Genomic DNA, 56,391 nt, shown 5'->3' on the forward strand with positions numbered 1-56,391 from the left:
CTCGTGGTTGTGCTCGGCCTCGTTCGCGGCACGCAGCGCGTCGAGGGTGACCTCGTTGCCCGCCGCGTCCTTGATCTTGAGCGCGCCCACGACGCGCGCTCTACCTGGTGGGGGCCGGCAGGCCGGCGGGACCGTCAGCCCTCCGGGCGGTTCAGCAGGGCGACGGCGATGCCGTGCACCGCGTCCAGCCCGGCCGCGTCGGCCAGCGCGACACTGCCGCCGGTGACCGCGTACCACTCGTCGGCGTCCTTGTACTGCACCGTCAGCGTCACCCGGCCGTCGGCGTACCCGGTGCGCAGGGTCAGCTCCCCGGTGACCACCCCGACCTCGTCGGTCATCACCCCGCCCGGGCCGGGAACGATGTCGGCCGTCCGTTCCTGCGCGGCGGTCGACGAGCCGGTAGAGTCGGCGGCCATGCCGGCACCCGGCACCCCGGCCGCCGCACCGGGCGCGCCGTCCGCCGTCATGCCGGCCGTGGTCGGACCGGCCGGGGCGCTGCCGGTGGCCGCCGCCGCGTCCTCCCCGGTGGCGTCCGGCGTCTGCTCCGGGGCGGGGGTCGCGCCGCCCCCGGTCACGGCTTGCTCGCCCATGTGCAGCCCTCCATCATGTCGGTCAGGGCGGCCTTCTCGGCCTTGGTGACCGTGAGCCGCCAGTGGTGCTTGACCGTCACCCAATTCTCGGCGTACTGGCACCAGAACGACCGGTTCGCCGGTTTCCACTGGGACGGATCCTGGTCACCCTTTGCCCGGTTGGACGACGCGGAAACCGCGATGAGCTGCGGCCGGTCGAGATCGTTGGCGAACTCGCCGCGCTTCTTGTCGTCCCACTCGTCGGCACCCGAACGCCACGCGTTCGCCAGCGGCACCATGTGGTCGATGTCCACGTCGGACGGGTCGGTGAGGGCGCGACCGTCGTACACGCTCTCCCACCGGCCGTCGACCACGTTGCAGCCGGAGAGCTTGATGTCCTCCCCGTCGCGCTTCAGCACGCTGTCGCGTACGTCGCAGTTCTTGCCGGTGTCCCGCCAGTGCGGGAAGTGATCCCGGCTGTAGCCCTTCATCGATCCCGCGTCGGCCACGGTGAGTTGGGCCAGTTTCTGCCCCACGTTGCCGCCGCCCCCGCTGGTCGGCGGGGTGTCCGGCTCGTCGACGGCGACACAACCGGTCGCGCCGAGCGCCAGCGCCGCGGTCAGCGCGGCCGCCACCGCGGCGCGCGGTCCTGATCTGGTACGCACAGTCGACACCTCTCCAGCTTGCGGGCTCCCGGCGATCCCGCACAGTACCCGGGCACGCTTTCGGCGTTTCGTGGCGTCTCTCATACCCAGCGCGGCAGATTGGACGCCATGACCGAAACCGCGCCCGCACTCCGGCTGGGCACCGCCGACGGCCGGGGCACCCTGCTCGCTGCCGTCCTCGCCTCCGGGATGGTCTTCCTGGACAGCACCGTGGTCAACGTGGCGTTGCCCCGGCTCGGCGCCGACCTCGACGCCACCGTCGCCGGTCTCCAGTGGACGGTCAACGGCTACCTGCTGATGCTCGCCGCCTTCGTGCTGCTCGGCGGCGCGCTCGGCGACCGCTTCGGGCGGCGGCGGGTCTTCCTGCTCGGGGTGGTCTGGTTCACCGTCGCGTCGTTGCTCTGCGGCCTGGCCCAGGGCACCGAGTGGCTGATCGTGGCCCGGTTCCTCCAGGGCGCCGGGGGCGCGCTGCTCACCCCGGGCTCGCTGTCGGTGCTCCAGTCCAGCTTCCACCCGGACGACCGGGGCCGCGCCATCGGCGCGTGGTCGGGGCTGTCCGGCGTCTCCACCGCGCTCGGCCCGTTCATCGGCGGCTGGCTGATCGACGCGCTCTCCTGGCGGTGGATCTTCTTCCTGAACCTGCCGCTGGCCGTGCTGGTGGTGCTGGCGGCGCTGCGCTGGGTGCCGGAGAGCCGGGACGTGGCCGCCTCCCGCACCGGAGGGCCGGGACGCCGCCGGCGGTTCGACGTGGCCGGCGCGCTGCTCGGCGCGCTCGCCCTGGCCGGCGTCACGTACGCCCTGATCGACGCCCCGGTCCGGGGCTTCGACTCGGCGTCGGTGCTGGCGGCGGCGCTGGCCGGCCTGGCCGGCACGGTGGCCTTCGTGCTGGTCGAGCGGCGCCGAGGGGACACCGCGATGCTGCCCACCGGGCTGTTCGGCAGCCGGCTCTTCTCCGTGCTGAACGTCTTCACCGTGCTCGTCTACGCGGCGCTGGGCGGCTTCACGTTCTTCCTCGCCGTCTACCTGCAGAACGTGGTCGGCTGGTCGGCGCTGCTCACCGGGGTGGCGCTGCTGCCGATGACCGTGCTGCTGCTGGTGGGCTCGGCCCGGGCCGGTGCGCTGTCGGCGCGGATCGGGCCGCGGCTGCCGCTGACCGTCGGGCCGGCCGTCGCCGCCGTCGGGCTGGTGCTGCTGCGCGGGGTCGGCCCCGACGCGTCGTACTGGCGTGACGTGCTGCCGGGGGTGACGCTCTTCGGGATCGGGCTGACGCTGGTGGTGGCCCCGTTGACGGCCTCCGTGCTGGCCGCTGTCGACGACCGGTTCGCGGGCGTGGCGAGCGGCTTCAACAACGCCGCCTCCCGGGCCGGTGGCCTGCTGGCCGTGGCGGCGCTCCCGCTGCTCGTCGGGCTCTCCGGCACGGGCTACGCCCAACGGGCCGCGCTCACCGGCGCGTACCGGGCCGCGATGCTCTGGTGCGCCGGGCTGCTGCTGGCCGGCGCCGTCATGGCCGCCCTCCTCATCCACCGCCCGGCCGGTAAGGAAGGGCGGGCGCGCGACGAGCGCTGAGGAAGGTGTCAGGAAGGGCCCCCTGCTATGCACTTTGCGATAACAGGGGGCCCTTCCTAACACGAACGTCAGGCGCGGGCGCGGTTCACGGCGCTCGTCACGGCCTTCACGGAGGCGGTGACGATGTTGGCGTCGGTGCCAACGCCCCAGACCGTACGACCGTCGACCTCACACTCCACGTATGCGGCGGCCTGCGCGTCCCCACCGGAGGAGAGCGCGTGCTCGTGGTAGTCGAGCACCCGTACCGCCACGCCCACCGACTGGAGCGCGTTGACGTACGCGTCGATCGGGCCGTTGCCGACCGCGGTGAGGGAGCGCTGCTCCCCGCCCAGGCCGACCTGGGCCTCGATCTCGACCTTGCCGTCGGTGGTGCCGATGGCGTAGCCGGCCAGGCTGAGCGCCGGGTCGACCTGGTGGTCGAGCAGGTAGTGCCCGGCGAAGATCTCCCACATCGTGCCCGGGTCGACCTCGCCGCCGTCGTGGTCGGTCACCTGCTGGACCACGCCCGAGAACTCGATCTGGAGCCGGCGCGGCAGGTCGAGCTGGTGCTCGCTCTTCATGATGTACGCGACGCCACCCTTGCCGGACTGCGAGTTGACCCGGATGACCGCCTCGTAGGTGCGGCCCAGGTCCTTCGGGTCGATCGGCAGGTAGGGCACCGCCCAGGTGTGCTGGTCGATCGGCACCCCGGCCGCCGCCGCGTCCTTGGCGAGCGCGTCGAACCCCTTCTTGATCGCGTCCTGGTGGGAGCCGGAGAAGGCGGTGTAGACCAGGTCGCCCGCGTACGGGTGGCGCTCGTGCACCGGCAGCTGGTTGCAGTACTCGACGGCCCGCTTGACCTCGTCGATGTTCGAGAAATCGATCATCGGGTCGACGCCCTGGGAGAACAGGTTGAGCCCCAGCGTCACCAGGTCGACGTTGCCGGTGCGCTCGCCGTTGCCGAACAGGCAGCCCTCGACCCGGTCCGCGCCCGCCAGCAGGCCCAGCTCGGCGGCGGCGACGCCGGTGCCCCGGTCGTTGTGCGGGTGCAGGCTCAGCACCAGGCTGTCCCGCCGGGGCAGGTGCCGGTGCATCCACTCGATCGAGTCGGCGTAGACGTTCGGCATGGCCATCTCGACGGTGGCCGGCAGGTTGATGATCAGCTTCCGGTCCGGAGTCGGGTCGATCACCTCGATGACCTTGGCGCAGACCTCCAGCGCGTACTCCAGCTCGGTGCCGGTGTAGGACTCGGGGGAGTACTCGTAGTAAATGTCCGTGTCCGGGGTGTGGATCTCGGCGTACTTCTGGCACAGCCGCGCGCCCTGCGTGGCGATGTCGGCGATGCCGTCCCGGTCCAGCCCGAAGACCACCCGACGCTGGAGCGTGGAGGTCGAGTTGTAGAAGTGCACGATGGCCCGGCGGGCGCCGCGCAGCGACTCGAAGGTGCGGTCGATCAGGTGCTCCCGGCACTGGGTGAGCACCTGGATCGTGACGTCCTCCGGGATCAGGTCCTGCTCGATGAGCTGGCGGACGAAGTCGTAGTCCGTCTGGCTGGCCGAGGGGAAACCGACCTCGATCTCCTTGTAGCCCATCTGCACGAGCAGCTGGAACATCCGGCGCTTGCGCTCCGGCGACATCGGGTCGATCAACGCCTGGTTGCCGTCGCGCAGGTCCACGGCGCACCAGCGCGGCGCGACGTCGACGTGCCGGGTCGGCCAGGTGCGGTCGGGCAGATCGATCCGGAACTGCTGCTGGTACGGCTGGTAACGGTGGTACGGCATCCGGCTGGGGCGCTGCCGGGCGATCTGATCGGTCTCAGCGTCGGTGACGGGTTGAGCCATGACGGAGTGCTCCCTGGAACATGTGGCGTCAGCAATCGGAAGGTGTCGGCCAGGTGCCGGGCGACGATGCCCGGGCGGTGCCGATGGGAAGCTCGGATGTGCTGGACGGCGCGGTTCGACTCCGCGACGAGGTGCCGGCCTTCAGGCCTCGTCGCGGCGACCAAGGAGGAGGTACGCCCGCCACATGACCACGTAACCCTACGTGGCGTGACGGGGAGTGGGAAGGCGGGTCCGGACTATGGGACCTGGTTCACGGTCTCCGGGGCGGGTCGCCGCCGTGCGGTCAGCTCAACAGCAGGTCGGCCAGGGGCAGGCGGTGGCGCAGGTCGGTCTCCGAGCGCAGCAGGTCGGCGGGGAGGCTGAGCGGGTCACCGAGCTGCCCGACGGCCACCACCGCGTGCGGCCGTAGGCCCGCCGGCAGGTCGAGGTCGGCGGCCAGGCCGGCGTGGTCGAGGTCGTGTAGCTGGCGTACGTGCAGGCCGAGCGCCATGGCCTGCACCGTGAGGTGGGCGACCGCCTGGCCCAGGTCGTACGCGTGTCCCGCGTGCCCCGCGCGGTAGGCGCACAGCAGCAGCGCGGAGGCGCGCTGCGCCCACCGCTGGTCCGGTTCCGGCAGGTTGACCAGGATCCGTTTGAAGATCTCGTCGTCCCGGTGCCCGAGCGCGAACCGCCACGGCTGCCTGTTGCCGGCCGAGGGCGCCCAGCGGGCCGCTTCCAGAAGTGCGCGGGCGTCCTCCCGGGGCAGTTCCGCCGTCGGGTCGAAGGCCCGGGGGCTCCAGCGGAACGCGAGCAGCGGGGTGAGGTCGGCCATGGGGCAATTGTCCCCTAGGGGGCTATCGAGCACTAATCGCGGTATGTCCGAATGTGGCGAAGAGCACCCGTAACGCCGCCCCGGGTCAGGAAGTTCCCGCGCCCGGGCTCTCGGTCGGCTCAGGAGTCGCCGTCCCGAGCGGCTCGCCGTCGACCACCGGCCCGGCGAGCTGCACCGTCGACGGGGCCGGCGCGGGCGGGCCGGCCAGGACCAGCGTGCCGAACGCCGCGCGTACGGCCGTGGGTGTGCCGTCCGGGCCGAAGCAGTAGATCCCCACGTCGAGCGGGGCGTTGATCGACGCCGACGTGGTCTCGACCGAGTAGCAGGCGCCGGAGGCGCCGGGCAGCGGCTGGGCCGGCGACACGGCGAGCGGGGCCCGCCGGTCGGTCAGCACGTCCAGCCAGTCGGTGAAGGCGTGCTGCACCCGGGGATCGAGCCGGCGGGGAACCGCGTCGTCGGGATCGCCGAGGCGTACGCAGCTCGCCGGCTCGGGGCGCGCGGCGGACGGCATGGCGCACTGGAACAACCCGTCGGCGGTCGCGGCGAACGACACGTCGGCGGTGCCGCCGAGCGCGCCGCCCGGGACGTCGACCCGCCAGGTGCCGTCGTTCGCGCTGGTCACCAGGATCGTCCGGTCCGGGGTCTCCGGGACGCGCAGCGTGTAGCTGGCGACCAGGTGCCGGTCCTGCGCGGCGGCTGCCAGCGCCGCCAGCTCGTCCCGTGCCGCGTCCGCCCCCGCCGGCGCCGGCACCGACGTGGGTGGTGGCGGGGGAGCCGGCTGGTCGGCGGTGCAGCCGACGAGAAGCGCAGGCAGGGCGAGCGCGAGCGGGCCGGCGAGGCGTCGGGCTGGACGAACCGGCGTGCGCGGGGCCTCCCCGGAGGGGCCGGCCGGGCGGAGATGGGCGTGCACGGGGCCATTCTGCGGCCCGGGAGCGGCGTCTGGGGGGCCGCGCCCCGTCGCCGCCCCGGCGTGTCGCGCGCCACTGCGCCCAAGGCGGCCGGGCCGGATCGTGGGATCACCCGACTCGGCCGAGTTGGCCGACCGATACCCTGGGGTGCGTCTGACACGCGCCGCCGGCCCCGAGCCGGCGGCGTCGGCATCAGAATCGTCGCTGGGAGGGAGTGCACCGTCGTGGCACTCGTGGTGCAGAAGTACGGCGGATCCTCCGTCGCCAACGCCGAGCGGATCAAGCGGGTGGCCGAGCGCATCGTGGCCGCGCGCAAGGCCGGCGACGACGTCGTCGTGGTGGTCTCCGCCATGGGGGACACGACCGACGAGCTGCTCGACCTGGCCAACCAGGTCAGCCCGCTGCCGCCGGGCCGCGAGCTGGACATGCTGCTCACGGCCGGGGAGCGGATCTCCATGGCGCTGCTCGCCATGGCCATCCACAACCTGGGGTACGAGGCCCGCTCGTTCACCGGCTCCCAGGCCGGCGTGATCACCACGTCGGTGCACGGCCGCGCGCGGATCATCGACGTGACGCCGGGCCGGCTCAAGGGCGCGCTCGACGAGGGCGCCGTGGTCATCGTCGCCGGCTTCCAGGGCGTCTCGCAGGACACCAAGGACGTCACCACGCTGGGCCGGGGCGGGTCCGACACCACCGCCGTGGCGCTCGCCGCCGCGCTGCACGCGGACGTCTGCGAGATCTACACCGACGTCGACGGCGTCTTCACCGCCGACCCGCGGATCGTGCCGAACGCGCGGCACATCACCCAGATCACCTACGAGGAGATGCTGGAGCTGGCCGCCTGCGGCGCCAAGATCCTGCACCTGCGCAGCGTGGAGTACGCCCGCCGGGCGGGCTTGCCGATCCACGTCCGTTCGTCATACTCGACCAACACCGGCACGATGGTCACCGGATCGATGGAGGACCTTCCCGTGGAGCAGGCACTGATCACCGGGGTCGCGCACGACCGCAGCGAAGCCAAGATCACGATTGTGGGGGTGCCCGACGAGCCGGGCGCCGCCGCGCGGATCTTCGACACCGTGGCCGGCGCCGAGATCAACCTCGACATGATCGTGCAGAACGTCTCCACCGAGGGCACGGGCCGCACGGACATCTCCTTCACGCTGCCCAAGGCCGACGGGCCGACGGCGATGGCCGCGCTCAGCAAGATCCAGGAGTCGGTCAAGTTCAAGGGCCTGCTCTACGACGACCACGTCGGCAAGGTCTCGCTGATCGGGGCGGGCATGCGCTCGCACCCCGGCGTCGCGGCCGGCTTCTTCGCCGCGCTCGGCTCGGCGGGGGTGAACATCGAGATGATCTCCACCTCGGAGATCCGGGTCTCGGTGGTCTGCCGCGACACCGACCTGGACGCCGCCGTACGCGCCATCCACGAGGCCTTCGACCTGGGCGGCGACACCGAAGCCGTCGTGTACGCGGGGACGGGACGGTAGCGACCGTGTCGCCGCTGCCCACCCTGGCCGTGGTCGGGGCGACCGGCGCCGTCGGCACCGTGATGTGCGAGCTGCTCAGCGGGCGGAAGAACGTCTGGGGCGAGATCCGGCTGCTCGCCTCGGAGCGCTCGGTCGGGCGGCGGCTGCGCTGCCGGGGTGAGGAGCTGACCGTCCAGGCGCTGACCCCGGAGGCGTTCGACGGCGTCGACGTGGCGATGTTCGACGTCCCGGACGAGGTCTCCGCGCACTGGGCGCCGATCGCGGTCGCCGCCGGGGCCGTCGCGGTGGACAACTCCGGCGCCTTCCGGATGGACCGCGACGTCCCGCTGGTGGTGCCGGAGATCAACCCCGAGCAGGTACGCAACCGGCCGAAGGGCATCATCGCCAACGCCAACTGCACCACCCTCGCGATGATCATCGCGATCGCCCCGCTGCACCGCGAGTACGGCCTGCGCGAGCTGGTGCTCGCCTCCTACCAGGCGGCCTCCGGCTCCGGTCAGAGCGGCGTGGACACCCTGCACGCCCAGCTCACCAAGGTCGCGGGGGACCGGGTGCTCGGCTCCCGCACCGGCGACGTACGCCAGGCGGTCGGCGACGAGGTGGGTCCCTTCCCCGCCCCGCTGGCGCTGAACGTCGTGCCCTGGGCCGGCTCCCTGGCCGACGCGGGCTGGTCCTCCGAGGAGATGAAGCTGCGCAACGAGTCGCGCAAGATCCTCGGACTGCCCGACCTGAAGGTCTCCGCCACCTGCGTACGGGTGCCCGTGGTGACCGGCCACTCCGTCGCGGTGCACGCGGTCTTCGCCACCGAGGTGGACGCCGAGGGCGCCCGCGAGGTGCTGCGGAACGCGCCCGGGGTGATCCTGGTCGACGACCCGGCGGCCGGCGAGTTCCCGATGCCGATCGACGCCGTCGGCACCGACCCCTCCTGGGTGGGCCGGATCCGCCGCGCCGTCGACGACCCCCGGGCCCTCGACTTCTTCGTCACCGGCGACAACCTCCGCAAGGGCGCCGCCCTGAACACCGCCCAGATCGCCGAACTCCTCGCCAAACAACTCACCACCCCCTAGCCCTGCCCCCACCCAGCCCTGCCGCGCCCGCGCCCCGCGCCCCGCGCCCCGCGCCCCGCGCCCCGCGCCCCGCGCCCCGCGATCTTGCACATTTTGCCCCGACAAACAGGGCAAAGTGCGCATGTGAGGGGCAGGAAGTGCAAGATCGCGCTTCGAGCCCGCTGACCGAGCCCGCGAGCCCGCGATCTTGCACTACTCGACCCGACAGACCGGGACGAAGGGCGTATATCGGGGGCAGGAAGTGCAAGATCGCGGGACAGGGCGAGGCGGGGCTGGGCTGGGCTGGGCAGGGGTCAGGCGGGGGCTAGGCGTACGCCGTCGCGGCCGTGTTGCTTGACGGCGTAGAGGGCCTGGTCGGCGCGGCGGAGGGTGGCTTCGGGGGCTTCGCCCGGGCGCGGAAGGGCCACCCCGACGCTGATCGTGCGGCCGATCCGTCTCGCCGCCTCGGCGAGCCGCTCGGCGATCCGGACCGCCTCGTCGGGGCGGCTCACCTCGATCACCGCCACGAACTCGTCGCCGCCGATCCGGTAGAGCTCGTCGCCGTGCCGCAGCGCCGCCTCCATGACCCGGGCCAGCCGGACCAGCACACGGTCGCCGGCCTGGTGGCCGTACGTGTCGTTGACGGTCTTGAAGCCGTCCACGTCGATGGCCAGCAGGGCCGTACGCCCGGGGGTGGCCACGGCGATCCGCCGGCCGAACGGCCCCGTGTGCCGCAGCCCGGTCAACGGGTCCGAGTTGGCCTGCTCGCGTAGCCGGGCCAGGGTGCGCAGCCGGTCCAGGCAGCTCCACGCCTGGCCGGCGAGCAACTCCAGCAGGTTGACGGTGGTCGAGTCGGGGCGCAGCAGCCGCTCGTCGGCGACCAGCAGCACCCCGCCGTCGTCGGGCGGGCCGACGGGCACCGCGACCAGGGTGCGTACCCCGGCCCGGGTCAGCGGCCAGTGGTCGGGGATCGGCGGGTGGCCCGCCTCGCCGAGCGTGTAACCCACGCCGTGCTGGTGGGCGCGGTCGACCAGCCGATCCAGCGCGGCTGGGCCCGCCTCGACCAGCTCCGCCCGGACGCGGGATTCCAACTCGCCCGGGGCGGCGGTCGGCGCGCCCAGCCGGGGCCCGTCCGGGTCGGCGAGCACCAGCACGGCGGCGGAGAGGGTGGAGACGTCCCGGGCCGCGGCGATGGCGACGGTGAACAGGTCCAGCTCCGTCGACGCCGAGGTCAGCGCGGCAGCGTACCGGAGGAGTTTCTCACTGCGGCTCTCCGCCGGTGGCCCGCCGAGCGCCATGATCCGGGCGCCGAGCCGGGCGGCCAGCCGTTCGGCGGTGACCCGCCACGGGGCCAGGTCGGTGGGCCCGCACCACTGGAGATCCAGTACGCCGATCGGTCGGCCCGCCGGGTCCAGCACCGGTACGCACACCTCGGCGGTGACGTCGGGGCGTACCGGGATGTAGTCGGGGTCGTCGGCGACGTCGGGGACGACGGCGGTCTCGGCGGAGGCGTAGACCCGGCCCACGATCCCGGTCTTCGGCGGCACGGTCGAGAAGACCTGCCAGGAGCCGGTGGCCGCGACGCAGCGGAGCCGGTCGTGGACCTGGAGCAGGACGGAGATCGTGGCCGGCGCGTGGCGGGCGAGAGCGGTGACGGTCCACTGGCACGCCTCGGCGACGGTCGACGCCATGGGGAGGCGGACCGTGACGTCACGGATGACTCGCTCGTGATCCACGCGGCACGTCGTTCCAGGTAGGGAGGGCTTCGACCGGCGGGCGGGCCCGCGATCAAGCGTACTCAGCGGGACGCTGGAGCGCCCGTGACCAAGATCATTTAGAGCTTCGTACACATGTTCCATCCACAGGGTGTGGACAGGGCCTGTGGAGTCGGCGGGACGGCACGCCGGGACCTCCGGCGATAGCGTGAGGGTCCCGGTCGAGTGGAGGCACCGATGCTCATCGCCCAGCTCAGTGATCCGCACGTGACCACCGGCGTGCTCGCCGCCGAACCGGCCGCCGGCCTGCACCACGCCCTCAGCAGGGTGCTGGCGCTGCGTCCCCGGCCCGACTGCGTGGTCATCACCGGCGACCTCGCCGCCCGGGGCCGCCCCGACGAGTACGCGGCGTTGCGCGAGATCATCGGCCGGTTCCCGCTGCCGGTGCACCTGGTCACCGGCAACCACGACGACCGGGAGTCGCTGCTCGACGCGTTCGGTGGCACGCCGCTGCTCGGCGGCGGCTTCTCGGCGCGCTACCACGTCGACCACCCCGAGGCCACGATCGTGGTGCTGGATTCCCTGATGGCGGGCGGGGACGGTGCCGGCTGTCTCGGTGCGGAGCAACTCGGCTGGCTCGACGGCGTGCTGGCCGGGCGCTCCGACGTCCCCGCCGTGGTCTGCGTGCACCACCCGCCGGCCCCGATCGGCATCCCTTTCCTCGACGGCATCCGGCTGACCGACGGGGACGCGCTGGCCGAGGTGGTGGCCCGGCACCCGCACGTCGCCCGGGTCCTCGCCGGGCACGTGCACCGGGCGGTCACGGTGACGTTCGCCGGCACGGTGCTCACCACCGCGCCGAGCACCTGGCGGCAGAGTTCGCTCACCGCCAGCGCGGACGAGCAGATCGGCCTGGTCGTCGAGCCGACCGGCTTCCTGCTGCACAAGATCGCGGAGACTGGCAGCGTCACGCACCTGGTGCAGGTCAGCCACGCCGCCGGCATCAGCTGCCCGTTCTGACCGGCGGCGCGGCACCGTGCCGGGTGAGGTCTGGTACGTCGCGTACGGGTCGAACATGCACGCTGCCCGGCTCGGCTACTACCTGGCCGGCGGCTGCCCACCGGGTGGCCGGCGGACCTACCCCGGCTGCCGGGACCCACGACCGCCGAGACGTACGGTGCCGGTGTCGCTGCCCGGCGGCGTCTACTTCGCCGGCGAGTCCCGGGCCTGGACCGGCGGGATGGCGTTCTACGATCCGGCGCTGCCCGGTGAGGCGGCGGCCCGGGCCTACCTGCTCGACGTCGGGCAGTTCGCCGACGTGGCCGCCCAGGAGATGTACCGGGAACCCGAGGCCGATCTCCCCGCGGTCGCCGAGGCCGTCGCCACCGGGCGGGCGGCTCTCGGCCCCGGCCGGTACGAGACCCTGGTCTGCCCCGGCCGGCTCGACGGGCTCCCGCTGCTGACCTTCACCGCCCCGTGGGCGGCGTCCGAGGTGGAGTGGCGTGCCCCCGCCCCGGCCTACCTCGGCATGATCGCCCGTGGCCTGCGCGAGTCGCACGGCTGGGACACCGACCGGATCGTCGCCTATCTGCTGGCCCGCCCGGGCGTCACCGGCGCCTGGGAGGCGGCGGCCGTCGCGGCGCTGACCGCCCCGTAACAGCGGCGCTGACCGCCCCGTAACAGCCGCGTCGGCTGGTTTCCGGCACCGAACGCCGGCCAGGAGGGGGACGGTCGGTGTCCGTCGCGTCACCGCCCGGTCACCCCTGCGGTCGGTCGGTCGACCGGCGCACGTCCCGCCGGGCGGAAGCTGATCAACCGGGTGGCCGCAATCGCCCGGGGCGGCCGTTTCACTGTCCACAATCGCCTGTCGGCATCGATAGCCTCGGCCAGCCGTGTGCGAGGGCACGGCCCGTCCGCCGGCCTCCGGGCCGGCTGTCCCTGTGGGGGAATCACATGAGAAGAAGGCTGATCGGTCTCGCGGCGGCACTCGCTGTCACGGCGGGTGTCTCGCTGACCACCGCCGGCCCCGCCCAGGCCGCCACCCCGGCCGTCCAGATCACCAAGGTCTACTACAACTCGCCGGGGACCGACAACCGCTCGAACTCCAGCCTGAACGCCGAGTACGTCAAGCTGACCAACCGGCGCTCGACCACCTTGAACCTGAAGAACTGGACGCTGCGCGACAAGTCCAACCACGTCTACCGGTTCTCCGGTGACTTCCGCCTGGCCTCCGGCGCCAGCGTCTACGTGCACACCGGCAGGGGCAAGAACACCTCGACCCACCGCTACTGGGGTTCGGGCGCGTACGTCTGGAACAACACCGGCGACAAGGCGTACCTGCGCAACTCGGCCGGCACCCTGATCGACTCCTGCTCGTGGGGAAGCCGCGGCAGCTACACGAACTGCTGACACGGGCACCGGCCCCGGGCGACCGGGGCCGGTGGTCAGATCGCGGTCGGGCGTCCGGGGCCCGGTGACGTCGGGCCGGGCCGGTTCCCCGGCCCGCTGTCGAGGCCGGGGGTGCCGGTTTGGAAGGGCACCTTCCTGATGTTTCCGGCAGCGGACGGGTCCCTTCCGAGCCGGCGGGCGCGGAGCCTGGCCCAGCGGGAGCGGACCATCTCCCGAAGCCGGTTCGACCATGCGCCGAGCAGGAGCAGGAGCATGACGGCCCCGACGGCCCAGGCCAGCCTGTCGCCGTCGCCGCGGATGCCGGGAAGGGTGACCGCCAGGGCGAGGGCGGATATCCCCGGGAAGATCACCCCCATGGCGAGCGCCTGGGCCACGTGGCCGTCGTGCTTGCGCTGCCAGTAGAAGGCCTCCCAGCCGAAGAGGCCGGGCTCGCCGGTGTAGCGGGCGATGGTGGGCCGCAACACCTGGTCGAGGTACTGCCCGGCGATGCGGATGTCCCGGTACTGGGAGACGACGCTCAGCCCCAGGGCGGTGCTGAGCACCGGCAGGAGCAGGAACATCCGGATGTCGGCCTTCTCGGAGAGGACGAAGCCGGCGACCGCCGCCACCGCGGTCAGGTTCACCCCGACGAGGGCCTGGTTGTGGTTGGCCTTCCGTTCGATCGTCGCGCGGATCGCCGCCGCGTCCGCCAGGGCCGCCTCAAGGGCCCGGTTCTTCGCTTCCTCCGACAACCCTGCCTCCTCCGGCGCGTGCCACCACTCCGGTGTACCAGCGGCCATCAACTGTGGACGATCGGTGACTCCTGCCGGGCATGTCGGAAACGCCCGTCCGGATGTCCCGACCGCCGGCGTATTGCCAGGTCCGGGGGCTGCCCCGGGCGAAGCGTGACGGGCGACGATGAGAGGCTGTCGGCGATCCGGCGGCGGTCCCCCACCGCCGCCACCGCGACCGAACCCTGCCGACGGCGCGGTCGACCGGGCGTGAACCGCCGCCCGGGTGCCCGCGCCGGCTTCTCACGAGGAGTTCCATGTCCATCACCGGGACGCGTCGGGCCGCCATCGCCCTGACCGCGCTCGCCGTGACCGCGCTCGGCGCGGTCACGACCACCCCCGACCAGGCGGACGCCGGTCCGAAGCCGGTCGCCGTCAAGCTGCTCGCCCTCAACGACTTCCACGGCAACCTCGAACCGCCCTCCGGTTCCAACGGCGCCATCGCCGGGCAGCCCGCCGGTGGCGTCGAGCACCTCGCCACCCAGCTCGCCGCGCTGCGTGAGCGCGCCGCGAAGAAGCAGAACACCATCACCGTGGCGGCCGGCGACCTGATCGGCGCCTCCCCGCTGCTCTCCGCCGCGTTCCACGACGAGCCGACCATCGAGGCGCTGTCGCTGGCCGGGCTCGACTACGCCAGCGTCGGCAACCACGAGTTCGACGAGGGCGCCGACGAGCTGCTGCGCATCCAGAACGGCGGCTGCCACCCGGTCGACGGCTGCGCCGACGGCACCCCGTACAAGGGCGCCGGCTTCCAGTACCTCTCCGCGAACGCGTTCAGGACCGCGACCGGCCAGCCGCTGCTGGCCCCGTACGCGATCCACAAGGTGGAGGGCGTCAAGGTCGGCTTCATCGGCATGACGCTGGAGGGCACCCCGCGGATCGTCAGCCAGCAGGGCGTCGCCGGCCTGACCTTCGCCGACGAGGCGCAGACCGCCAACCGGTACGCCCGCGAGCTGCGCCGCCAGGGCGTCGAAACCATCGTCGTGCTGCTGCACGAGGGCGGCACCCAGGACGCCACCGGCGGCATCAACGACTGCAAGGGCATCTCCGGCCCGGTCGTGGACATCGCCAACCGGATGGACCCGTCGATCGACGTGGTCGTCAGCGGCCACACCCACCAGGCGTACAACTGCGAGATCGGCGGCAAGCTGGTCACCAGCGCCAGCGCCTTCGGCCGCCTGGTCACCGACATCGACCTCTCCATCGACCGGCGCACCGGCGACGTGATCAGCGCCCGGGCCGAGAACGTGGTGGTCACCCGGGACCTCGCCAAGGACCGCGCGCAGACCGAGCTGATCAACCGCTACAAGACGGTGCTCGGCCCGGTCGCCGGCCGCGAGGTCGGCCAGACCACCGAGGAGATCACCAAGACCCAGGAGACCCTCTTCGGTACGGCCCTCGGCGAGTCCCCGCTGGGCAACCTGATCGCCGACGCGCAGCTCGCCGCCACCGACGACGAGCAGGGCGCGGTCGCCGCCTTCATGAACCCCGGTGGCGTACGCGACGACCTCGACGCCGGCCCGGTCACCTACGAGGAGGCGTTCACGGTGCAGCCGTTCGGCAACAACCTCGTGACGCTCGACCTCACCGGCGCGCAGCTCTACTGCATGCTGGAGCAGCAGTTCGTCACCGGCCGGACGCTCTACCCGTCGTCGACGGTGCGGTACGTCGTCGACCCGGCCGGCGCCAGCGGCACCACCGCCGACGCCTGCGCCGGCACCCGGGTCGTCCGGGGCAGCCTGACCATCGGCGGCGTGCCGGTCACCGCCGACGCCAGCTACCGGGTCACGGTGAACAACTTCCTCGCCGGGGGCGGTGACGGCTTCACCGTCCTCACCGGCGGCACCAACGCGGTCACCGGCATGATCGACCTGGACGCGTTCGTGGCCTACCTGACCGCGGCGTCCCCGGTCTCGGCGCCGGCCCTGGACCGCATCCGCACCACCGCGGAGGTCCCCACCGCCTGACGGCAGCGGTCCGTGTCCTCGACGGGCCCCGGAGCGTCCGCTCCGGGGCCCGTCGCCGTCCACGTCGCTTGGGTGTTCGATGCTCCAGACCGGGCGGACGGCGGCGGGGCCTGGCCGGTCAGGCCGTGGCGGGCGTCGGTTCGGTGGCGGGCGGCGTGACCGGCGTGCGGCCGTCCTGGGCGACCGTGAGCAGGCGGCGCAGGGAGAGCGCGACCAGCGAGGCCACCAGGCAGCCGCCGACGACCGTCGCGACCCAGATCCGGCCGTCGGCCGCCCCGATCAGCGGGCCCGCCGTGACCGGGCCGATCACCCCGCTGATACCGAAGATCATCGAGCTCATCGCGTTGTACCGGCCGCGCAGCTCGTCCGTGGCGAGCGCGTTCGTCAGGGCCGGCATCACCGGCGACAGCAACGTCTCGCCGAAGCCGAAGATCGCCGAGCAGGCGATCACGCAGAGGGCGGCGGCCAGCGCGTTACCCGGGCCGACCACGCCGCCGGCCCCCAGGACCAGCCAGGCGGCCGCGAAGACCGCGCCCACGGCGGCCAGCGCGCCCGTACGGCTGCGCCCCTCCATCCGGCGCAGGACCAGCAGCTGGGAGAGCACGATCATCACCGTGTTGCCGGCCAGCGCCCAGGCGACCACGCGCGGCGTCACCTCGACCACCCGGATGGCGTACGCGGTGAAACCGACCTCGATCTGCGCGTAGCCGCAGGTGGTGAGGACCAGGCCGAAGATGACCAGCCGCCGGAACGGGCGGTCCCGCAGCACGGTGAGGTAGCCGCCGGCCGACCTCCGCTCCCCGGCCGACCCGGCCACGAGCCGGTGACCCACGTGCGGCAGCGTCAGCAGGATCAGCGCGGGCATCAGGTAGCTGATCGCGTCGATCACGTAGATCGTCTGGAAGGTGATCGCGCGGCCGGTGTCGACGATCGCGCCGGAGGTCAGGCCGCCGACGCCGATGCCGAGGTTGAGCAGGGCGAAGTTCAGCCCGAAGACCCGCTGCCGCTCGTCGGCGTCGGTGAGCGAGGCCAGGATCGTGTTCTGCCCGGGCCAGATGACGGAGCTGCCCATCGCGACGAGCGTCATCACCCCGAACGCCGAGGCGGTCGAGTCGACCAGCGCCAGCGAACCGGTGCCGACCGCCTCGATCACCAGGCCCGTCAGCAGGATCCGGCGGGCGCCGAACCGGTCGATGAGGGCGCCGCCGATCGGCGACAGCGCCAGGGTGACCACGCCGTACCAGCCGATCACCAGGCCGGCGCGGGCGTCGGTGAGGCCCCGGACGTCGGTCAGGTAGATGAAGAGGAACGGCAGCGTGAGGCCGCGCCCGATCGCCGACAGCAGGGTGCCGATGAGCATCCGCCGGGCTTCCGGGCGGCGAGGCAGGGCGCGACTGAGCATCCCCCGATTCTGTGCTCTGGAGGTGACGCAGCGCGAGAGCTTTTGCGCCCCGAATTGAGCGGGCGCCACGGGTGGAGCGGGCCGGCGGCGGGCGCGGCCCCTCTGCGATGCTGGTCGGGATGACGACCACGACCTGGCGGCACCTGCCCGCACCGGCCCGCGAGATCGCCACCGCCGCCACCGACGCGGTCACCGCCGCGCGCGAGCGCGACACCGGGGCGTACGACGTCGCGGTGGCCCGGCTCGCCACGGCCGAGCGGTCCGGCCTGGTGCTCGGCGCGGTGGTCCGGCTGCTGCTGGAGGAGAGCCACCCCGACGGCCTGGACGGCGACGACGTCCGCCAGGTGCTCGAACGCTGCGTGCGCGGCGCCGCGCCGTGGCGGCCCGACGTCGACCCGCACGTGGTGCTCGTCCTGCTGGCGGGCGCCCTCGGCGTCTACGACCCGGACGGCGACGACTCGCCACCCGACCCGCCCGCCGTGGCGCGGCACGCGCCGCTGCTCGTCGCCGACCTGCTCGCCGGCACCGGGCGGCCTCTGGACGGCTACCTGACGGCCGCGTTCACCGAGATCGCCCGCACCGAGCGACACGACTGACGCACCGCCGCCGGACGTGCCGGAGGGCCCGGCAGGTGCCAGGCCCTCCGTCAGGTACGAGGAGTTTCAGGAACTGGCCGCCACCTCGAACGAGTACCAGTTGCCGTACTCGCTTACGGTGCCGTCGGCCTTGACGGCGTACACGGTCAACAGCACCCAACCGCTTGTCGTCGGCGTCCAGGTGACCGCTGCGCGACCGTTGGCATCAGCCGCGATCTCGGTCAGCTCCTCGCCGTCGACGAAGGAGTACCGGTAGGCCACGGTGTCCGTCCAGCCCGGCGGCGGGGAGAAGGTGAAGGTGCCTGCGACTCCCACCCCGCCGACCGGCGAACCGTCCGGCGGCTGGACGTAGACGTCCGACCTGACGCCCGGGCCGGGGTAGAAGTGGGTCGACCAACTTGCCTCCGTGGAGACGAAGCCGTTGTCGCTGTTGCTGCGTACCCGCACCGAGTGCCCGTCCGGGTTACCGGCGATGAAGCTGAAGTGTGCGGTGCCGTCCTCGGCGGCCTGCCTGGTCTCGCGGTCGCCGTTGTCCAGGACGATCTCGTATTCGCGGACGCCGGTGACGCCGGCCGCCGGGGCGAACTTCAGCACCACCTCCTGCCCCCACTGCGGCTCCCCGTTCTCGACCCGGACATCCGGCGCGGACCAGGGAATCATCGTCTCGTAGACGGTCTCGGCCGAGATGTTGCCGGCGAGGTCGAGGGAACGCACGGTCAACCGCTGCGGCCCGAACCCGGTCGGGTTCAGCGTCACGGTCGCCGAGCCGCCGGGAACGTCTGCCCTGACCGTGTTCGGCAGGCTGAACGGATCGCGGCAGACCAACTGGCCCAGGTCGCCCGTGGCCGCGCACGTGTTCAACCCGAGGCCGTTCCACGAGTACTGGAAGCCCGCCACGTCCTTGTTGCCGCCGCCGGAGAACGTAAAGGTGCCGGGCACACCCCGCGGGGCCTGCTCGCCGGTGTCGTCGGCCGGGTAGTTCGCCGAGACGACCGTTGGCGCGGTGGGGCTGGTGTCGTCGTAGGTGAAGAAGCACTTCTTCGACCAGGCCGAGAAGTCCGCCCCGTCACCCACCCGGGCCTGCCAGGCGTACGACTTGCCGTCGACGAGCGTGCCGGCCGGCAGGTTGGCCGTGTGCACCCGACCCGAGATGGCGTGCTCGCTGGTGAAGACCTGCCGGGCCGCCGAATCGCCCGTCGGCCAGATTGCGAACTCGCTGGTCAGGCGGCGCTCGTCATCCGGGTCCGCGTCGGTGCCGAGGGCCTGGAGCACCTTGGCGAAGTCGCCCAACCGGGGGTACGGGCGGAACTGGGTGCACGGGAGCCCACCGTTGTAGAGGTGGGCGTTGTCGCCCTTCGGCACCGAGTTGTACTGCGTGGTCAGGCCGACGCTGCGGTACCAGTTGAGCCGACGACCGTAGGCCGGGTCGCTCTCGTGAGCTTCCGGGACGCGGATCTCGAACGTGATCCGACGCTGCTTGTGTGCCACGGCGTCCTGCACGGCGGCACCGACGTCGAACGACAGGGTCCCCTTCGGGCACCACTCCGGGGTCAGGACCTCGTCCAGCTTGGTCAGCGGCTCAGGAGCGCTGTTCCAGGTGGGCGTGGTGCTCACCGGCTTGGTGCGCCAGATCTCGATCGCCCGCTTTGCGCAGTCGGCGGCGCTGTACTCCTCGATGAAGACCGTCCCACCGTAGATCTTCCGGCCCTCGTAGGCGGACAGATCGAAGGTGGCGTAGACCCGAGAGGTGTGGCTGACGCCCGCGTCGTCCACGGACGTGCCGAGCGGCATGTGCGTCTCGTCGTTCCACCCGTACGCCTTGCGCGGCGTGGCGGAGTCGGTCCAGCCGATCTGGATCGACGGAGTCCTTTCGTAGTGCGGTGCCGCGACGGCGGGACTGCCGGTCGCGACGAGGGCGAGCCCGCTGACGCCCAGCGTCAGCGCCAGCGCGCCGATGAGGCCACGACGTGGCAAGGTAGTTATCACAGTAGATGGCCCTCCCCGAATCCAGCCGGCATCGTGCGGCCGGAAAGCTGCGGACATCAAATCGTGCAGGCTCGATAAGCGGCAACAGCCTTTCGGGCGCTGCTGCTCGTCCCGGACGTCTTGGTCATGGTCGATCCGGTGGGGTCATGGCCGATCCGGTTGCCGCTGACGCAGCAGCGGGCAGAGGGCTGTCAGCAGCATCAACGGGTGCCGGTGTCACACAGGGCGGCCATGGCCGCCCCCACGGCGGCGACATCGACCGGCTCGCCGGTGACGAGGTGTTGCAGGACGACGCCGTCCACGAAGACGGCGAGCCTCCAGGCGGCCCGGTCCCCGACCCGGGGGGCCAGGACCTGGTGGATCGCGTCGAGCCAGGCGCGAGCCAGCGGCCGCAGCCCGGGGTCGCGGGCCGCGGCGAGGTACAGCTCGAGCTCGGTCACCGCCCGGTCCCTGTCGTCCAGGTACTCCCCGACCAGCTCGGCGAGCCGGCTCGGGAGATCGGTGCCGTCACCGAGACGGTCCGCCCAGGCCTGCACGTCGGCCGCGATGTCGGCGCTGGCCCTCTCCAACCCCGCAGCCACCAGATCGGTCAGGGCCGGGAAGTAGTACGTCGTCGCCCCGAGGGGAACACCGGCACGCTCCGCGACCGCCCGGTGGGTGGTGCGCCCGATCCCGACTTCGGTGATCACGCGCAGGGCCGCGGCGGCCAGGGCGCGTCGGCGGCCCTCCGGGTCACGGCGGCGTGGCGGCCGGTGCGGGCGCTCCGTGCTCAATGGGCACCGCCGAGGTTGAGGACGACGACGCCGCCGATCACGAGGCCGACGCCGACGACCTTGGTGACCGTCAGCGGTTCGCCGAGGAAGGCCGCGCCGATGGCGACGATGGCCGCCGTGCCGAGGCCGGACCACATGGCGTACGCGACGGCGACCGGGATGCCCTTGACCGCCTGGCTGAGCAGCACGAACGCGGTGATGTAGGCAGCGATCAGCGCGACGGTGGGCCACAGGCGGGTGAACCCGTTCGTCGCCTTGAGCAGGCTTGTCCCGGCGACCTCCGCCGCGATCGCGAGGACGAGGAAGAGGTAGGCCACGGCAGGTCCCCCCATCTGGTACGGACGTACATGTACTAACGTACTAAATTGCGCGCGCCAGCGGCCAGCAGCAGGGCGGCCGTCGTGGAATGGCCGCCCCGGACGGCGTAGTCGAGTGGCGACAGCCCGCCGCCGTGGTCCTCGCGAATTTTCGGGTCCGCGCCCCGCGCGAGCAGCGCGCGTACGACGTCCGTGTGGCCCCAGACCGCCGCGCCCGTCAACGGTGTCCCCTCGTCGCCGCGCCCGCTCTCGACGTTCGGGTCCGCGCCGGCTTCGAGGAGGATCCGCACCGCCGCGGGCTCGTTCTGCACCGACGCCAGGTAGAGGGGCGTCGTGCCGTCCCGGTCTGCCGCGTTCGGGTCTGCCCCCGCCCGCAACGCCGCCAATACGCCCGGGAGATCGTCGCGCAGCAGCGCTGTCATCAGGCGGGACGTGAGTTTCTTGCGCTGCCTGACGTTCACCGGGCCGAGCGTAGGCGGTCCGGCAAGGCGTCACTCCCCGAGATCGATCCGCAGCCGTCGGGCCAACTCGCGGTGGGCCTGCGCGATCGCGTCGACGAACAGCGCCAACGCCTCGTCCGCCCGGATCGGAGCGGCCAGCCGGATCTCGTAGAACTCCCGATCCGGATGCTGCGCCCAGACGACGCCGGGTCGGGCTTCGAGCGCGGTGACCATCAGGTCCTCGTCGACGACGTCCGGCCCGGTGTCGATGACCGGCTTCATTTCGTCGTCGATTCCCAGCTCCCAGGTCGACCCGTCGCCGGTCGAGATCCCCATGGCGTCCAGCAACTGCTCCTGCGTCAGCGCCAGTTTCGGGCTACCGGGCTCCACGCAGAGGTCGGCGAAGCGCTGCGGCGCCCGTGCCAACGCGGCGGCCACGACCGGCCGGCTGGTAAGGGTCGACGGGCGGTATCCGTCCCAACCTGCCCCCGATTCGCGCGGTGGGACGCCAGGCACGGAATATCGGTGTCGCCACCACGGCATGTGCCTACTGTCGGCTGCCCGGACCCGGAAGGGCAAGCCCTCCAGGCTGCCCGCCACTAGCGGGGCGGCAACTGTTAGGTTCCCGCCGCTTTGCTGGTCGATTTCAGCTCTAAGAGGGTAGCCCGAGCCAGTTCGATCTGCGCGTTATTCCTGTTCAGGATTGCATCCAGGCGGTCTCTCGCGAACCCGATCTCTCGATTCTGGTATGCAGTCTCCACCGCTGCCATCAAATCAATCAAGCCAGCCTTGTCCTTGCAGGAAACGTCAGCGACAGCCGTTGCAATCTCCACCGATGATGCCACGGTTGAGTTGAATGCTGGGTCATCGTTGGCTCGTCCTGGATTTGGGTAGTGGTATCCCATGCTTTCCATGCAACTACTCCAGCGGGCCGTCGCGGCCAACACGCGGCTGTCGGCCTTCATCGCGGTATAGGCCTTAGCGTCCATTCTGCGTACAAAATCTACATCCGATCCTGGTGCCTCGTCAACTTTGAGGTGCCGGTTAGCCTCCCCGAGGCATCCCCCGTCTGGTACTCTTTTATTGGACATTACACTCGGGCCGTCGCCCGATATTATGGCTTGAACTTCCGTACCCAATGTCGGGGTTTTTTCAGAGGCGCTTGCCTTCGTCATTTCTGGCCATTTGTAACCATGCTGGCGCGCCCTTGAGGTGCTGGTAAGTAGGTATCTGCGTTCATTTTTGTTGTCGACGAATGGCCGAGGGTAAGAAGGGGTGGGTACTGTGAAGCCGAACTGTCGAACACAGTTGATCATGACGGCGTCGCGGGCCATCCGGACCTCTAGCGCTTCAGTATTGCCTAAATTGTACCGATCGAGAGGTAGGTCAAAAGAGGACATGTTGACCTTCTCTAGCCTGTCAGGCAAGGGGGGTTCGCCTCTGCTGGCATCGGTCGAAGAGCATCCCAGTGTGGACAAGGATGCGGACAGTGCAATGGCAGTCAAAATGGTCGCTTTTCTCATCAAGGCCCCTATCGCTACTGCACGACAATGAAACGCCTTCGCGTGACGGGTCGCCCGTCACGCGAAGGCCAGGCTCTCTTGTCTAAACGCAAATCACGTTAGTGTAGATGAATCTGCTCGATGAAGCCTTGTCGTTCCATGATCCGAAGTCGGACTGCTCGCTCACCATGTTATTGAAGATGATGTGGCCTCCGTAATTCGCGTTTTCATACATGCAGGCGACCGAAGTAAAAGCTCGCTCTTTCGCCGAACGTACGTTGTTTTCCCGAGAGGTGCTTGAGTTGTAGAAGGTCTTTCCGGCATAATTTGGCTCATTGTAAGCCATGTCGGCGATTGGCCCCGAATAGCCTGCGTAGAACCAGACGCAGAGCTCTCCCGAATCGCACACTCCGTCCATATTCCCTGCATGAGCTGCCCCTGGCGCGACCGAGATGAGGGAGAGGGTGGCAACCAAAGCTACGCTCATTCGGGCCACGAAACGCCGTGCGCGCTGTCTAAACATTACCGCTCCTTAGTGGGTCCCCGTGCATTGACGGTGATCACCATACAGCTGTGCTCGCGCTGAGGCAAGGCTCGAACACTTAGCGTCACCGGCTGAGGTTGGTTGAAGCCGAACTTCGCGCCCCAGCTCTCCCCCGATGCCTTCATGGGGCGAAGGGTGGGGCCGCGAAGTCAGAGACCATGGTGGTGAAGACGTCGTGCCCGCTGCCCTGGCACCGCGAGGTCGATGCGACTCAACCATGGGGTGCCGTTTACCTGCGCCACATTCAGAATTAGTCTTTGGCTCTCCGTGCTCACCCGTGCCGGCGGAAGCGGCTTGACCGGCTTCGGGTGCGCGAGTGTGGGCTCTGCCTGAAACTGACGCCGTGGTTCCGGGCGGGGCTCAGACGGTGTGCACCAGTCGGAAGCGCTGGGCCAACACCAGGGTGTCGTCGTCGACGGTGAAGTGGGGATCACCCAACTCGGCGCGCACTTCCGCACTGTGCCAGAACGTCTCGTGGCCGGCCCGCCACTGCGCCACCGAACCATCTCCCTCACCCTCGTCGAGGGCGTGTTGCAGGTCGACATCGGCGAGCCGGACGATCCGTACCTCGGTCAGCTCGATCACCGCGACCCGCCGATCATCGGAGTCCACCACGGCCGATCGCTGGCCGACCTCGGGCAGCGGCTCGTTCGCGCGCTCGTAACCGAGCAGCAGGGCGGACGTCGACGTCTTCGCGCCGGACAGGATCGCGGCCACCAACTTGTCACGCAGCGGCCCGGGAAACGCGAACTCCGCCCGCGGAAGGTCATCGAGGTCCACGGCGGGAGCGTACGCGAACGGGCCGGGTATGGGTGGTGCTGGTCATGGTCCCGATCCCTTCGACGTGTCGACTGGCGTGTTGAGGTGGCCGGGCTGCCCCACCGGTGGGCCAGCCCGGCCGGGTGTCAGCGGTCGTTGGGGTTGATGTCGTTGTCGTCGTACGCCTGGTCGCGGCCGACCAGGTCGAAGATGGCGGCGGCGTGGGCCGCTACGGGCCGGCCCGCCGTCGGCGTCGCGCTCAGCAGCCTGGCAACGGCATCGTCGATCCGTTGACCGGATCAAGCTGGACGTAGATGCTGCTGAGCCATTCGCCACCAGGGGTCTTGTAGAAGGCTTGTGACGTCAAGCCCAGTGACCGATCGGTCACCGACCGCCCGTTTGGCTCCTGGCACGTCACGACGATTGGCGTGCCTTCCGGGTATCCCGACACCTTCTTCGCGTTGGCGAAAGGGCTGTCGTAACTGAAGGTCCCCAGGTGATCTTGCCTTACCGACGACCAGGTACGCACTATCTTCCCCGCCTGCGGGGATGTTGAGGGCGAGGCTCCATCTGAAGGCGATCCGAACGGAGCCACCACGGAGAACACCACCACACCGCCGACCAGCACGACACTGGCAAGGACCGCCGTCACCACGACCCTCGTGTGGGGCCATTTCTGCGGCTGCCCGCTCGAGTCCACTGGACCGCCTGCGTCGGGCGGCTTGACCTCGTCGTTATGCTCCACGCGCACCGCCCCGTCGCCTTTCTCGATGACGGCTACCGGGGGAACGTCCGCCTGCGCCTGCCTCGGGTCGTCGATCGCGGCGGTCTCGTCGTCAGGCCTACGCTGTATCGGTGGGGCAGGCTCGTCGTTGGCGTTACGACGCCGGACCTGCAACTGGGCTTGCAGGTTTTTCATCTCCTCGAAGGCCCGGTCGGCCTGGATCCTGCGGATCTGCCATTCCTTCTTGTCGTGCAGCCGGAGAAACTCCATCAGTTTGTTCAGGTGCCCGGTGCTGCGGGCAGCGGGCATGGCGTCCTTGTTCTGCAGCCACCGGTGTCCCGTCGAGGCTGGGATCTGTGCCTCTTGGAACATCTGCTCGTTGGACAGCGCGGGCTCTCCCTTACTGACTAGCCACTGGTTGTATGCCGCCATTGTTCTCTCGATGCCCACCCAGAAGGACACCACGACCTCCCGGTGACGAGCGAGGTCGGCTTCTAGTTCTCCTGCCGAGCGTCGGGCATGTCCGGTGCGCGTCTGCATGATCCTTTTCCTCCACTCCAACGCCCGTTCGTCGGGCTGATCACGAAATAATGCAATCCTTCAGAGCCGGGAGGGAAGCCGGACGGGCCCTACCGAGACCCATCCCTGCTGAGCTGGGCGTCTGTGAGGCCCAATGAGCCTCACTGGGCCTCACATCGCTTCCCGGCAGCGCTACGGCCGGGCCACGCTGCTCTCTGTCGTCAACTCCGGCGGCAGTCACATTGGGAGTGAACGTGGACTTCAAGAGAGTGCTGGTCATGCTGGCGAGCATGGTGCTTGCCGTGGGCGTGGGTTTGTCTGTTGCGGCCCCGTCCGAAGCGGCAGCCGTACGTTGCAAGGGGAGTTCGTGTTCCAACAAGGATCCGAACGTCATGCGGTGCGCGAAGGACGCCATCACCATTCAGCAGACGAAGCCGGGCGGGGCGATCCCGGTCCAACTGCGCTGGTCGAAGAAGTGCAAGGCGGGGTGGGCCCGCCTGAGCAGCAAGGCCGGCAACTGGTGGACGTTCCGACTGGAGGTCAAGAACGGCCCCTTCTACACGGCCGTCGGGTCGCCGAACTTTCGTGCCTACACCAGAATGAGCGGGTCGTCGAAGCCAATGCGGGCGTGCATCAAGCAGTACGCGAGCTCTTCTTGGATCTGCACCCGCTGGTTCTGACGAGCTAGGAGCCGAAGGGCTGGGTGCGTGGCGGCCTAGCCCTTCGGCCGCGCACCCGACGGCCTTGTTTCGCCCGACGAGGGGCAGGCCCTCGACCTGCGGTGGGCCTGACCTCTTTGTCCGAACGTCAGCAGGGCCCCGAGTGCCTCAGCGGCCTGCCGGCGCGGTGCGGCTTCCATAAGGTCGGCTACTACATCATGATCCCCTGCATGACGGGCGGCCTGGACGGTACCGACGGCCCGAACTTGATCTGCAACTGCGGGGCAGAGTTCGCCACCGTACCGCCGACTGCTGGACATCCCGAGTCGTACGGTTGCAGCCGCTCGCCGTGATTCGCATCGGCGGCCAAGCTTAGAACCCTCCGTGGAGGGGCCCGAACCTGCGCGACGCCAAGCGACGTTTGGGTCTGCGTCGCGTCCTGAATCATGTCGGACCGCTCCGCTACCCTTCGGCGGGCATCAATACCGGGGCATCCAACTCTGTCCTCAGCCCGCTCAATCCCTTCGACGTTAGGACGCGATGTCCGTTCATTCCCCTGCCACCCGCCAACACCTGCTCCGTAGCGGCCTCGCGGTCGGCGCACTGGCCGCGCTCGGCACCGGCCTGTTGCCCGCCGCTCCGGCCGTCGCCGCCCCTGCTCGGGCGGACCTGGTCGTCGCCACCTCCCTCGACCCCGTCGAGGTGCCCGCCAGCGGCGGCTGGTCCAACCTCGTCCTCGACGTACGCAATTCCGGGACGAGGTCCAGCCAGGACGTGACGGTGGCCTTCACGCTGCCGGCGGGCGCCTGGTTCTTCACCGACGGGATCGCGTTCCCGCCGAGCTGGGACTGTGACCTGCTGGGCACGGCGACCTGCACCCACGCCCCGCTCGCCGCCGGGGAGGTCGCCGACACGCTGGCCGTCCCGTTCGGGATCCCCGCCGGCACCGCCGGCGACACGCTGACCGCCACGGCCACAGCGTCGGCCGGTACGGAGTCGTCAACCGCCAACAACACCGGCCAGGCGACCCTGCGCTACATCCCCAGCACCGTGGATCTCGACTTCGTGCCTGCCGCCACCACCCAGCGGTTGCTTCCCAACGAGCAGGCGCAGCTCATCACGTCCGTCCGAAACACCGGCAACTCGCCCTCGGGCGACGTCACCGTCACCACCCCCGTACCGGCTGGCATGCGCGGCTGGGAGACCTACAACGAGGGGTGGGAGTGCGCGTTCGGCGACGGCGTGGCCGACGGCCGGACCGGCTGGCGGTGCATTCGCGGCCCGCTGCAGCCGGGCCAGACGAGCGAACCGCTGACATTCGCCGCCAACCTCACCGACGTCACGGCAGGCGACGTCGTGACGATCGAGGCGACCGCGTCGACGACGTCGACGGAGGCCACCCTGGGCAACAACACGGCGCGGAACACCGTCACGGTGGAGCAGGGTGCCGTCGTGCGCGGCATCGTCTGGGTGGACAGCAACCGCAACGGCGTGCGGGACGCGACCGAGGGAGGTGCCCCGGTCGGCAACGGCGGGATCGATCACATCACGCTGATTCCACAGACCTCGGGCCAGCCCGGCTCCACGGTCACCGTCAACCCCGACGGGACCTACGTCGGGTACGTCCGCTCGGGCACCTACCGGGTGGAGTTCCACGTGCGGGACCCGCACGAGTTCGTCGACTCGGTCGACTCGGATCTGATCTACCACTGGAACGAGACCGGTGGTTACACCAACTACGGCTACACCGACTGGTTCACGGTGGCGATTGGTGACCAGGTCACCCTGGACGCGGGCGTGAACTGACAATCCTCGGCACCGTACCGGCAACACCCGGGCGGTCCGGCCTCAGCGACCGGGCCGCCCGGATCGTCGAGAGGGCACCTTGCGGCAGCAGCACAACCCCAGCGGCCAGGTGAGAGGCTGCGACAGCTGCTGCTGTACCTCCGCACCAGAGGGCGCATCCAACGATCGCCGCCGATGGTTGCACATCCGCTGCACGCGCCCCCTGCCTCTGCTGTCGTCCCGTACGCCGCTGCCGGGGCCAGCGGGCCGGCCTCCTTGTTGATCAAACGTAGACTTGCAGGCATGAAGCGCCCGCTTCTCCGGGTGACGCAGCTCGTGGGGTTCCTGCTCTGGCTTGCGTCGGGTGTCGGGTTGTTGCTGGGCTGGCCCGATACGGCCACGTCGCTACTCTTCCTCGCCGGGCTGCCGTTGTTTCAGGGCCCGACTGCCGTTGCCGCTTGGCGGGACAGGAAGCCCAACCCGCCGAAGTCTGCGGAAGAGGTCCTGAGGTGGTATCCGAAGTGGTGGGCCTGACCGCCTCCCGCTATCTGCTGCATCCCCACTGCCTGCCGCCGACCGCTCGACGCCGAGCGGGCCGTCCGCCCGGTCCGTCACGTGAAGCGGACATTGACGGCTCGTACGGACGCTGTCGGAACATCCGACGGTTTGCGCTCCGCTATGCGGGGCGGGTGAGCTGAGCGGACCACCGTCAGTTTGGAAGGTGCCTGAACCGCCGGGCACATCATCGTGAACGTGCTGGTGATCAGGCTCGTCACCGGAGACCACCGTGCCGGGAACCGACCGGGACAGCGCGTCACGGAATGTGTCGATACAGTGACGCACGCGCCGGCAGTGGCCGCGACGTCAGCCGCTCCGGCCGTCACACCGAGAGAAGGAGCATGATGCGCCACTGGATTCGGGGGACCTTGGCCGCACTGGCCCTCATCGCGGCGACCGCCCTCGCCCCGTCACCGGCCGCCCACGCCGCAATCGGTCCCTTAAAGGCCACGTTGACCTGCGATCCGACGACCGAAACCATCCGCGCCACCGCGACCGGTGGCGGCTACGGCCCGAACCGGGCGCTCAGGGCGGTCTTCCGGCTCGTGGACGGAAGTTACGCGACCGAGGCCGCCGCCGCACCGATCGCCGGCCTCGGCACCCAGTCGACCGTGTCCTTCACGACCGACGCCACCGGGCGTTACGAGGTGACCGGTGACGAGAAGTCCTGGCCAGCCGAGGGCTACCTCTTCTATTCGGAGCGGGTCCGGGTCACCATCGTGGACCCGACCACCGGGTACGAGTTGGTCTGGAAGAACATTTCATGCACCCACGACGTCCGCACCACGTACACCGCCGAATGTGACCCCGTCACGCACACCGCCGTGATCAGGGCCGATGGCCAGCACTACCCTGCGCAGCGCACCCTGCGCGTCCGCTACTTCCCGGTCCGCCTGCTCTCCCAGCCGGTCGCGAACGATCCAGGCTGGGAGACCTTCTGGCCCGAAGACGAACCGCCGCGCCGCTCCGTCCAGGTCCCGGTCAGCGCTGAGGGCACCTGGTCCGAACCCGGCCACACGTTCACCGACCGTGCCGGCTACTACGCGGAGTGGGACTGGCGGATCGAGGTCTGGGCCACGGCTTCCAACGGTCAGCAACTGCTGGTCGGGCGCGGTTTCGTCACCTGCGTCACGGCGGACCAGCGCCCCTGACCGGGCATTGACCGTCGGTAACTGGGCCACAAGCGAACGTCCGGACGATCCTCGCGGATCGACCGGGCGTTTCGCTGTTCACGGAGCGGTGGCGGCGGGATCTGACCCCTGGAGGGCGTGAACCCCCACAACTTTCGAGGTCTGCGACCTTGCCCACGTGGCGGACGAACTCCAAGATCGTCTCCCAGATTTCTCCCACGGGCACTCCCGAGAGACAGTTCAGGGCCGGCTTCCTTAGCAGGAAACCGGCCCTGAGCTGGCCTTACCTCTGGTCGGGGTGGCCGGATTCGAACCGACGACCTCTTCGTCCCGAACTGTCGGCGAGCGGGGCGGATCGGGCTCGATGCGAGGTCAAACGGCCTGCTGAGGCGCTTCTCGGACCCGTTCGGCTGGCACGGTTGCTGTACTTCGCTGCTGTACTGCTGGCATCAGACGAGCCGCTGGATGCGGACCTTGGGCTGCTCGTTCCTCAGGTGGCCTTCCTTGTGCTGGCGGACCTGCTCGTCCCAGACCTCTTGGTCGTAGTCGGGGTCGGGCGGGATCCACTTGTGGGAGCCGTCGCTGTAGTGGAACTTCTCGTCGCCGGGGCGCAGGATGCTCACCGCCGCCAGCCGAGGAAGCGTCGGTGTAGTGCCCCCGCTGGCACCCAGGTCAGGTCTTCGGAGGCCCGCACCAGTTGGGCACCCAGGTAGAGGGACAGGGATATCGGAGCGCCGTCGAACTCCGCGCGTAGCTCTCGCTGCCGGGTCCGGCAGGGCCAAGGCGCGTCGCAGCCGCCGCAGCTCCAGATCGGTAGCACCGGGCCGTGCGTGGTCATGCGCGGCCTCCGAGCGGTGCCGCCGTCAGGGACCGCGTCTGCCGGCTGGTCGCCAAGTTCACCTGCCAGCACGGGTACGGCGTGAGCCGCGACCACCACGCCCGACAACCGGGGCAGAGGCCGTCCGTCCCTGCCAGGTGTACGACCGGGATCCGCTCCGCCTCGTTGCTCATTGTTCCTCCTTGGCGGGCCAGTGCCCCCGGTTGATCGGGACGCGGTGCCGGCTACGACAGGGCAACTCCGCCCCACAGCGGCAGACCCAGCTCCACTTCCGCCACGACCACGCCGGCCGGTGTCGTCGCGCCAGGGTCATCGCGACGGCGATCAGGTACTGGTCGTAGGAGACTCGTCGCCACGGTGGTGTTCTGTCCGGCATCACTGCCTCCCTCCGCAGGGCAGCGCTCCATTACCGGCCCCGAACCACGGGATCGGATCTGGAACGTTCGGTAACTGCGACGCTACGATCACGACGACGGCGGTTGGACTCACCCGCAGTACGAGTAAGCAGGCCAGGTGAGCTGCCGCAGCATTGGTTCACGGCGGGAACGTCGACCACCGGCCAACGTAGGGATGACGGATGACAGGTCGCGGGCGATCAGCACCACATCGCGGCGAGGTGACCGGCTACCTGTTCAAGCTGATCCGGGAGTCCATCCCGCTTACACAGGAGCAGCTCGCCGTCGACTTGGGCGTCGACCGCGTTACCGTGCAGAGCTGGGAATCCGGGCGCCGGCCATTCTCTGCGGTGCCGCTCGGACAGGCGATCGCCGTCCGGCACAGGTTAGGACGGCTCGGCGCGAACACAGTCCTGCTCGCCGCACTCGACGACGCCGCCGAGGCGGATCTCGTCCTCGCTGCCGTCCTCGACGAACAGGTGGACCGCTGCGACATCGCCGAACAGCCGCTGGGCTGGTCCGTACTCACCCACCGTTTGACCGACCTGATCCTCTGGGCCGTCCTCGGGCAGGCACCGACCTTCGCCAGAGGGTTATCCATCGCCCGTCCCCGGCGGGGTCCAGTCGCGTCCGGACCGGCCCTGCCCGTCGACGAGCGACGCGTGTTCTTCATGAACCTTCACGTGCTCGCCGAACGTGCCGCAGCCGGACGGAATCGGAACGTGCTGTTGCACCGGCAAGCCTGCTTCGTCGCCGGCATGGACCCCACGAAGGCAGCGGCAGGATGGCTCACCCAGACCACAGCGCGCGACCGCCGGCTAAACACCTTCCGCACCTGGTCACCGCTGTGGCCCGAGGCCCGCTCCGTCGTCACGTCCCTCGCCAACCAGGGCGACCCGGAACCGTTGCGGGACTTCATTGCCCGCGCACACCCCGACGACGCCTGCGAGCGAGCAGCCCTCAACTACTCGGCCTACTGGGTGGGCGAGATCCCGTACCGCCACCGCGACGACTCCTTCATGCCTGAAGCGCTCGCAGACTGGCATGGCTCAATCCTTCTCCGGCACCTGGTCCAACGCCTGGAACCTGGGCATCCGTTCGTCGACCTCAACATCCACAACATCTGGGCTCTGCTGACCGCACGACGCGGTCTCACCGTCGACAGCCCCGCTGCGGCTCGGGCACTCCTCGACCGCAGTGTCCCGCTCCTGGACAGTGACCGAATCTCCGCTCAGTCCCGGCAGGAACTAACCTCTATCGTCTACAGCCTGCGAGCGGACGGACTCACCGGCAGAGGGACAGGCAGATGACCGACGACCACGACGCCGCCGGAGCGATGAGCTTCATCTTCGAAGCCGGCGTCCTCAAACGCGCCGCCCGCACCGGCTGGTGGTTCGCTGGCGTCAAGCAACCCGAGTCGATTGCCGAACACTCGTTCCGCGCCGCGCTGATCGGAATGATGCTCGCCGCCATGGAAGGCGCCGACCCAGCCCGGGTGTCGATGCTGTGCGTCCTGCACGACACCCAGGAAACCCGGATCACCGACATCCCGCACATCGCCAAGCGTTACCTCACCGCCGTACCCAACACCGCCGTCACCGCCGACCAGGTCGCCGCCTGCCCACCGGCCGTCGCCGACGTCATCACCGCCGCCGTCGCCGAATACGAGGCCGGCGAGACGCTCGAAGCCGTCATCGCCCGTGACGCCGACAAGCTGGAATGCCTAGCCCAAGCGGTTGAGTACCGCCATCAGGGCATCGACAACGTCCAGCGCTGGATCGACAGCTCACGAGCCGCACTCAAGACCGCGAGCGCCCACCGCCTCGCCGACGCCGCCCTCAGCGGACAACCCCTCGCCTGGCTCACTCCCCCGCCGCCGGAGTAAGCCTTCAACACTTGGCGTTGTATTGATCCACGCTGGGGGCGTAGTCGATCGAAGCGGACAACTTGGCCTCTGAGCTGCTGCCATGCTTGGCACCGATGGTCAACGATGGGTGCTGCGGGTCCGCCTCAGACGGCCCGAAGACGGCATGATCTTGATCCGGTCGGTCCGCTCGGTGCCGTCTTCCCTCCCCCTACTTTCCCCTGCGTCGGGCGCTACAGCCACGCTGGCTCATCGCCTACGATCATGCTCGTGGAGGGCTTCGGGGCAGTCGGCGTGCTGCTCTGCGGCGCGCTGAGTTGCCTGTTCGTCTGCCTGATGCTCTGTGCCGTCGCTGCAGCATGGGCGGCCTGGCCCACGCGTCGACAATGACTACGCCTCCGCCAGCCTCAGATGTTGAAGCGGAACTTAGACGGCCTCTGCCCTGACCTGCGGCGACCTGGTCGGTGCACTGGTCACGCCTGCTCCTGGGCTCAAGTCGTTGATGGCTGGTTGACGACCTCTCACGCTGTCTTGTGCCCCGTGTGCGCCCCGGGAGACTCCTTGACCCCCAGGCAACCAACACGCTCCCCTGAGCTGCTGCTTTGTAGCTCCTGGGCTGCCGACATGGTCCGTCAGTGTCCAGGCTTGTTCGTTGGCGTCCGCGCCGATCGTCACTCACTTGGTCACCCAATTGACGGGGGTGGTCAACTAGGATCCGGTTAGTCACACCGGAGGGGTCAGATGGAGACATGGCGTGTCCTGGCAGGTGCCGCCATGTGCCTGGCTATGAGCCTCGTAGGTGTCGCCCTGGCCACCAACTTTCGCGGCGTGACGGAGTGGCACGTGCAGCGGTCGATGTCTGCGGCGAGCGGGCTACGGCGAGTCCCGCCGTGGCGCTGGCTACCCGACGTCCCGCATGAGGAGCGTCTAGCGCGCTTCATCATGCTGGAACGGGTGATTGGCGTAGCTTTCGCTGTGGTCGGCCTTATGTTCTTGGTGACTGTCGGCTTCAGCGTCTTGACCGGTCAGCCGATGCAGACGGTGAAGTAGGCGACATCGCCGGGCCGAATTGCCATCCCGTCTGCCGTCGACCCGCCCTCCTGGGGAGCGGGCTGCCGCCCGGCCCGCCACGTCAAGCGGACCTTGACGCACGGACGGACGCTGCCGGAACAGCCTGCGTCGGTGTCGGCTCTCGTGTCACGGACCGCGCCCCCGGCGGACACCGCCACAGTGGCGCAGTTGACCTAACCTCGCCCGGCACGGACTCGGCTCCCGGGGTCAAAGCTGGCCACCGGCGGCCACCCCTCCCCCTCCCAGGTGAGCAGTTGACCTGACCCTGAGCGGCTGCGGAGCCGGCTCCTGGGCGACCGGCATGCCGCCGCGCGGACACCGCCCCCATGCTTGGGGCTTGCCGCGCGGACCCGGCGCGCCCTTTCCTGCGCCGCGCTGCTCGGGCGCGGCGCGGCCGGCTGCCGGCGACGGACCTCCACCACTCTCAACTACCCCGTCTGCGGCGGCCCCTCCGGGCTTTCCGCTCTCCGCGCCAGCCGCCGGGCGTGTTGCGCGGCCGGAGTCGGAGCGCCAGCGGAGCGACGGACGCGCGCCCAGGCGGCGGCGCGTGCGGCCCGTTCAGGGCCGCCTTGATAGATGTACAGAAACTCCTCCCACGCCCGGCAGTCGGCTATCCTCCGTCGGCTGATGTGCGACACGTCCGCCAACTGATCTGCGACGCCTCAGCGCACTGGTCGCCGTAGATGCGTGCGACGGGAATCGGGTTGAGCCGCGTTACTCGGCGCTGGCTAGATTGGGTCGCATGCGCACCATTGCCAGCGACCGCCTCCTGCTGCGCCCCTGGCGCGACGAGGACGCCGACTTCCTTCTGGATCTGGAGTCGCGCTGGGAGGTCGTGCGGTTCCTGGGCGCGCAGCCCACGATCATGAACAACCGCGAGGATGCCCTCGCCTCGATCGCACGCCGACGCGCCCTAGACGATCCGATCCACGGGATCTGGGCCATCACCACAGCGGCGGACGGCCGACTGGTGGGAAACCTCCTGCTCAAGCCAATTCCCCTGTCGGCCGGTGAACCGGCCGGCGGGCCGACCGATGTCGAGATTGGCTGGCACCTGCATCCGGACGCCTGGGGGCATGGCTATGCCACCGAAGCAGCGGCGGCGGTCCTGGACGACGCGTTCAGTCGGGGGCAGACGAGGGTCATCGCGGTCACGGATCCGGACAACCATGCCTCCCAGGCCGTCTGTCGGCGGCTCGGCATGACGCACTTAGGTCGGACAACGAGGTACTACGACACGCCGAATGAACTGTTTGAGAAGCTGGCCAACTGATCGGCAAAGACCACCACGACCGCCTCTACGTCGCCGGACCCTGTCGCACATCACCTGGCAGAGATGCGTCGCGCATCAGCCGTCGGATCACAGGCCGACAGCCGCCCGGATCGCCTCCGGTCAGGGTCACGGCGGGTTGACGTGTCCGCACCCGGTGCTACCGTGGTCTTCTGTCGAGCACGCCAGCGCGGCCTTCCTGCCGGACCGCTGAACTCGACTCTGGAGTTGCCGAGCGGCCTTCTTGCCGCTGATGGGGGTCACGTCCCCGCCGGCTCTCGATCGCACCGGCCACTGCGCCGATCCCCGGAATCCACTGAGCGGCCCAGCACGGCCTTTCCTGCCGTCCACGATGGCCCGGATCCGCGCACCTCGACGGGTGGGGATTGCCTGCGGCAACCCACGGGATGCCGATGACCAGGCACCCCACCCGTCCCGGCATCACAGCACGATCCGCAAACCGGAAGGACGTAACCCACTGGCGGTCAGTGGCTCGGCCACGCTTCCGCCCTCCGGCGTCAGCCGCCCTCCCCGGCGGTGCCAGGAGACACCACGAACACCACCGACGGACACCGCTCCGACAACCGATGGCAGTTCGTACCCGTCCCCTGCCACCGCCTGAGGAGAGATTCCGTGTCTACCCTGCTCACCCTGCGTCGCCCCGGTCTCGCCGCCGGCCGTGATGCTCAAGCCCTGCACCGAGCCGCCACGCCGGACTTTCTCGGCTGGCTGGAGCACACCCGCGCCGCTGCCGGCTGCACCCGCCCGATCCGCCTGACCGGCACCCTTACCGCCGTCGAGCCGGCCACCGGCCGGGTGGTTGGGGAGCGGCATACCGACGAGTTGCCTGACCGGACGCTGTACAAGGCGTGCGGCAACCGCCGTGCCGCCCAGTGCCCCGACTGCGCCTGGGTCTACGCCGGCGATGCCTTCCAGGTCGTCCGCTGCGGCCTGACCGGCGGCAAGACCGTCCCCGCCACCGTCGCCCGGCACCCGGTCGTCTTCGCCACCTTCACCGCACCGTCCTTCGGCACGGTGCATCACCGGCACATCCCCCGTCACACCTGCGGCAGCCGGCGGCGCTGTGACTGTCGCCCCGCACCCTGCCACGCTCGCCGCGTTGCTGGTACCTGCCCGCACGGGCGGCCCGCGGCCTGCTTCGCCCGCCACGACGCCGACGATCCTCAGCTCGGTCGGCCGTTGTGCCTGGACTGCTACGACCACGACCACCAGGTCGTGTGGAACGCCTTCTCCGGCGAGTTGTGGCGGCGCACGAAGCAGGCCATCGATCGTCACCTCACCGCAGTGTGCCGTCGACGAGGCATCGGTCATGTCCAGGTCGTCACCGACACCGGCAGGGTGCGCCGGGTGCCGCCGGTGCGGGTGTCGCACGGGAAGGTCGCCGAGATGCAGCGCCGGGGCGCGGTGCACTTTCACGTCCTGCTCCGTCTCGACGGCGTCGACCCGCTCGACCGGCACGCCCTGGTCCCGCCGCCGGCCGGCATCACGGCCGATGACCTTGACGACGCCGTGCATGCAGCGGCCCGGCAGATCACCGTCACCACCCCCGCGCACCCCGACCGACCGCACGGCTGGTCGATCGCCTGGGGTGAGCAGGTCGACGTGCGCCGCATCGGCACCGGCGACGGGGACGTGACCGACGGGAAGGTCGCCGCCTATCTGGCGAAGTACGCCACGAAGTCCACCGAGGTTACCGGCCACTGCTCCACGCGACTCACCCCGGACACCATCGACGCCTACGCGGACCCGGAAGGCGACCACCTGGCCCGGCTCCTCGACGCCTGCTGGCGGCTCGGCCGTCCCACCCACACCCGGGCCAGCAACACCGCCACCTCTACGGGCAAGCGTCAAGGCGACCTTGACAGCAGACCGAACCCCTACGCCGGGCTGCGCCGCTGGGCGCACATGCTCGGCTACGGCGGCCACTTCCTCACCAAGGCCCGCCGCTACTCGGTCACCTTCGGCCTGCTCCGCGCCACCCGCGCCACCTACCGCCGCACCGAGGACGACACCGCCGACACGATCACCGTCGGCACCCTGGCCTTCACCGGCTCCGGCTGGCTGACCAACGGGGACGCCCTGCTCGCCAACACCGCCGCCGCCCAACACCGGGAACGCAGACGCGTCGGCCGGGAAGAACTCGCCCACGAGGCGTGGTCGGGGGTGGCGGCATGACCAGAAACCTCACCCCGCGCTGGTACTCACCTGCCGAGGTCGCCGTCTTGCTCGGCTTCGGCCTGTCGAAGGTCAAGATGAAGATCGCCACCGGCGAGCTGCGCTCGATCAAGGACGGCAAGTACCGCCGCATCCTCCCCGAGTGGGTCGACGAGTACATCCGCGAGCAGGTCGAGCGGCAGGAGGCGGCCTGATGCCCGGACGCGCACGAGCCAACGGCGAAGGCTCGATCTTCCCCTACCGCAACGGCTTCGCCGCGTACGTCTGGGTCACCAAGCCCGACGGCAAACGGACCCGCAAGTATGTCTACGGACAGACCCGCGAGATCGTCCACGACAAGTGGATCAAGCTGCACCAGCAGGCCAAGGCGGGACCGGTAGCCACCCGGGTGCCGATCCTCCGTGACTACCTGACCTACTGGCACCGGGAGGTCGTGCGTCCCAACCTCGCGCCGCTTACCTGCGCCACCTACGAGACGATCCTCCGGTTGTACGTGATCCCTGGGCTCGGCGGTAAGCGGCTCGACCGCCTCCAGGTGCGCGACGTGCAGACGTGGATCAACGAGGTGGCCCGCACCTGCCAGTGCTGTGCACAGGGCAAGGACGCCCGCCGCCCGGTGGCCCGACGGCGATGCTGCGCGCTCGGCCGGTGCTGCGTTGACACGCCGTCCGCCCGCACCGTCAAGGACATCCGGGGTGTGCTGCGCTCGGCGCTCAACCACGCCGCGACCGAGGAACTGGTCACCCGCAACGCCGCCGCCCTGGTCAAGCTCCCACCGGTCCGCCGCCGTAGGGGCAGGGCATGGAGCAGCGATGAGGCGCGTCGCTTCCTGGAGTCCGCGCGGGCGGACCGGGATCCGCTCTATACCGCGTACGTGCTGATCCTGGTCCTCGGCCTGCGCAAGGGCGAGGTGCTCGGCCTCACCGAGGATGCCGTCGACCTGGCGGCGGGGGAGCTGTCGGTCGGCTGGCAGTTGCAGCGGGTCGGCGGTCAACTGCTGCACCGCGAGACCAAGACGCAGAGCTCGGACGCCACTCTCCCGCTGCCGGACATCTGCGCGGCGGGGCTGGACCTTCGCCAGCAGGCGAGGAAGAACGACCGTGATCAGGCGGGCATCGCCTGGCAGGGCTCCCGGCTGCTGTTCACCACCCGCTACGGAACTCCGGTCGAGCCGCGCAACTTCAACCGCTCCTGGGATGCCCGCTGTGCCCGCGCCGGGGTCCGGAAGATCACCGTGCACGACGCTCGGCGTACTTGCGCGACCCTGCTCGTCGACCTGGACGTGCACCCGCGCGTCATCATGCAGGTGCTCCGGCACGCGGAGGTCTCGGTCACGATGGAGATCTACTCGCAGGCGTCCTCGGACGCCACCCGCGACGCCCTCAAGCGCCTGGGGGAGAGCCTGCGGTGACCGCCGCTGCTGTACTCGACTGCTGTACGAATGCATCAGGGGCCACTCTCATCGATGGAGAGTGGCCCCTGACCTCGGTCGGGGTGGCCGGATTCGAACCGACGACCTCTTCGTCCCGAACGAAGCGCGCTACCAAGCTGCGCCACACCCCGAGGCGTGCCGACAAATAGTAGCCCACCCCGCTCGGCGGTCAAACTCGGTACCCCCACCGCCGTACCGGCCCCTCACGGGTCCCGCACCTCACCCGGAACCCGGCCGGGCCGTGAGCGGGGCCCGGCGGAGCACAGGGGCGCGGTCAGCGGGGGATAAGGGTGAGCACGCTCGCCTCGGGCGGGCAGGCGAACCGGACCGGCGCGGTCGGGTGGGTGCCGAGCCCGGCGGAGACGTGCAGCCAGGAGTCGGACCCGGGCCAGCGGTGCAGGCCGCGCGCCATCGATCGGGGCAGGCCGCAGTTGGTCACCAGCGCCCCGACTCCCGGTACGCAGACCTGGCCGCCGTGGGTGTGCCCGGCGAGCAGCAGCCCGAAGCCGTCGGCGGCCATCCGGTCGAGGACGGCGGGCTCGGGGGAGTGGCTGAGTGCGATCGAGAGGTCGGCGGTGGGCAGCACCGGCCCGGCCACGGAGTCGTAGTCGTCCCGTTCGATGTGCGGGTCGTCGACCCCGAGCAGCTCGACGACCCGGCCACCGGCCTTGAGGGTGGTGCGGGCGTTGTTCAGGTCCGCCCAGCCGGCGCCGACGAGGACGTCGCGCAGCTCCTCGTGCGGCAGCTCGACGCCGTCCGTGTACTCCCGGTCGGGCAGGAAGTAGGTGAACGGGTTCTTCCAGACCGGCCCGGTGTAGTCGTTGGAGCCGAAGACGAAGGCCCCCGGGTAGTCGAGCAGCGGCTGGAGGGCCCGCAGCACGCCGGGCACGGCGCCGGGGTGGGCCATGTTGTCGCCGGTGACCACGACCAGGTCGGGGTCGAGCGCGGCCAGCGACGCCACCCAGCGCTGCTTGCGCCCCTGGTCGGGCATCATGTGCAGGTCCGACAGGTGCAGGACGCGCAGCGGCTCGGCATCGGCTGGCAGCACCGGCACGTCGTAGCGTCGCAGGGTGAACATGTTGCGCTCGACGAGGGACGCGTACGCCAGGGTCGCCGCGCCGAGGGCGACGGTCCCGGTCGCGAGCCGGAATAGTGTGCGCTTTCGCATGGCGTTCAGGGTAGTTTCACCGTCCATGAGCACGCTGAAGGACCGTCTGACCGCCGACATGCGCGCCGCTCTCAAGGCGCGCGACGAGCTGACCACCTCCACGCTGCGGATGGCGCTCGCCGCCGTCGGCACCGCCGAGGTCGCCGGCAAGGCCAAGCGCGAGCTCACCGACGACGAGGTGCTCGCGGTGCTGACCAGGGAGTCGAAGAAGCGCCGGGAGGCGGCCACCGCGTTCGCCGACGCCGGCCGCACCGCGCAGGCCGCGAAGGAGACCGCCGAGGGCGAGGTGCTGGAGCGCTACCTGCCGAAGCAGCTCTCCGACGCCGAGCTGACCGAGCTGGTCACGGGGGCGCTCGGCGCGGGCGGCTTCAGCGGCAAGGCGCAGATGGGTCAGGCCATGAAGGCGGCCCAGGCCGCGGTGGCCGGCCGGGCCGAGGGCGGCCGGGTCGCCGCGGAGGTACGGCGGCAGCTCGGCCTCTGACCCGGGCCGCAGGCCGGCCGCGGCAACGCGCACCCGGCCACCCGGTCCGCGTACGCGAAACGGGCGGGCACCCCTCGTGGGGTGCCCGCCCGTCCGGTTCGTGCGGCCGGCTCAGCCGCCGGGGCGTCCGCCTGGGCGGCCGGGGGTGCTCGGCTGACCACCAGGGCCGCCCGGGCCGCCGGGGCCGGCACCACCGCCGGAGCTGATCTGGATGGTCACCACGCCGCCCTTGATGGTGCGGCCGTCGGGGCTGGTGCCGGCGGCCTTGCCGGCCGGGCAGCTCGATTCGACCTTGATGTCGGAGATGACGGCGTCGAAGCCCTCCGCCTCGATCCGGGACTTGGCCTGCTCGGGGTCGAGGCACTTGACGTCGGGGATCCGGCGCTGGTCGCCGTCGGAGATCTTCTTGCCCGGGGGCTCGAAGTTGATCCGTTTCTTGCCCTTCATGGCGTCACGCAGCGTCTCGATGACCGGCGGGTTGATGCCGTCGCGTTGCTTGTGCCCCATCTTGACGTTGGTCTGCGGCCAGTCCGGGTCGGCCATGATGCCGGCGACCGCGTACTGCTTGGTCATCGCGACCAGGGCGGCGGTCTTCTCCGAGTCGGTGGTGCCGGACTTGCCGGCCACCGGGGCGTCGACGACCTGCTTCACCTCGGCGGCCGTACGGCTGCCGCCGCACTTGCTGGTGGAGGAGTTGTCACCGACCGGGCAGCGGGCGGCGTCGACGGCGGCGCGGGCCACCTCGGTGCTCACCCGCTTCTCGCAGCGCGGGTTGGCGATGTCGAGCTTCTTGCCCTCCGGGTCCCTGATCTCCTGCACCGGGATGGGCTCGCAGTACTTGCCGTCCGCCGCGAGGGTGGCGTAGGCGTTGGCCAGCTCCAGCGGGGTGGTCTGCGAGACGCCGAGGGTGAAGGCGCCCCACTGGTGCGCGGCCTCCTTGTCGTTGGCGAAGTCGGCGTCCTGGCCCTGCCGGAACTGGATGCCGAGCCGCTTGGCCACGTCGACCACGTTCTCCGCGCCGACCTGCTGCTGGAGCGGCACGAAGTAGGTGTTGATGGAGGAGGAGAAGGCGCTCCACATGGTCTGCACGCCGCCGGCCTTCTTGCCGGAGTTGGTCGGGCAGTAGAGGTTGGTGCCGGGGCACGCCGCCGGGCTGCTGCTACTGATGATGTATTCCGACTTGAATGTCTGCGGGGCGTTGATCGTGTAGCTGAGCGGGATGCCCTTCTCCAACGCGGCCACGATGGTGAAGATCTTGAAGGTCGAGCCGGCCTGGTAGCCCGTGATGCCGTCGCCGCCGCTGAGCAGCGGGTTCACGGTGTTCGGGTAGTTGCCGCGCTTGCCCTTCTTGCGCTGCTTCGGGTCGCTGTGCGCCTTGTTGGCCGGCTTCTTCGGGTCGTCGAGCTTGAAGTTGCGGTTCGTCGCCAGCGCCCGCACCCGGCCGGTGCCCGGCTCGACCACCGCCACCATGGCGGCCTCCTTGGCGGACTCCTTCTTGGCCTTGCGGACGGCCTTGTCGGCGCCGCGCTGGGCCTGCGGTTCCAGCGTGGTCACCACCGTGTAGCCGCCGCTCTTGAGCCGCCGCTCCCGGTCGTACGAGGTCGAGCCGAAGGTCTCCTGCCCCATCCACCAGCGGTAGAAGTAGTCGCAGAAGAAGCCCCAGCCCTTCTCGTTGGCCGAGACGCAGCCGTTGGGGGCCCGCTTGCCGGTGATCTTGAGCTGGACGGCCTTCGCCGCGTCCGCCTCCTGGCGGGTGATGGCGCCGATCTCGACCATGTTCTCGATCACGTAGTCGCGCCGCTCGACCGCCGCCTTGTAGCCGCTCTTGGTGGTCGGGTCGTTGGTGCTGGGCGCCTTCACCATGCCCGCGAGCATGGCCGCTTCCTCGATCTTGAGCTTGCTCGGCGGCTTGCTGAAGTAGACCTGGCTGGCGGCGTAGATGCCGTACGCGCCGTTGCCGAAGGCGGCGATGTTGAGGTAGCGCTCCAGGATCTCGTCCTTGGAGAACTCCTTGTCGATCTGGATGGCGTAGCGCATCTCGCGCAGCTTGCGGGCGCTGGTGTCCTCGGTGGCCGCGACCACGTCCGCCGGGTGGGTCGCCGAGTAGGCGATGGCCAGCCGGACGTACTGCATGGTCAGCGTCGAGGCGCCCTGCTGGCTGGCCGCGCCGGACTGGTTGTTGACGAAGGCCCGGGCGATGCCGTTCAGGTCCACGCCGTTGTGCTTGTAGAAGTCGTGGTCCTCGGCGGCGATGATCGCCTTCTGCATGACGGGCGCGACGTCTTTGAGCTTGACGTCCTTGCGGTTCTCGTCGTACAAGGTCGCCAGCGGGGTCTTGCCGTCGGCGGCGACCAGGTGGGTGATCTGCGGCGAGCGGGCCACCGTCAGCTCCTTGGGCAGCGCGCCGAAGGTCTCGGCGCCGGCCTTCGCGGCCAGCCCGGACATCGCCACCGCGGGGAAGGCCGCCGCTGCGACCACCACACCGGCCAACAGGCCGCAGATGAGTAGCGATGCGGCGTTGGTAAAGACATTGTGGTCACGTTTCCGCATCCAGGTCACCTCGACAGGGTACGCGAGTAGGGAACGAGGGGCGCCGGGGCGTTCTTTCCCCATTTCCTGCGCGCGCCGACCTCGTTGTGCTAAACGCATGACCCCCGGTGCGGGGTTGCGTGAATCCGGCGTCGAGTCTTCCTCCTCGCAGAGGGGGCTCGCAGCGTTTTCACGGACTCCGGCGGGGTAACCGGCGGTCGCGAAGCCCGGGAAGCCGGGAGTGTCCGGAATGATGGATTTCGCCGACAACGTTGCGTAATCAGGCGACTACAGAGCATGATGGGGGCGGCGACAGCGCCACATGTCGTCCGTGCCGCCTTGGGGAAGGCAGGCCGGGCGACCGGGGGGATGCCGGCTGGTCCGCGACGGGGTCGGTAGGTACTGCAAGGGGGGACGTGTACAGATGGGCATGATCACTGACTGGCCGTCGCTGGCGGCGTGTCAGAACGGGGACCCGGACGCGTTGTTCGTACAGGGCGCCGAACAGAACGTGGCGAAGCGGATCTGCCGGAGCTGCCCAGTTCGGTACGAGTGCCTGGCCGACGCGCTGGACAACCGAATCGAGTTCGGCGTGTGGGGCGGCATGACCGAACGCGAACGCCGCGCGCTGCTGCGCCGTCACCCTCAGGTGGCGAGCTGGCGCAAGATGTTCGAGGCCGCGATGAAGAAGAACGCCAAGGAGAAGGCCGGCAAGGACAAGATCCTCGTCAGCACCTCCGGCTGAGCACCGTCACGGCCGGCTGATCGCCGCGCCGATCGTCCGCAGCCCGTCGACGTCGTGCACGTCGGCGGGCTGCGCCGTCACCGACACCGCCGGCACCGCCGGGAACGCCTCGGTGAACCGGGCCGCCACCTGCTGTTCGCGTACCGCCTGCTGGGCCAGGGCGGCGTGGGCCCGCAGCACGTCGACGGTGCCCTCGTGCCCACCGAGGCCGGCCAGCCGCTCCGCGGCGGCCAGGCTCTCCGCCGCGTCGAGCCCGGGCACCGCCGGACGGTGCACCCGGTTGAGCACCAGGCCCGCCAACGGCATCTGCTCCGCGCGCAGCCGGCCCGCGAAATACGCGGCCTCCCGGACCGCGTCCGGCTCCGGCGCCGCGACCAGCAGGAACGCCGTCTCCCGCGCCTGGAGGATGCGGTACGTCTGCTCGGCGCGCTGCCGGAAGCCGCCGAACATCGAATCCAGCGCGGCGACGAAGCCGGAGAGGTCGGTCAGCAACTGGGCCCCGAGCACCTTCTGCACGACCTTGGAGAACATCCCGAACGAGGCGGTGACCAGGCTGAACATGCTCCGCCCGCCGGTGCGTGCCGGGGCCAGCAGCAGCCGCAGCATCCGCCCGTCGAGGAAGCGGGACAGCCGGGCCGGAGCGTCCAGGAAGTCCAGGGCCGAGCGGGACGGCGGGGTGTCCACCACGATCAGGTCCCACTCGCCCCGGGCGTGCAACTGGCCGAGCTTCTCCATCGCCATGTATTCCTGCGTGCCGGCGAAGGTCGAGCTCATGGCCTGGTAGAAGGGGTTCGCGAAGATCTCCGCCGCCTTCGCCGGATCCGTGTGCTGGAGCACCACGTCGTCGAAGGTGCGCTTCATGTCGAGCATCATGGCGTGCAACTCGCCACCGCTGGCCTCGACGTCGATGCCCTTGACCTGGCGGGGGGTGTTGTCCAGCTCGGTCAGCCCGAGCGACTGGGCCAACCGGCGGGCCGGGTCGATGGTGAGCACCACCGTCCGCCGGCCGTGCCGCTCCGCCGCCCGCAGCGCGAGCGCGGCGGCCGTGGTCGTCTTTCCCACCCCGCCCGCACCGCAGCACACCACGATCCGGACGCCCGGATCGGCGAGGATCTGGTCGACGTCCAGCTGTGGCGCCGCGTCTTCGGAAGGCACCAATGGAGCGTATCGGGCCGGGTCGGCCTGCGTCCCCGCGCCGGCATCAGGTGTGAGTCAATCCGCCGCGACGAGGGCGGCGGCAAGCCGGTCCAGGCCGGCCCGATCCACCCCGCCGGGCAGCAGCGGCAGCTCGACCAGCGGTGTGCCCAGCTCCACCAGGTCGGCCCGCAGCGTCTCCTCCAGCTCGCGGCGGATGGCCTGGTCGCGGGCCTCCGTGGCCAGCCCGGCGACGGTGTCCCGGTCGGCCGGCAGCCCGGCGGCCCGCAGACCCTGTTCCAGCTCGGCCGCGGCCACCACCCGGCCGGCGGGCAACGGGGGGCGGGCGCCGTTGACGATCACACGCCCCACCGGGAAGCCGAGCTGGGTCAACTCGGCGATCGCGTCCACCGTCTCCTGGACCGGCATCTCCTCGAGCAGGGTCACGACGTGCACGGCGGTGATCGGGGAGCGCAGCAGCGCGGCGACGCCCTCGCTCTGGGTCTTGATCGGGCCCACCTTGGCCAGCCGGGCCGTCTCGGCGGTGACGTTGAGAAACCGGCCGATCCGCCCGGTGGGCGGCGCGTCCAACACGACCGCGTCGTACGCGCGCCGCTGGCCGTTGGTGCGGGTGGTCGCCTCCTTCACCTTGCCGGTGAGCAGGACGTCCCGCAGGCCCGGTGCGATGGTGGTGGCGAAGTCGATCGCCCCGAGCTTGCGCAGCGCCCGGCCGGCCGCGCCGAGCTTGTAGAACATGTCCAGGTACTCCAGCAGGGCCTCCTCGGCGTCCACCGCCAGGGCCCGCACCTCACCGCCGTCGGGCGCGTCGGTCAGGTGCCGCTCCTCGTACGGCAGGGGATCGGTCCCGAAGAGCTGGGCGATGCCCTGCCGCCCCTCGACCTCCACCAGGAGGGTGCGCCGGCCGCCGGCGGCCAGGGCCAGGGCCAGCGCCGCCGCGACGCTGGTCTTTCCGGTGCCGCCCTTGCCCGTCACGACGTGGAGGCGGGCGGGCCACCTCGTAGCGGCCGGGTCGGCCGGCGACTCTGCTGCTCGCACCCGTCGAGCCTATCCAGCCGGCGGCGTCAGGCGACCTCGCAGACCCACCAACCCGTCTTCTTCACCACGGTGAACCGCAGGTCCTGGTCGGCGACCTTCTCGTCGGCGGTGGTCATGGTCACCTTGGTGGTGACCGTGGCGCGGTCACCGGTCTGGTCGTCGACCTTCGGGCTGGTCCACCGGAACCGGGGGTTCTGGTACGTCGAGACCTGCTTCTCGACCTCCGCCACCTTGGCGGCGATCTTCTTCTCGTCCCGCGACGAGGCACAGACCAGGCCGGCCGCCCTGCCCGCGTCGCGGTCCCGGTAGACGGCGCCGAGGAACTCGTCCACCGCGACCGCCGGCTCCTTGGCGCCCTCGCCGCTCTCGGCGTCGCGCAGCGCCAGGAACGTCACGACGCCGCCGCCCGCGCAGAGCAGCAGGAGCACGGCCAGGACGATGGCGGCGATCAGTACGCCGCGCTTCTTCTTCGGCGCGGCGGGCGGCGGAAACGGCGACTGCCCGGCCGGGAACGACGGGTCCTGGGCGGCCGGCTGGTACGGGTACCCGGCCGGGGGCGGCGGGACCGACGGATCGGGGGCTCCCACCGGCCCCGCCGGGCCGGCGGTGGCACCGGGGGCGGTGAGGGCGTCGGGAGCTGTCGGGGGGCCGGGTGTGGCCGGGGCGTCGGGGACGGCCGGGGTGGCCGGCTGGTCGGGCGACGGTCCGGCGGCGCCGCTGGGTGGTTGGGTCATCTCGTCCCCCGGGGTGCGACGTCGTCGCCCAGCGGCGACGAGCGTGATCGAGCTGGCGGCGAAGCGGCGAGCGCCCGTCCGACGGGAAGGGTAACGGTCAGCCTTCGACTCCGGGGGGCGGCGGGCGCCGTCGGGTTGCTTACCCGGCCTGTGTCGCATATGTGACTTTGCGTGACCGGATGTGCGCGTCCTGTTGGCTAGACCGCCGCTCCGGCCCTACGTTCTTCTGCGGTGCGGGGGACGGGCCGGGCGGAGGGGGCCAGGTCCGCAAGGCGATGACGTGATCAGGTACGACGTCCGGAGGCAGCGCATGCGCGACGTGGACAACATCCCCCGAGCACAGTTCCCAACGAGCGACCGGGCGCGGCGGACCGGATCCGGCCCCGTGGGCGGGGCCGAGGGGCCCGGCGGCGGCCTGCCGATGAACGAGCGGTCGTACCGGCGGCTGGCCGAGCCCGTCAACGTGGTGCGCGCGGCCGGCCGTTCCGGCCCCGGCGGCCGGGACGAGGACGAGCCCGGATACGTCATCCACCTGCCGATCCGGGTCACCGACCTGAAGGTGGCCACCGCGCTGGCCGGTACGGTCGCCACCTCGCTGGGCTTCCTGCGCGAACTGGACGCGGGCGAGACCACGGTCTCCAGTACCGACGACCAGAACAACCGGCACCGGGTCTTCTGCGACCTGCTGCTGCCGGACCGGTCCCGCTGCCCCCAGCCGTACGAGCACGGCGGGCCCTGCGGGGAGGCGCCGACCCCTCCGGAGCAGCGTCCCGCGCCCCGGCCGTCCGCCGGACCGTAGGCTGTGCGTCGAAGAGTCGAACTCCGTCCGAGGGAGCCCTCCACCGATGCAGAAGTGGGAATACGCCACGGTCCCGCTGCTGGTCCACGCGACCAAGCAGATCCTCGACAACTGGGGTGAGGACGGGTGGGAACTCGTCTCCGTGGTCCCCGGCCCCAACCCGGAGCAGCTCGTCGCCTACCTGAAGCGGCCGAAGGCATGAGCGAGCGAATCATCCTGACCGGCGCGTCGGCGCATGACGCCGCCGGGCGCAGCGAGGTGGCGGCATGAGCAACGGTCCCCACGCGAAGCTCGCCGAGCTCGGGCACACGCTGCCCGAGGTGGTCCCGCCGGTGGCCAGCTACGTGCCGGCCGTCCAGTCGGGGCAGCACGTCTACGTCTCCGGGCAGCTGCCGATGGTCGAGGGGAAGCTGCTCGCCACCGGCAAGGTCGGCGCCGGCGTCTCCGCCGACCAGGCAAAGGACCTGGCCCAGCGGTGCGCCCTCAACGCGCTGGCCGCGATCGACTCGCTGGTCGGCCTGGAGAACGTCGTCAAGGTCGTCAAGCTGACCGGCTTCGTGGCCTCCGCGCCCGGGTTCACCGCCCAGCCCGGCGTGATCAACGGTGCCTCCGACCTGTTCGGCGCGGTCTTCGGTGAGGCCGGCCGTCACGCGCGCAGCGCCGTGGGCGTGGCCGAGCTGCCCCTGGACGCCCCCGTCGAGGTCGAGGTCATCGTCGAGGTCTCGTAGCCCCCGCCCGCGATCTTGCACTTCCCGCCCGGTCAAAAGCCGTGAACGGGGACGTATTCGGGGCCAGAAGTGCAAGATCGCGGGGAGTGGCGGGCGGGGTCGTACGATCGCAGCCATGACCGGCCACTTCACCGCGCCGGCGGCGGCGCTCGCCGGCGAGTTGCCGGACTGGGTGACGCTGCTGCGGGCCCCCAACCCGGGGCCGATGACGCTCGACGGCACCAACACCTGGGTGCTGCGCGCCCCTGGCCAGCAGCACGCGATCGTCGTCGATCCGGGCCCGGCCGACGAGGGGCACCTGGCGGCGATCGCCGCGGCGGGCCCGGTCGGCCTCGTGTTGATCACCCACGGACACCCCGACCACACCGAGGGCTCGCCCCGCCTGCACGAGCTGCTCGGCGGGGTGCCCGTACGCGCCGCCGACCCGGCGCACACCCTCGCCGGGAAGCCGCTGACCGTGCCCGGGGAACACCTCGGCGACCACGGCCTGGACGTCCGGCTCGTCCCGACCCCCGGGCACACCGGCGACTCCGTCTGCTTCGTGGCCGAGCACGGTGCCGAGCGGGTCGTCCTCACCGGCGACACCATCCTGGGCCGGGGCACCACCGTCGTCGCCCATCCGGACGGGCACCTCGGGGACTACCTGACCAGCCTGGAACTGCTCTCGACGTACCAGGGGATCCCGGCGCTGCCGGGGCACGGCCCGGCGCTGGCCGACTGCGGCGTCGCGGCCGACTTCTACCTGGCCCACCGCCGGGCCCGGCTCGACCAGGTCCGGGCGGCGGTCGCCGGGGGCGCCACCACCGCCGCCGAGGTGGTCGCGACGGTCTACGCCGACGTCGACCGGTCGCTGTGGTGGGCCGCGGAGTGGTCGGTCCGGGCCCAGCTGGAGTACCTCGGAGGGGAATCCGGCGGAGGTGCCGCGAGGTTGGAGCAAGCGTGACCTGCCCGGTGTGCGGAACCGTAGCCGTGCCGGGCGCGCGGTTCTGCCACAACTGCGGTGCCGCGCTGCCGGCCGCCGCGACGCTGCCCGCGGCCGAGCGTCGCGTGGTGACCGTGCTCTTCGGCGACCTGTCCGACTTCACCTCCTGGTCGGAGGACCTCGACCCGGAACGGGTCGGTGCGGTCACCGACCGGGTGCTCGCCGCCCTGGCCGGCGCGGTGAAGACGTTCGGGGGGCACGTCGACAAGCTCACCGGCGACGGGATCATGGCGGTCTTCGGCGCGCCCGTGGCACACGAGGACGACGCCGAGCGGGCGGTCCGCGCGGCGCTGTCGATGCAACGGGCGGTCCGCCGGGTGCTCGACGACGAGCGCGGCGGCGGTGCGCCGCTCGGCCTGCGGGTCGGGCTCAACACCGGCGACGTGATCGCCGGCATCCAGGCCGCGATCGAGTACACGGTCATCGGCGACACCGTCAACACCGCCGCCCGGCTGGCCGACGCCGCCGCCGTCGGCGCCGTCTACGCCGGGGCCCGCACGTCGGCCGCCACCCGGCACGTCGCGTCCTGGCGCGCGCTGCGACCGCTGCGGCTCAAGGGCAAGCGCGAGCCCGTCGAGGCGTACGAGCTGCTCGGCCTCCTGGACGCGCCGGGCACCCGCTCCGGTCTCGGCGACGAGGCCCCCTTCGTGGGCCGGGAGACCGAGATCGGCCGGGTCGCCGGCCGGCTGGCCGAGGTGATCGACCGCGCGGAGCCCCGGGTGCTGCTGATGACCGCCGAGGCCGGGATCGGCAAGTCCCGGTTCGCCGCCGAGGTGGAACGCCTCGCCGCCGGCTACGACGTGGGTGCCGGCCGGTACGCCGCGCACACCGGCGCCCGGGTGCTGTCGGTGCGCTGCGCCGCGTTCGGCGAGCGCCGCCGGCTCGCACCCCTGGCCGACCTCGTCCGGGCGGCGGTCGGCCTGCCCAACGACGCCGCCACCGCGCTCACCCGGCCGGCCGTCGAGGAACGCCTGCGCCGGCTCGGCCAGCGACTCAGCCGGTCGGGCGAGCCGGCGCCGGTCGCCACCGACCAACTGCTGGCCCTGCTCGGGTACGCCGAACTGCCCGGCGGCCCCGCCGACCAGGGCGAGTGGGGCACCGCCCAGCAACCCGCCGACGCCGACGCCGTGCCGAACGCGGTCGCGGACCTGCTCACCGGCCTCGCCGGGGAGGCGCCCCTGGTGATCGTCGTCGACGACCTGCACGACGCCACCGCCGAGACCATCCAGGCGCTCGGGGTCACCCTGTCCCGGCTCACCGGCCCGGTGCTGGTGCTGCTGCTCGGCCGGCCCGAGCTGGTGCGTACCGCCGGGGCGCTGACCCGGGTCGCGGACGCCGAGGTGCACGCGTTGCCGCCGCTGCGCGGAGCCGATGCGGCCCGGCTGCTCACCAGCTACCTCAGCGGCGGCCGGCTGCCGCAGGCCGACGCCGACCGGCTGCTCGCCACCGCCCAGGGCAACCCGTTCTACCTGGCCGAGCTGGTCACCCTGCTGATGGAGCGGGGCGCGCTGACCGCCCTCGCCGAGCGGAACGCCCCGAGCCCGGGCGGCTGGCGCCTGGTGCCCGGCTCGCTCGGCAGCCGGCTGCTCTCCCGCGACCTCGCCGCCGTGCTCGCCGCGCGCATCGACGCGCTGCCGGCGGAGGCCCGCTCGGTGCTGCGGGACGCGGCGGTGGTCGGCGACACCGTGCCGGACGGCGCGCTGGAGGCGCTGCGCGAGCAACGGGCCGGCCGGGACGGCCGCCCCGCGGCGGTGGTCGCCGTCGAGCTGGAGCGGGCCGTCGAGGAGCTGCTGCAACGCCGCATGCTGCACCGCACCCGCACCGGGTACGCCTTCGCCACCCCGCTGATGCGGGAGGCCGCGTACGCCGGGGTGAGCAAGGCCGAGCTGGCCGAGCGGCACGCGGCGCTGGCCCGGTGGGCCGCGGCCGGCCCGACGGCGGGAGGCGGGGCGCCGGGCGGGTTCGCCGAGGCCGCCCGGGACGTCTTCGTGGCCCAGCACGTGGAGCGGGCCGCCGTGCTGGCCGACGCGGTCGGGCTGCGGCCGGACGCCCCGGCGCGGGCCGTCGTGCCGCTGGGCGTCGCCGCGCTCGGCGGGGCCGCCCGCCGGTCGCTGCACGCGGGTGAGCCCGCGCTGGCGGTGGAGTACGCCGAACGCGCCGCCGACCTGGCCCGCGACGGCGTGCCGGCGGCCGACCGGGTGGTGCACGCCCGGGCGCTGCTCCAGGTCGGCCGTCCCGCCGACGCGCTCGCCTTCGCCGAGAAGATCGCCGTCAACGCCGGCGACGAGTCGGCCGTCCGGACCAGCGCGCTGCTGCTCGCCGGGCAGGCCCACCAGACCATGGGCGACCAGGCGCGGGCGGTGGCCTGCTGGCAGGAGGCGTTGCAGGTGGCCACGGCGGGCGGGCTGCCGACGCTGCGCGCCTCGGCGATGCGCCGCCTCGGCATGGCCGACTTCATCGCCGGGCGGCTGGGGCAGGCCAGCAGCCGGCTCGCCGCGTCGTACCAGGTCAGCCTCCAGGCGCAGGATCGCCGGGGGCAGGCGTGGTCGTTGCAGAACCTGGCGTGGGTGACCACGACCAGGGGCGACTTCGCCGGCACCGATGCCGTGCTCGGCCGGGCCGCCCGGCTCTTCGCCGAGCTGAAGGACCCGTACGGGCGGGCGTGGCTGCGCGGCACCACCGCGTTCGCCCGGCTGCTGGCCGGCCGGCTGCGGGAGGCGACCCGGATGGCGCAGGTCTTCCTGCCGTTCGGCGAGCGGGTCGGCGAGGCGTGGGCGGTGGGCACGTTGCGGGCGGTCGAGGCGTTCGCCACGGCCGAGTTGGGCGAGCTGGGCGAGGCGGACCGGGGCGCCCGCCGGGCGTACCGGGAGTTCGCCGCCGCCTCGGACGACTGGGGGCGCGGGTTCGCGCTGGTCGTCCGGGGAGTCGTCGCACGCGGGCTGGGCGAGCCGGAGCACGCCGCCGACCTGCTCACCGACGCGCTGTCCTACGCCGACCGGACGTCCCACCCGCTGCTCACCGGGATGGCCGGCACGCTGCGCGGGTTCGTGGCGCTGGACCTGGGCGACTGCGAGACCGCCGAGCGGGACGCCCGGTCGGTGCTGACCGCCGTCGAGCCGCACAACCCGCAGGCGCCCGCCCAGGTGGGGCCCCGGGTGCTGCTGGCCACCGCCCGGCTGGCCGCCGGCGACTCCGCGACCGCCGTCGGGTTGCTCGCCCCGGTGGCCACCACCGCCGCCACCGTGCCTTCGCTGCTCTTCTCGCGCCGCCAGACCATGGCCCGGTACGCGTCCGCGCTGCTCGCCCACGGGCAGTGTGAGCAGGCGCTGGACTGGGCCCGGCGGGCCGTCGCCGCCCCGGCGGAGGACGTGCGCAGTCAGGTGGTCGCCGCGTCCGTGCTCGCCGAGGCGCTCGCCGGCTGCGGCCGGCCCGCCGAGGCGCTGGCCAGCGCCGAGGAGGCGGTCCGCCTGGCGTACGCGACCGAGCAACGCAGCGAACGCGCCTCCGCCGACGCGCTGCGCGCCCGCCTCGCCGCTTCCTGACGTCCGGACCTTCCTGGCCGGGCCCGTCACGATTCGTGCCCGGCCGGACATGGGATGAACGTGAGCTCCGGGACCGAGTACCACGAGGACCGCTTTCGACGCTTCTACGCCGGCAACTTCGACTCGCTGCTGGCGTACGCCCTGCGGCGGGTCGAGCACCCCGAGGACGCGGCCGACATCGTCGCGGAGGCCTTCCTCGTCGCCTGGCGCCGCAGACACGACCTGCCGGCCGATGCCGAAGCCCGGCTGTGGCTGTATGGCGTCGCCCGACGGGTGCTCGCCAACCACCAGCGCGGCGGTACGCGTCGGCAGCGGCTCGGCGAGCGGCTACGACAACAGATCACGGCCGCCGTCGCCGCCGACCCCGGCACCGAGGTTCCTGAGCGGCTCGCCGTCCAGGCCGCGTTGGCCCGGCTGGACGAGATGGACCGGGAGGTGTTGATGCTGACCGTCTGGGAGGGGCTGGAGCCCCGCGAGGCGGCGTCGGTCCTCCGGGTGAGCCCGGCCACGTTCCGTACCCGCCTGTCGCGCGCGCGGGCGAGGCTGCGCGGCCTCGTCGGTGACGACCTCGGCCCACCCGGACATGTACTCGATGCCCTGACCGCACCCGCCCCGAAGGAGGGCAGATGACCGAGGAGCATCTCGACCGGATGGTCCGGGACGCCGACCCCTACCGCCTCGATGCCATCGGGCACCTCGACGGGGCGAAGCAGGCCCTGCTGGAGGAGATCATGTCCGACCCGGTCCTCGAACGCGTCGTCGAAGCACCGAAACCGCGCCGTCGGGTGGGTCGCGGCATGGCCCGCCGCCTCGCCGGCGCGGCGACCGCGGCTGCGGTCCTCACCATCGTCCTCGCCGTGGCCACGATGCCCCGCGCCCGTGTGGACGATCCTGGGGCCGCACCCACGGGGACCGCCGGTGCGAGTGCCCCCGTCGTCTACTCCCCGGTGGCTCTGAAGGCCGCCGAGGGTAACCCGCGGCTGCTGATCGACGAGTCCGGGTGGAGGGTGGTCACCGTCTACGGGTTCGCGCAGCAGCAGGGCACCATCCGGTTCGACAACCGTGGGCGGCAGTTGGAGATGAACTGGTACCCGGCTGCCCACTACGACGGTTTCCGCGCCGACCGGCTCCGCCTCAACGTCTCGAAACGAGTCGAGGTCGACGGCTGGCCGGGTGAGCTCTTTTTCCAAGGTTTGAGCGACTTCGGGGTCCTGCTCCGCCCCCGCGACGGTGTCTTCGTCGAACTCCGTAGCTCAGGCGACTGGGGCCGCGGCGAGTTCGACCGGACCCTCGGCCACATCGTCCGCGTCGACGTGCGCACCTGGCTGGCCGCGCTGCCGGCGGAGATCGTCACGCCGGAGCGGGTGGCCGAGGAGGCGGTTAAGGTGCTGGCCGACGTGCCGCTTCCGCCGGACTTCGACGTCGCCGCGCTGGTGATCGTCGGCCCCAACGACCCCTACCAGTTCGGTGCCCAGGTGACCTCCCGCATCGGCTGTGCCTGGATCGCCGAATGGCTACGCGCGAAGCGGGCCGGTGACGAGGCCGCACTCCGGCGAGCCGGCGACGCGTTGCGGAGCAGCCACACGTGGCGGGTGCTGCACCAGATGAACGACCAGGGTGACTGGCCGGAGACGTTCTGGGAGATCGCCGACAAGGTCGCCGCTGGACAGTTGCCGGCCGGTTACGCCCAGGGGCTGGGATGCGTCTAGCCGTTCAGTGACCATGGGCGTGGCTGGCGGCGCGAGGCGGGCGGGGTCCGGAGAGGGGTGCGGTGTCGGACCCCGCACCGGAACCCCAGGAGAGGTCTGGCGGTTCTGGGGATGCGGTGTGTCAGGGGCGGCCGATAGCGTGTCAGGTCCGAGGGTGGGTCCACCGTGCCGCACCCGTGCCGGGTCTGGGAGGGCCGTGATGAGGTTGCCGCGTTCGGCCGCCGGGTGGACGATCGCGGTCTTCGGCGTGCTGGCCCTGCTCATGGGCGCGGTCGGGCTGGTCTGGCCGGAGGCGCTGCTGGGCATGCTCGGCTTCGAGACGCCGGCGAGCCGCGCGGCCGGTGACCACACCGGCACCTTCCTGATGGCGTCCTCGATGGCCTCGTTCAACATGGGGGTCTACTACCTGCTCGCCACCGCCACCGAGTGGCGCGCGTTCTTCCGTTTCACTGTGGTGTTCCGGCTGGTCACCTTCACCGTGTTCAGCATCGCGGTGCTGGCCGACATCGCGCCCGCCGGCTTCTTCGGGGTGGCTGCCTGGGAGGGCGTGGGCGCGGTGGCGACGGCCGTGGGGCTGTGGTGGGACGACCGCCGCGCGGGTCCGAAGGCGGAGGGCGGCGGGAGCGTTCTCACCGCCGGTGCCGCCCCGGCCGCTGACGTGGTTCGCTGAGCCACCGGTCCGGTTGGGTATTTTCAGAGCTGTGACCGCGACCCCGCCCGGCGCCCTGCCGTTGCCCATCGTGCCCGGTCTGACCGATCTGCGGGTATTCGCCCGTGGCGGTTACGCGACGATCTACAAGGCGACCCAGATATCCGTGGGGCGCGAGGTCGCGGTCAAGGTGGAGAATCGCACCCTCGACAGCGAGCGTGACCAGGCCCGCTTCCTGCGTGAGGCGCGGGCCGCCGGGCGGATGTCGTCCCACCCGCACGTGGTCGACCTCTTCGACGTCGGGGTCACGGTCGACCAGCACCCCTACCTGATCATGGAACTCTGTGACGGCTCGTACGCCGAGCGGATGCGGACCTCGCCGCTCGGCCCGGCCGAGGCGCGTGACCTCGGGGTCAAGATCGCCGATGCGATCGCCCACTCGCACGCCGCCGGGGTGCTGCACCGCGACGTCAAGCCCGCCAACATCCTCTACTCGCACTTCAACCCGGCGGTGCTGGCCGACTTCGGGCTGGCCGTGGTCGCCGAGCTGCGTGACGCCTCGGTCGCCCTGGAGGTGCTCACCCCGGCCTACGCGCCGCCGGAGATGTTCAACCACAGCCCGCCGTCGCCAGCCGTCGACGTCTACGCCCTCTGCGCCACCCTCTACGCGGTCATGCACGGCCGCCCCCCGCGCTGGCAGTCCGAGCGCAACCCCAGCCTGATCACCGTGCTGGAGATGTTCCACCAGCCGATCCCCGGCCTGCCCGGCGTGCCGGACGAGATGATCGACGTGCTCCGGGCGGGGATGTCCAACGACCCGGGGGAGCGCCCGTCGGCCATCGAACTGGGCAACCTGCTGGCCGCCCTGCCGCTCGATCCGCCCGGCGTCTCGGGGAGCGGCCTGGGCGTGCCGGGGCCCCCGGTCAGTGGCGGTCCCGCCCCCGCCGGCCCGTACACCGGCGACCGCACCGCCCGCCCCGCGCCGCGACCGCCGGTGGAGGACCTGCACCCCACGGTGGCCACCACGCCCGGCCAGCGCCGGCGGCGGCGCTGGTTCCTCGGTGGCGCCGGGATGGTCGCGCTGGCCGCCTCGGCGGGCGCCGGCGCCTGGCTGGCCGGCGTGGCGTCGGCCCCGCTCCCGGCGCCGACGGCCGACGTGGTGGCGACGAGCGCGGTGCTGCCCGCCTGTGCCCTGACGACCGGGTTGCCCGCCGGCGCGGGCTGCGCCGACGAGTTGGAGTGCTTCGGGCCGATGGAGGTGCGTGGCACGCGCGCCAGGGCGGCCCGGGTGCCCTGCGACGGCCAGCACACCTGGGAGAGCTACGCCCAGGGCAGGCTCCCCGACACCCTGGTCGGCGCCGCCCACGACAAGGTCAGCGCGGCCGGGGCGGTGCGCAGGGTCTGCAACGAGACCACCTTCCGGCTCACCAGCGGGATCAACCAGCCCGACGGCTGGAACCTGGAGGTGCTGCCGCCGACCGGCGCCGACGCCGACCGGACGTACCGCTGCCTGGCCGGGCGAGGGCTCGACGGGCTCGCCTCACCCACCCTCACCGGCAGCTGAGCCGCCGCGTCCACGGTGCCGCTCCCGCACGGCGCGGACGGCCTCCCGGTGGTCCAGCATCTCCAGCGTGTCGGC

General features: G+C 71.2%; 55 protein-coding genes and 1 tRNA gene (1 of these 56 only partly in view). 29 read left to right on the forward strand and 27 right to left on the reverse strand.

Translation table 11 applies throughout. The annotated features are described in order from the left end of the window. Window positions 1–134 precede the first annotated feature (134 nt). The gene (locus ABZ809_RS13970; protein ID WP_357562844.1) at window positions 135–590 is read right to left on the reverse strand and encodes a hypothetical protein; all 456 of its coding nucleotides are present in this window, start codon (window positions 588–590) and stop codon (window positions 135–137) included. Next, the gene (locus ABZ809_RS13975; RefSeq protein ID WP_357562845.1) at window positions 572–1,234 is read right to left on the reverse strand and encodes an HNH endonuclease family protein; all 663 of its coding nucleotides are present in this window, start codon (window positions 1,232–1,234) and stop codon (window positions 572–574) included. The genes ABZ809_RS13970 and ABZ809_RS13975 overlap by 19 nt, the downstream gene beginning before the upstream one ends. A gap of 108 nt (window positions 1,235–1,342) precedes the next feature. On the opposite strand from ABZ809_RS13975, the gene ABZ809_RS13980 reads away from it, so the two are divergent. Further along, window positions 1,343–2,800, forward strand: coding sequence for an MFS transporter (locus ABZ809_RS13980; RefSeq protein ID WP_357562846.1), 1,458 nt, complete (start codon window positions 1,343–1,345; stop codon window positions 2,798–2,800). 68 nt (window positions 2,801–2,868) lie between these two features. On the opposite strand, the gene leuA is transcribed toward ABZ809_RS13980, so the two are convergent. From leuA to ABZ809_RS13995, 3 genes are all read right to left on the reverse strand, one after another. Beyond that, window positions 2,869–4,620 carry a 2-isopropylmalate synthase gene (leuA, locus tag ABZ809_RS13985; RefSeq protein WP_357562847.1) on the reverse strand — a complete coding sequence of 584 codons (1,752 nt, stop codon included), beginning with the start codon at window positions 4,618–4,620 and terminating at the stop codon, window positions 2,869–2,871. Window positions 4,621–4,903: 283 nt separating this feature from the next. Further along, on the reverse strand, window positions 4,904–5,431 hold the full coding sequence (locus ABZ809_RS13990) for a nitroreductase family protein (protein WP_357562848.1): 528 nt from the start codon (window positions 5,429–5,431) through the stop codon (window positions 4,904–4,906). A gap of 85 nt (window positions 5,432–5,516) precedes the next feature. After that, the gene (locus ABZ809_RS13995; protein ID WP_357562849.1) at window positions 5,517–6,341 is read right to left on the reverse strand and encodes a hypothetical protein; all 825 of its coding nucleotides are present in this window, start codon (window positions 6,339–6,341) and stop codon (window positions 5,517–5,519) included. 222 nt (window positions 6,342–6,563) lie between these two features. Between ABZ809_RS13995 and ABZ809_RS14000 the strand changes: the two genes are divergently transcribed. Beyond that, complete coding sequence (locus ABZ809_RS14000) at window positions 6,564–7,829, forward strand: aspartate kinase (RefSeq protein ID WP_327029901.1); 1,266 nt, start codon at window positions 6,564–6,566, stop codon at window positions 7,827–7,829. 5 nt (window positions 7,830–7,834) lie between these two features. Beyond that, the gene (locus ABZ809_RS14005; RefSeq protein ID WP_357562850.1) at window positions 7,835–8,896 is read left to right on the forward strand and encodes an aspartate-semialdehyde dehydrogenase; all 1,062 of its coding nucleotides are present in this window, start codon (window positions 7,835–7,837) and stop codon (window positions 8,894–8,896) included. A 293-nt stretch (window positions 8,897–9,189) separates the two neighbouring features. Here ABZ809_RS14005 and ABZ809_RS14010 read toward each other — a convergent pair whose 3' ends face one another. After that, window positions 9,190–10,611 (reverse strand): diguanylate cyclase, encoded by a 1,422-nt coding sequence (locus ABZ809_RS14010; protein ID WP_357562851.1) that lies wholly within the window; start codon window positions 10,609–10,611, stop codon window positions 9,190–9,192. A gap of 216 nt (window positions 10,612–10,827) precedes the next feature. Between ABZ809_RS14010 and ABZ809_RS14015 the strand changes: the two genes are divergently transcribed. The 3 genes from ABZ809_RS14015 to ABZ809_RS14025 all read left to right on the forward strand — a co-directional run bounded on the left by ABZ809_RS14015 (window position 10,828) and on the right by ABZ809_RS14025 (window position 12,999). Next, window positions 10,828–11,610, forward strand: a complete 783-nt coding sequence (locus ABZ809_RS14015) for a phosphodiesterase (protein ID WP_357562852.1) — start codon at window positions 10,828–10,830, stop codon at window positions 11,608–11,610. Window positions 11,611–11,626: 16 nt separating this feature from the next. After that, on the forward strand, window positions 11,627–12,247 hold the full coding sequence (locus tag ABZ809_RS14020; protein ID WP_357562853.1) for a histone deacetylase: 621 nt from the start codon (window positions 11,627–11,629) through the stop codon (window positions 12,245–12,247). Between the two features lie 296 nt (window positions 12,248–12,543). Continuing rightward, a complete protein-coding gene (locus tag ABZ809_RS14025) occupies window positions 12,544–12,999 on the forward strand; it encodes a lamin tail domain-containing protein (protein ID WP_357562854.1) in 456 nt (151 codons plus the stop codon). Window positions 13,000–13,034: 35 nt separating this feature from the next. On the opposite strand, the gene ABZ809_RS14030 is transcribed toward ABZ809_RS14025, so the two are convergent. Next, complete coding sequence (locus tag ABZ809_RS14030) at window positions 13,035–13,730, reverse strand: hypothetical protein (protein ID WP_357562855.1); 696 nt, start codon at window positions 13,728–13,730, stop codon at window positions 13,035–13,037. Between the two features lie 296 nt (window positions 13,731–14,026). Here ABZ809_RS14030 and ABZ809_RS14035 point away from each other — a divergent pair, with 296 nt between their 5' ends. Beyond that, complete coding sequence (locus ABZ809_RS14035; protein WP_357562856.1) at window positions 14,027–15,736, forward strand: bifunctional metallophosphatase/5'-nucleotidase; 1,710 nt, start codon at window positions 14,027–14,029, stop codon at window positions 15,734–15,736. 118 nt (window positions 15,737–15,854) lie between these two features. Here the strand turns inward: ABZ809_RS14035 and ABZ809_RS14040 are convergent, their stop codons facing one another. Next, window positions 15,855–17,138, reverse strand: coding sequence for an MFS transporter (locus tag ABZ809_RS14040; RefSeq protein WP_357562857.1), 1,284 nt, complete (start codon window positions 17,136–17,138; stop codon window positions 15,855–15,857). Between the two features lie 119 nt (window positions 17,139–17,257). Between ABZ809_RS14040 and ABZ809_RS14045 the strand changes: the two genes are divergently transcribed. Further along, window positions 17,258–17,734 (forward strand): hypothetical protein, encoded by a 477-nt coding sequence (locus ABZ809_RS14045; RefSeq protein WP_357562858.1) that lies wholly within the window; start codon window positions 17,258–17,260, stop codon window positions 17,732–17,734. 66 nt (window positions 17,735–17,800) lie between these two features. Here ABZ809_RS14045 and ABZ809_RS14050 read toward each other — a convergent pair whose 3' ends face one another. The 9 genes from ABZ809_RS14050 to ABZ809_RS14090 all read right to left on the reverse strand — a co-directional run bounded on the left by ABZ809_RS14050 (window position 17,801) and on the right by ABZ809_RS14090 (window position 25,319). Beyond that, window positions 17,801–19,708 (reverse strand): hypothetical protein, encoded by a 1,908-nt coding sequence (locus ABZ809_RS14050; RefSeq protein WP_357562859.1) that lies wholly within the window; start codon window positions 19,706–19,708, stop codon window positions 17,801–17,803. 212 nt (window positions 19,709–19,920) lie between these two features. Continuing rightward, a complete protein-coding gene (locus ABZ809_RS14055) occupies window positions 19,921–20,493 on the reverse strand; it encodes a TetR family transcriptional regulator (protein ID WP_357562860.1) in 573 nt (190 codons plus the stop codon). Further along, a complete protein-coding gene (locus ABZ809_RS14060; protein ID WP_357562861.1) occupies window positions 20,490–20,810 on the reverse strand; it encodes a multidrug efflux SMR transporter in 321 nt (106 codons plus the stop codon). The genes ABZ809_RS14055 and ABZ809_RS14060 overlap by 4 nt, the downstream gene beginning before the upstream one ends. A 35-nt stretch (window positions 20,811–20,845) precedes the next feature. After that, the gene (locus tag ABZ809_RS14065; RefSeq protein WP_357562862.1) at window positions 20,846–21,271 is read right to left on the reverse strand and encodes an ankyrin repeat domain-containing protein; all 426 of its coding nucleotides are present in this window, start codon (window positions 21,269–21,271) and stop codon (window positions 20,846–20,848) included. 30 nt (window positions 21,272–21,301) lie between these two features. Further along, window positions 21,302–21,688 carry a hypothetical protein gene (locus tag ABZ809_RS14070; RefSeq protein ID WP_357562863.1) on the reverse strand — a complete coding sequence of 129 codons (387 nt, stop codon included), beginning with the start codon at window positions 21,686–21,688 and terminating at the stop codon, window positions 21,302–21,304. Window positions 21,689–21,867: 179 nt separating this feature from the next. After that, window positions 21,868–22,773, reverse strand: coding sequence for a hypothetical protein (locus ABZ809_RS14075; RefSeq protein WP_357562864.1), 906 nt, complete (start codon window positions 22,771–22,773; stop codon window positions 21,868–21,870). Window positions 22,774–22,855: 82 nt separating this feature from the next. Beyond that, window positions 22,856–23,239: a peptidase inhibitor family I36 protein gene (locus ABZ809_RS14080; RefSeq protein WP_357562865.1), complete on the reverse strand. Its 384-nt coding sequence runs from the start codon at window positions 23,237–23,239 to the stop codon at window positions 22,856–22,858. A 417-nt stretch (window positions 23,240–23,656) separates the two neighbouring features. Further along, the gene (locus ABZ809_RS14085) at window positions 23,657–24,076 is read right to left on the reverse strand and encodes an ASCH domain-containing protein (protein WP_357562866.1); all 420 of its coding nucleotides are present in this window, start codon (window positions 24,074–24,076) and stop codon (window positions 23,657–23,659) included. A 238-nt stretch (window positions 24,077–24,314) separates the two neighbouring features. Continuing rightward, a complete protein-coding gene (locus ABZ809_RS14090; RefSeq protein WP_357562867.1) occupies window positions 24,315–25,319 on the reverse strand; it encodes a hypothetical protein in 1,005 nt (334 codons plus the stop codon). 233 nt (window positions 25,320–25,552) lie between these two features. On the opposite strand from ABZ809_RS14090, the gene ABZ809_RS14095 reads away from it, so the two are divergent. The 4 genes from ABZ809_RS14095 to ABZ809_RS14110 all read left to right on the forward strand — a co-directional run bounded on the left by ABZ809_RS14095 (window position 25,553) and on the right by ABZ809_RS14110 (window position 29,451). Then, entirely contained in the window at window positions 25,553–25,978 is a 426-nt protein-coding gene (locus ABZ809_RS14095; RefSeq protein WP_357562868.1) for a DUF2690 domain-containing protein, read from the forward strand. Window positions 25,979–26,497: 519 nt separating this feature from the next. Next, window positions 26,498–27,763: a hypothetical protein gene (locus ABZ809_RS14100; RefSeq protein WP_357562869.1), complete on the forward strand. Its 1,266-nt coding sequence runs from the start codon at window positions 26,498–26,500 to the stop codon at window positions 27,761–27,763. 282 nt (window positions 27,764–28,045) lie between these two features. Then, window positions 28,046–28,276, forward strand: a complete 231-nt coding sequence (locus tag ABZ809_RS14105) for a hypothetical protein (protein WP_357562870.1) — start codon at window positions 28,046–28,048, stop codon at window positions 28,274–28,276. Between the two features lie 368 nt (window positions 28,277–28,644). Next, entirely contained in the window at window positions 28,645–29,451 is an 807-nt protein-coding gene (locus ABZ809_RS14110; RefSeq protein ID WP_357562871.1) for a hypothetical protein, read from the forward strand. 428 nt (window positions 29,452–29,879) lie between these two features. Here ABZ809_RS14110 and ABZ809_RS14115 read toward each other — a convergent pair whose 3' ends face one another. The 3 genes from ABZ809_RS14115 to ABZ809_RS14125 form a co-directional block, all read right to left on the reverse strand. Then, the gene (locus ABZ809_RS14115) at window positions 29,880–30,053 is read right to left on the reverse strand and encodes a hypothetical protein (protein ID WP_357562872.1); all 174 of its coding nucleotides are present in this window, start codon (window positions 30,051–30,053) and stop codon (window positions 29,880–29,882) included. Continuing rightward, window positions 30,050–30,268, reverse strand: coding sequence for a hypothetical protein (locus ABZ809_RS14120; RefSeq protein ID WP_357562873.1), 219 nt, complete (start codon window positions 30,266–30,268; stop codon window positions 30,050–30,052). The genes ABZ809_RS14115 and ABZ809_RS14120 overlap by 4 nt, the downstream gene beginning before the upstream one ends. Before the next feature lie 169 nt (window positions 30,269–30,437). Then, window positions 30,438–30,644, reverse strand: coding sequence for a hypothetical protein (locus ABZ809_RS14125; protein ID WP_357562874.1), 207 nt, complete (start codon window positions 30,642–30,644; stop codon window positions 30,438–30,440). 201 nt (window positions 30,645–30,845) lie between these two features. On the opposite strand from ABZ809_RS14125, the gene ABZ809_RS14130 reads away from it, so the two are divergent. From ABZ809_RS14130 to ABZ809_RS14155, 6 genes are all read left to right on the forward strand, one after another. Continuing rightward, on the forward strand, window positions 30,846–31,973 hold the full coding sequence (locus ABZ809_RS14130; RefSeq protein ID WP_357562875.1) for a helix-turn-helix transcriptional regulator: 1,128 nt from the start codon (window positions 30,846–30,848) through the stop codon (window positions 31,971–31,973). Next, on the forward strand, window positions 31,970–32,548 hold the full coding sequence (locus tag ABZ809_RS14135; RefSeq protein ID WP_357562876.1) for an HD domain-containing protein: 579 nt from the start codon (window positions 31,970–31,972) through the stop codon (window positions 32,546–32,548). Before ABZ809_RS14130 ends, ABZ809_RS14135 begins: the two co-directional genes overlap by 4 nt. Before the next feature lie 1,792 nt (window positions 32,549–34,340). Next, on the forward strand, window positions 34,341–34,871 hold the full coding sequence (locus ABZ809_RS14140; protein WP_357562877.1) for a GNAT family N-acetyltransferase: 531 nt from the start codon (window positions 34,341–34,343) through the stop codon (window positions 34,869–34,871). 630 nt (window positions 34,872–35,501) lie between these two features. After that, entirely contained in the window at window positions 35,502–37,064 is a 1,563-nt protein-coding gene (locus tag ABZ809_RS14145; RefSeq protein WP_357562878.1) for a replication initiator, read from the forward strand. Continuing rightward, window positions 37,061–37,258 (forward strand): excisionase family DNA-binding protein, encoded by a 198-nt coding sequence (locus tag ABZ809_RS14150; protein WP_145834961.1) that lies wholly within the window; start codon window positions 37,061–37,063, stop codon window positions 37,256–37,258. The genes ABZ809_RS14145 and ABZ809_RS14150 overlap by 4 nt, the downstream gene beginning before the upstream one ends. Then, window positions 37,258–38,475, forward strand: a complete 1,218-nt coding sequence (locus ABZ809_RS14155; RefSeq protein ID WP_357562879.1) for a site-specific integrase — start codon at window positions 37,258–37,260, stop codon at window positions 38,473–38,475. The genes ABZ809_RS14150 and ABZ809_RS14155 overlap by 1 nt, the downstream gene beginning before the upstream one ends. A gap of 78 nt (window positions 38,476–38,553) precedes the next feature. Here ABZ809_RS14155 and ABZ809_RS14160 read toward each other — a convergent pair. Both ABZ809_RS14160 and ABZ809_RS14165 read right to left on the reverse strand, forming a co-directional pair. Then, window positions 38,554–38,627, reverse strand: a tRNA-Pro gene (locus ABZ809_RS14160). A 143-nt stretch (window positions 38,628–38,770) separates the two neighbouring features. Continuing rightward, entirely contained in the window at window positions 38,771–39,664 is an 894-nt protein-coding gene (locus tag ABZ809_RS14165) for a metallophosphoesterase (protein WP_357562880.1), read from the reverse strand. A 25-nt stretch (window positions 39,665–39,689) separates the two neighbouring features. Between ABZ809_RS14165 and ABZ809_RS14170 the strand changes: the two genes are divergently transcribed. Beyond that, entirely contained in the window at window positions 39,690–40,145 is a 456-nt protein-coding gene (locus ABZ809_RS14170) for a GatB/YqeY domain-containing protein (RefSeq protein WP_357562881.1), read from the forward strand. A 111-nt stretch (window positions 40,146–40,256) separates the two neighbouring features. Here ABZ809_RS14170 and ABZ809_RS14175 read toward each other — a convergent pair whose 3' ends face one another. After that, entirely contained in the window at window positions 40,257–42,695 is a 2,439-nt protein-coding gene (locus tag ABZ809_RS14175; protein WP_357562882.1) for a penicillin-binding protein, read from the reverse strand. 403 nt (window positions 42,696–43,098) lie between these two features. On the opposite strand from ABZ809_RS14175, the gene ABZ809_RS14180 reads away from it, so the two are divergent. Further along, entirely contained in the window at window positions 43,099–43,419 is a 321-nt protein-coding gene (locus ABZ809_RS14180) for a WhiB family transcriptional regulator (RefSeq protein ID WP_357562883.1), read from the forward strand. Window positions 43,420–43,425: 6 nt separating this feature from the next. On the opposite strand, the gene ABZ809_RS14185 is transcribed toward ABZ809_RS14180, so the two are convergent. Genes ABZ809_RS14185 through ABZ809_RS14195 form a run of 3 tightly spaced genes read right to left on the reverse strand, consistent with a single transcriptional unit; the run spans window position 43,426 to window position 46,343 of the window. After that, a complete protein-coding gene (locus ABZ809_RS14185) occupies window positions 43,426–44,577 on the reverse strand; it encodes an ArsA-related P-loop ATPase (protein ID WP_357562884.1) in 1,152 nt (383 codons plus the stop codon). 54 nt (window positions 44,578–44,631) lie between these two features. After that, window positions 44,632–45,609, reverse strand: coding sequence for an ArsA-related P-loop ATPase (locus ABZ809_RS14190; RefSeq protein WP_357562885.1), 978 nt, complete (start codon window positions 45,607–45,609; stop codon window positions 44,632–44,634). A gap of 26 nt (window positions 45,610–45,635) precedes the next feature. After that, window positions 45,636–46,343: a hypothetical protein gene (locus ABZ809_RS14195; RefSeq protein WP_357562886.1), complete on the reverse strand. Its 708-nt coding sequence runs from the start codon at window positions 46,341–46,343 to the stop codon at window positions 45,636–45,638. A 310-nt stretch (window positions 46,344–46,653) separates the two neighbouring features. Between ABZ809_RS14195 and ABZ809_RS14200 the strand changes: the two genes are divergently transcribed. From ABZ809_RS14200 to ABZ809_RS14240, 9 genes are all read left to right on the forward strand, one after another. Then, window positions 46,654–47,142, forward strand: a complete 489-nt coding sequence (locus ABZ809_RS14200) for a hypothetical protein (protein WP_357563033.1) — start codon at window positions 46,654–46,656, stop codon at window positions 47,140–47,142. A 46-nt stretch (window positions 47,143–47,188) separates the two neighbouring features. Then, entirely contained in the window at window positions 47,189–47,344 is a 156-nt protein-coding gene (locus ABZ809_RS14205) for a DUF4177 domain-containing protein (RefSeq protein ID WP_013736319.1), read from the forward strand. A gap of 64 nt (window positions 47,345–47,408) precedes the next feature. Then, on the forward strand, window positions 47,409–47,870 hold the full coding sequence (locus ABZ809_RS14210; RefSeq protein WP_357562887.1) for a RidA family protein: 462 nt from the start codon (window positions 47,409–47,411) through the stop codon (window positions 47,868–47,870). A gap of 115 nt (window positions 47,871–47,985) precedes the next feature. Next, window positions 47,986–48,813 carry an MBL fold metallo-hydrolase gene (locus ABZ809_RS14215; RefSeq protein WP_357562888.1) on the forward strand — a complete coding sequence of 276 codons (828 nt, stop codon included), beginning with the start codon at window positions 47,986–47,988 and terminating at the stop codon, window positions 48,811–48,813. Next, entirely contained in the window at window positions 48,810–52,394 is a 3,585-nt protein-coding gene (locus ABZ809_RS14220) for an adenylate/guanylate cyclase domain-containing protein (RefSeq protein ID WP_357562889.1), read from the forward strand. Before ABZ809_RS14215 ends, ABZ809_RS14220 begins: the two co-directional genes overlap by 4 nt. A 54-nt stretch (window positions 52,395–52,448) precedes the next feature. Further along, window positions 52,449–53,024, forward strand: coding sequence for an RNA polymerase sigma factor (locus tag ABZ809_RS14225; protein WP_357562890.1), 576 nt, complete (start codon window positions 52,449–52,451; stop codon window positions 53,022–53,024). Continuing rightward, window positions 53,021–54,103, forward strand: coding sequence for a hypothetical protein (locus ABZ809_RS14230; protein WP_357562891.1), 1,083 nt, complete (start codon window positions 53,021–53,023; stop codon window positions 54,101–54,103). The genes ABZ809_RS14225 and ABZ809_RS14230 overlap by 4 nt, the downstream gene beginning before the upstream one ends. A 199-nt stretch (window positions 54,104–54,302) precedes the next feature. Continuing rightward, on the forward strand, window positions 54,303–54,773 hold the full coding sequence (locus ABZ809_RS14235; RefSeq protein WP_357562892.1) for a hypothetical protein: 471 nt from the start codon (window positions 54,303–54,305) through the stop codon (window positions 54,771–54,773). Between the two features lie 31 nt (window positions 54,774–54,804). Further along, window positions 54,805–56,316 (forward strand): serine/threonine-protein kinase, encoded by a 1,512-nt coding sequence (locus ABZ809_RS14240; protein WP_357562893.1) that lies wholly within the window; start codon window positions 54,805–54,807, stop codon window positions 56,314–56,316. Here the strand turns inward: ABZ809_RS14240 and ABZ809_RS14245 are convergent. Beyond that, window positions 56,293–56,391, reverse strand: the end of a protein-coding gene (locus ABZ809_RS14245) for a hypothetical protein (RefSeq protein ID WP_357562894.1). 249 nt of this gene lie beyond the right edge of the window; 99 of the gene's 348 nt are visible here — the last part of the coding sequence; its start codon lies beyond the right edge, outside the window; the stop codon is at window positions 56,293–56,295. The two genes, ABZ809_RS14240 and ABZ809_RS14245, sit on opposite strands and share 24 nt — an antisense overlap.

The organism is Micromonospora sp. NPDC047074 (assembly GCF_040643815.1).
Classification (GTDB): Bacteria; Actinomycetota; Actinomycetes; order Mycobacteriales; family Micromonosporaceae; genus Micromonospora.

Bases quoted from the DNA above. Each gene is read 5' to 3' on its own strand.
- ABZ809_RS13970 (WP_357562844.1), bottom strand. From the start codon at position 590: ATGGGCGAGCAAGCCGTGACCGGGGGCGGCGCGACCCCCGCCCCGGAG.
- ABZ809_RS13980 (WP_357562846.1), top strand. From the start codon at position 1,343: ATGACCGAAACCGCGCCCGCACTCCGGCTGGGCACCGCCGACGGCCGG.
- leuA (WP_357562847.1), bottom strand. From the start codon at position 4,620: ATGGCTCAACCCGTCACCGACGCTGAGACCGATCAGATCGCCCGGCAG.
- ABZ809_RS13990 (WP_357562848.1), bottom strand. From the start codon at position 5,431: ATGGCCGACCTCACCCCGCTGCTCGCGTTCCGCTGGAGCCCCCGGGCC.
- ABZ809_RS14015 (WP_357562852.1), top strand. From the start codon at position 10,828: ATGCTCATCGCCCAGCTCAGTGATCCGCACGTGACCACCGGCGTGCTC.
- ABZ809_RS14025 (WP_357562854.1), top strand. From the start codon at position 12,544: ATGAGAAGAAGGCTGATCGGTCTCGCGGCGGCACTCGCTGTCACGGCG.
- ABZ809_RS14035 (WP_357562856.1), top strand. From the start codon at position 14,027: ATGTCCATCACCGGGACGCGTCGGGCCGCCATCGCCCTGACCGCGCTC.
- ABZ809_RS14040 (WP_357562857.1), bottom strand. From the start codon at position 17,138: ATGCTCAGTCGCGCCCTGCCTCGCCGCCCGGAAGCCCGGCGGATGCTC.
- ABZ809_RS14045 (WP_357562858.1), top strand. From the start codon at position 17,258: ATGACGACCACGACCTGGCGGCACCTGCCCGCACCGGCCCGCGAGATC.
- ABZ809_RS14075 (WP_357562864.1), bottom strand. From the start codon at position 22,773: ATGAGAAAAGCGACCATTTTGACTGCCATTGCACTGTCCGCATCCTTG.
- ABZ809_RS14080 (WP_357562865.1), bottom strand. From the start codon at position 23,239: ATGAGCGTAGCTTTGGTTGCCACCCTCTCCCTCATCTCGGTCGCGCCA.
- ABZ809_RS14090 (WP_357562867.1), bottom strand. From the start codon at position 25,319: ATGCAGACGCGCACCGGACATGCCCGACGCTCGGCAGGAGAACTAGAA.
- ABZ809_RS14100 (WP_357562869.1), top strand. From the start codon at position 26,498: ATGTCCGTTCATTCCCCTGCCACCCGCCAACACCTGCTCCGTAGCGGC.
- ABZ809_RS14105 (WP_357562870.1), top strand. From the start codon at position 28,046: ATGAAGCGCCCGCTTCTCCGGGTGACGCAGCTCGTGGGGTTCCTGCTC.
- ABZ809_RS14110 (WP_357562871.1), top strand. From the start codon at position 28,645: ATGCGCCACTGGATTCGGGGGACCTTGGCCGCACTGGCCCTCATCGCG.
- ABZ809_RS14120 (WP_357562873.1), bottom strand. From the start codon at position 30,268: ATGACCACGCACGGCCCGGTGCTACCGATCTGGAGCTGCGGCGGCTGC.
- ABZ809_RS14125 (WP_357562874.1), bottom strand. From the start codon at position 30,644: ATGCCGGACAGAACACCACCGTGGCGACGAGTCTCCTACGACCAGTAC.
- ABZ809_RS14130 (WP_357562875.1), top strand. From the start codon at position 30,846: ATGACAGGTCGCGGGCGATCAGCACCACATCGCGGCGAGGTGACCGGC.
- ABZ809_RS14135 (WP_357562876.1), top strand. From the start codon at position 31,970: ATGACCGACGACCACGACGCCGCCGGAGCGATGAGCTTCATCTTCGAA.
- ABZ809_RS14140 (WP_357562877.1), top strand. From the start codon at position 34,341: ATGCGCACCATTGCCAGCGACCGCCTCCTGCTGCGCCCCTGGCGCGAC.
- ABZ809_RS14150 (WP_145834961.1), top strand. From the start codon at position 37,061: ATGACCAGAAACCTCACCCCGCGCTGGTACTCACCTGCCGAGGTCGCC.
- ABZ809_RS14155 (WP_357562879.1), top strand. From the start codon at position 37,258: ATGCCCGGACGCGCACGAGCCAACGGCGAAGGCTCGATCTTCCCCTAC.
- ABZ809_RS14165 (WP_357562880.1), bottom strand. From the start codon at position 39,664: ATGCGAAAGCGCACACTATTCCGGCTCGCGACCGGGACCGTCGCCCTC.
- ABZ809_RS14170 (WP_357562881.1), top strand. From the start codon at position 39,690: ATGAGCACGCTGAAGGACCGTCTGACCGCCGACATGCGCGCCGCTCTC.
- ABZ809_RS14175 (WP_357562882.1), bottom strand. From the start codon at position 42,695: ATGCGGAAACGTGACCACAATGTCTTTACCAACGCCGCATCGCTACTC.
- ABZ809_RS14180 (WP_357562883.1), top strand. From the start codon at position 43,099: ATGGGCATGATCACTGACTGGCCGTCGCTGGCGGCGTGTCAGAACGGG.
- ABZ809_RS14195 (WP_357562886.1), bottom strand. From the start codon at position 46,343: ATGACCCAACCACCCAGCGGCGCCGCCGGACCGTCGCCCGACCAGCCG.
- ABZ809_RS14200 (WP_357563033.1), top strand. From the start codon at position 46,654: ATGCGCGACGTGGACAACATCCCCCGAGCACAGTTCCCAACGAGCGAC.
- ABZ809_RS14205 (WP_013736319.1), top strand. From the start codon at position 47,189: ATGCAGAAGTGGGAATACGCCACGGTCCCGCTGCTGGTCCACGCGACC.
- ABZ809_RS14210 (WP_357562887.1), top strand. From the start codon at position 47,409: ATGAGCAACGGTCCCCACGCGAAGCTCGCCGAGCTCGGGCACACGCTG.
- ABZ809_RS14215 (WP_357562888.1), top strand. From the start codon at position 47,986: ATGACCGGCCACTTCACCGCGCCGGCGGCGGCGCTCGCCGGCGAGTTG.
- ABZ809_RS14225 (WP_357562890.1), top strand. From the start codon at position 52,449: ATGAACGTGAGCTCCGGGACCGAGTACCACGAGGACCGCTTTCGACGC.
- ABZ809_RS14230 (WP_357562891.1), top strand. From the start codon at position 53,021: ATGACCGAGGAGCATCTCGACCGGATGGTCCGGGACGCCGACCCCTAC.
- ABZ809_RS14235 (WP_357562892.1), top strand. From the start codon at position 54,303: ATGAGGTTGCCGCGTTCGGCCGCCGGGTGGACGATCGCGGTCTTCGGC.